Origin of the sequence: Dactylosporangium cerinum, from assembly GCF_042653625.1 — a bacterium.
Lineage (GTDB): Bacteria > Actinomycetota > Actinomycetes > Mycobacteriales > Micromonosporaceae > Dactylosporangium > Dactylosporangium cerinum.
Genome location: NZ_JBHSIU010000013.1, coordinates 283873 through 341543 on the forward strand (window position 1 = coordinate 283873; position 57671 = coordinate 341543).

The following is a 57671-nucleotide window of genomic DNA, read 5'->3' on the forward strand; positions in this document are numbered from 1 at the left end:
GTAGCCGGTGCGCCAGAGGTCCTGCACCAGATCGAGGGTAAGGCGCCGGCTGAGGCCGAGCGCGTCGCACAGCCCGCCGAGGGTGTCGGCACCGGCGTCGACCGCCCGCAGCACGACCTGCTCGATCGGCGTGAGTGTCTCCTGGTAGCCGAGCCGGACCCGCACCGTGGCGACGTCGCAGGGCACGTAGACGGTGAGCTTCGACCCTATCGGCGCGCCGGTCACGACCGCACCGCCCATTCGTCCTCGCCCAGCTCGGCCGGCGCGGCGAGGCCCGGAAGGTCGCCGTAGAGCTGCAGGGCCTTGACCGTCACCCCGTTGAGCTCGACCGCCCGGCAGACGTCGGTCCAGACTCCCTTGGGGCCGGTGATCGAGGCGAAGTGCTCGAACCGGCCGACGATCACCAGGAGCCGCCGGGCTCGCGAGAACAGGACGTTGACGAGCTGCCGCTGGGCGAGGTGACCAAGTCCGGCCGACACGGCGCGCGGGCCGGCGGTGCCGCCGCGCGGAGTGTCCCGGACCAGCGACACGATCACGATGTCGGCCTCGCGCCCCTGGAACGCGTGGATCGTGGACAGGTAGGGCCGGACGCTGCCGTTGCGCTGCAGCAGGCTCAGCTGCTCGCGGTACGGCGTCAGCACCGCCAGCGGCGACGGGCCGTAGCCGTCCCGGTTCGGGCGTGGGAACGGGTCGAGGTCCTCGAGCAACCGCTGCACGACCGCCGCCTCGCCGGGGTTCGACCAGTGCGGCTCGTCGTGGCACGACGTGATGCCGGCGGTGTCCAACCACACCAGCGACTGCGCGTTGAGATCGCGCGGCCGGTTGAGGTACACCAGCGGAATCCGCAGCGCCGGGTCCTCCTCGATGTGCGTGTCCAGGCCGCCGACCGGCAGGCCGTCGTCCAGCCGCCGCTCCGGCAGCTCCGGGTAGAAGACCCGGCTCACGAGGTCGCCGATCGGTTCGCGCATGCGGAACTGCACCGACATCCGCCGCAGCGGCTTGCGCGGGTCGGGTTGGCCGGCGAAGAGCCCGCCGAAGAGGTCGAAGACGCGCATGTACTCCGCGACCCGGTCCGGCGTGATCTGGGCCATCCGTGGGCTCGGGTCGGCCGCGCACGCGTCGAGGAAGCGCTTCAGGTCGTCGCGCCGGTGCGCCGGCAGCTGGAAGTGGTCGCCGATGAGCGTCCACCGCCGGCCGCGCAGCAGCGGGATCGCCAGCTCCGTCGGCCAGGCCTTGGCCGCCTCCTCGACGATCACCCAGTCGAACATCGCCTCGGACGCTGGGAACAGCAGCTCCGGCGTCGACGCCGCACACGTCGCGAACACCAGGTTGGCGCCGCGGTGCAGGCGATCGGCCAGTTCCGGTACGACCGACTCCTGCTTCCCGCCGAGCATCCGGCTCCATCGGTCGAGCACCTCGCCCAGCAGCGGCGGCAGCGGGTCGTGGGTGGCGGCGAGCCGCCGCTCGACGCGGGCCCGCACCTGCGCGGCCAGCCGCACCGCACCTTCCAGCCGCTGCCACTTCTGCACCGCGGGATCGACCCGGGCCTGCGAGTCCGCGCCGCGCCCAGTGATCCGCAGCGCGACGGGCCGCAGACGGTTGTCGGCATCCTCGTGACGGACCAGGCGGCCGTCGTCGTCCATCTCGCCGATCTGCTTCAGGACCCGGATCGCGAGGTTGTCCAGCGCGAAGTTCGACTGCGCGGAGACCAGGATGCGCGCGGCCGGGAAGCGCTCGAGATAGGCGCCGATCGCCGTCGCCGCGACCCGCGTCTTGCCCGTGCCGGGCGGGCCCTGCACGGCGGCGAACGGCTCGCACACCAGCATCTCCCGGACGACCTCTCCGCCGGAGCCCTTGAGCTCGCGGCCCGCGTCGCGCCAGCGCCACTCGAAGGTGCGGATCGTGCGTGGCGTGCGCAGGTGTCCCTGGAGATGCTTGGCCCGGTACAGGTCGTTGCGGGCGCTGCGTTGACGGTCCAGGCTCAGCTGCGACCCGCGGTCGCCGGCCGGTCGCAGCCAGCCGCTCGCCGGTATCGGCGGCTCGCCGCGGTTGGTTCGCAGCAGCAGCCGGTCCTGGCCCTCCCGGCGCACGACCTGAGCCGCGGTGACCCGCTGCCGGCCGGGCCGACCGTTGCGGTCCTCCAGGATCTCGACGTCGACGCTGTCCTCCTCGTTCTCCAGGCCGGCGAAGAACGAGCCGAACTCCGGGCGGAGGGCCGGAGTCGCGGCGTACTTGACGAAGATAGGAGACGACACGATCCGGCGTTGGTCGCGCTCGGGGTCGTAGCGGACCAGCGCCTCCGAGCGTTCGGCCTCGGCGAGCACGAACGGGTAGACCCGGGCGTCCAGCTCGACCTCCTGAAAGCCCAGCAGCCAGTCGACGGCCTCGCGGAAGCCCAGCTCCTGTGGAGACTCGGTGTCGACCGGCCGGGTCGCGTCCACAAGATTGCGCCACGAGGGCGCGCGAGCGATGCGCCGGGCCAGGACCTCGCGGTCGATGTCGATCGCACGCAGGTCGAGCTCGGGCAGCCGACGGGCGGAGCTCCAGTCCAGCTCGCGCAGTTTCTTCTCGATGGTGGGCACCGACTTCTGGACCACGTATTTGATGAGCAGCGCCTGCTCCGTCGGGGTCTCCAGGTGGCCGTGCTCATCCCGCGGGCGGTAGTAGTCGCAGAACCAGGCCAGCTGGTTGCCGAGGACCACCTGACGAGACTCCTGCAGGCTGGTGGGGTCGTGGCCGCGGATGAACGGAACGGCGCCGTTAGGGGAGGCGGTCATGAAGGCGCCGCGCACATCGCTAGCGATGAAGGCCGCTAGCTCGGCGCGGCCCTCGTCGGTTCGCGGGTCGTGCTCGACGAGGCCCCAGCGAAAGATCGTCTCCGCGCTCTCCGCCGGCATGTAGATCATGAGATGCTTGCGCATCGCGGGCGGCCCCTCGATGTCCAGCATGATCCGGTCGTAGCCGGCAGTGATCAGGCCGACGACCTCGTGGGCGCTGGGGCGCACGTCGCCGTCGGGATGGAGCATCCGGGCCAGGATGGCGGCAAGCTCGGCGGGCGTGTCGGTGCAGCCGTCAGCCGTATCCCGCAGGTGCTGCGCGAATGCCGTATACCCCGCGCGGACCTCGGCCGCGGACGCCGCGGCGGTGCCGGGCGGCGGCACGGACAGGCGGTCGGCCGGCAGCGGACCGACGAACCATTCGTAGGCGATCGCGGCCAGGCTGTAGACGTCGGACTTCTCGCTCTCCATCAGGTTGCTGTCGCCGCCGTAGAGGTACGCGACCCGTTCCACCGGCGCGTAGAGCAGCTGTCGGCCGAACATCCGGCGCAGCTCGTCGGGGTCAGCCGCGCCGTCGAGGGCGGTGCGGAACAGATCGGCGATGAGTGAGCTGAGCTCGAAACGCGCCAGGCGCATCCGGGGGCCGTCGAAGACCGCGATGCTCTCCGGCGACAGGCCGCGGTGGGTGATGCCGAGGAAGTGCAGCTCCGCGAGCCCCTCGGCGAGAGACCGGAACTGGCGCACCGCGTCGGCCGGGTGTGCGCGGAAGTAGTCGACGTCCTTCGGCCCGGCGCAACGCAGGCCGCCGCGGCTCGCCACGAAGGCCATCCCGCCCGGCACGTTCGCGGCCATGGTCTGTTCGTGGGTGAGGTACCCGCCGTCGAGGACCTCGGGCAGTGCCGGGTGCGGCGACGCCGACATCCGCAGCAGCGCGCGCACGTCCTGCTCCCAGAGCAGGCCGCCCATCTCCTCGATGCCCAGGAACAGCTCGACGTCCACGGACTGCTCGTTGCGGTCGAGCATCCGCGCGCGGTACAGGCGCCCGGCCAGCAGCTCCTCGAGCTCGACCGGCTCGTCCTCGTCCAGGGCCGAGAACGGGCCGAACTCTGCGGTCTCGCCGCACAGGAAGTGGCCGACTAATCGGCCCGCCGTCTCGGTGGACACCCCGGTGCCTCCATCCGCCGGGGACGGCCCGAGTCCGATCCCCACGCTCCGTGTACCGCGAGCCTACGCGCGCGGTAGGTGTCGGCACAGGCGCCGGAGGTGGAATTGCCGCTGAGCCGGAACCGGTACGGGCGGACCGAACTCAGCGGAAACTCAGCGGTCTCTCCATTTCGGACGCTGGTCGAACGACGGAATCGTAAGCGGCACCGGACCACCGAAGGGCGGGGGTTCGCCGAAGGAATGAGGAAATCATGAGCGACCTGCACCTCCTGCGCGACGAACGGCCCATCGAGGGCAACCTGTTCGTCGCCACGCCATACGGCAAGCGCGAGCTCAAGGACGGCACGATGTTCGACTTCGACGCGTTCTACGCCGACGAGCTGACGCCGATCGCCGAGGCGGCGGGCTTCAAGCCGGTGCGCGCCGACAACATCTACGGCCCGCAGTCGGTGATGGGGCCGGTCTGGCGCGGCATCCAGCAGGCCGAGGCCGTCCTGTTCGACTGGACCCTGCGGTCACCGAACGTGTCGATGGAGTTCGGGTGGGCCACGATCATCGGCAAGCGGTGCCTGTACCTGACCCAGGACGCCGAGGACATCCCGACGGACGTGCGTGGCCGGCTGCGGTACATCCGCTACAGCGACCGGTACAACGACGTCCGGCACATGCGCGAGGAACTGCACAACCAGCTCGTGGCCATCCGCTCGGAGCCGGCGGTCGAGATGGCGCTGGTGCCGATGGCCGCCGGCGGCACCGACCCAGTCCCCGCCACCGTCATCACCGTGACCCGGGAGTTCGCGGTCATCGAGGCGAGCGGCGGCCGTCGCGGCGTGCTGGGCAACGCCGACGTCGACTACGGCCGGATCGTGCCGGACATGACCAAGGTGTACGCCATCGGTGACCGCGTGACCGGCGCCTTCGACGTCGACACCGGCGGCGGCATGAAATACACGATGCTCGCCGGGGTCTTGAACCCGTGGCCGCGCCTGCGGGCGGAGTTCCCGCCCGGGAACACGGTCACCGGCGTGGTCCGGCGCGTCCGCGCGGGACTGGGCGCGTTCATCGAGGTCGGGTACGGCATCGACGGGCTCATCCACACCACCGCCCTCGGCGGGCGTGAGCTGTCGGTGGGCGACGAGGTCGCCACGACCGTCGGCCGCGTCGACGTGGACCGTCGCCGCATCGGCCTCCAACTGGACCGGGTGCTGACCCGCTCGGGGGTCACGGCCGCGCCGAGCCGACCGGTCGCGGACGGCCCGCGCCCGGGCGAGCGCCTCGAAGCCGAGGTGGCGAAGGTGGTCCGCCTAGACACCGGCGGCTACGTGCTGGTGCGACTCCCCGGCCGGTCGCGCCTCGCGATGCTGCACAGCTCGGTGATGACCGACGAGCTGCGGGCCGACCTCGACCGCGACGAGGTCGAGGTGGGGGAGGTCCTCGACGTCGAGGTCCTCACCTTCGACGCCGCCCGCGACCGGGTGACGCTGCGGGACCTGCCGGAGTCGGCCGACGGCGAGCCCGGCTTGTCCGAGGCGGCCTGACGCCAAGAATGCACGGCGGGCCCGGTCAGCGGGCCCGCCGTCAGCGTATGTCTGGCCGGGTCTCAGTCGGCCTTGTCGTAGGTTCAAGGTTTGAGTCCCTGAGGCCCACCACTTGACCTGCACATTTCCGCGCCGAGCGCGTCCGATGTGGACGGTGACTGCTCGTTTTCCTCCGCGTGATGACGATCGCGGTCGATGGATAGGAGATCGATCCCGGTCCGCACGCCACCGGCCGGCACGGCGGGGCAGGGAGCAGCGAGTCGGATGCAGGGTCAGCTGTCCTTGACCGAGCTGGTCTGGTTGTTCATCGCACCCACGTTGAACGCGTCGCTCTGGTAGCCGACAAACAGCGCATAAACGCCGTGTCGCACCGGCTTGAACCTTTCCCGGGTCCCAGGAGTAGTTGGTGCGATCCAGGAGGTGCATGTGGTCCTGACCGACTCCGACTTCACGGAGTACTTCGCCGCACGGGCGGTGCCGCTGCGCCGGTTCGCGTTCGCGTTGTGCGGCGACTGGCACACCGCCGACGATCTCGTGCAAGCGACCTTCGTCAAGCTGTACCAGCACTGGCGCCGCGTCCAGCCGGAGTCGTTGGACGCGTACGCCCGCAAGATTCTGGTCAACACGTTCCTCTCGCACCGGCGCAATCGGCGGCGGGAGACCCCGGTGGCTGACCTGCCGGAGGTTGCCACGACCGGGATCGTGGAGCCGGGCGGCGGCGATCAGGCGCTCGGCCGGGCGTTGAGAAGCCTTCCCGCCCGCCAGCGAGCCGTGGTGGTGCTGCGCCACCTCGAGGACCTGTCCATCGCCGAGGTCGCCGAGTTGCTCGGCATGGCCGAGGGCACCGTCAAGAGCCAGAACGCCCGGGGTGTCGAAGCCCTCCGCCGGGCGCTGGGCACACCCGCGATGACAAAGGAGTAGGCAGATGGACGACACGCTGATCCGCAACGCGCTGCAGTCGTACGTCTCGGACGGCCCGCCCATGACGGTCCACTCCGCCGGTGTCCTCGCCGCGGGTCGCCGGGCGCGCCGCCGGCGCCGGCTGCATGTCGCGGCCGGCTCAGCGGCTGGTCTGACCGCACTCGCTGGAGTGCTGGTGCTCGCGTTGGGCCTGCTGCCCGGGCAGGCGGCGGGCCCTGCGCTGCCGGCGGGCCCGAGCTGGGCGGCGCTCGACCCGTCGCCGTTCTGCACCGCCGCGTCACCGAGCTCACCCACCACCGCGCCGAGCAGCACCGTCAACGAGAAGAACGGTCACGTCATCGTCTGGCCGACGGAGCCCACCGATCACGCCGCCGCCCGGCTGAGCTGCTACCTGCTCAGCGAGGTGCCCCGCCGGCTTCCGGGCGTGACGTTCTTCCGCGACCAACGCAGCCCGGAGGCCACTGTGCCGCTCCAGGTGTTCCACAGCACCGCGGGAGTTCCGTCGTTCACCTCGTCTGCTGTCGTCGCCGACGGCCGTGGCGTCGGGACAATCGGGTTCGGGTCGCTGCCGGCGTACGAGACACCGGCGGACGCGACGGCGGGCTGCCACGCGCCGGCCTGCACGGTCCGCACCGGCCCGCACGGCGAGTTGGTCACCGTCGTGATCGGCGGCTCACTCAAACGAGGCAAGGTGCAACTGGTCAACGTTCGCGCCTACCTGGGGCAGACCATCACCTTCGCCAGTGCCACGAACGCGGACACCGGCACCGGTCCGGCAGCGCAGGGCCAGGTATCGGTCGTGGAGAGGCTCCCGATGGGACGGCCGGATCTGCCGCTGAGCATCGACGCGCTGGTGGACATCATCACAGCGCCGGAGCTCACGCTGTTTCCGTGACTGCCGTCCCGCCCCTTCACCGCAGCCTCGGCCGAAGTTCGGGCTGCAAGGTGTCCTGATGGGCCATTGCGCTCGATGTGACTGGTCAGTATGTTCACCTGCTTGAGCACTCGCGGGGTCTTGCTGCCGGCTCGGATCGTCGAGCCCGCCGAGGTGGTCATCGATGCCCACACGGTTCGCCCTGGCCGGGCCGGCCGGCGGCTGTCTCTCTGACCGTCGGGTCGAAGTATGTAGCTCTGGCGATGAATGACCCCTGCGCGAAGTGCCTCAGCGTGTGTGGCCGACCTGGAGTGAGGAAGGACGGGGGATGGGACTTCCGAGGAGAACGCGGTGGTCAGGACGCGCCGTTGCCTTTGTGGCGACGGCGCTGTTGGTGGCCGCAGACGTCGGGGTGGCCGCCGCGGCGCCGCCGAGCGGGGAGATCCTGCCGGCCGGCACCGACGCCGTCGTCGCTGACAGCTACGTGGTGGTGCTGAAGGACGGGCAGCAGGGCGTCGACACCGCCGTCCGGACGCTTGCGGGCAGGTATGGCGGCAAGGTCGGGCACGTCTTCCGCCGGGCGGTGCACGGCTTCGAGGTCTCGATGGACGAGGCCGCGGCCAAGCGGCTCGCCGCGGACAGCGCCGTGCAGTACGTGCAGCGGAACGGGTTGTATCGGATCTCCGGGATCGAGACGAGCGCGCCCTGGGGACTGGACCGGATCGATCAGCGTAATCGGCCGTTGGACGGCTCGTACACGTATCCGAACACGGCCGGGAACGTGCACGCGTACATCCTCGACACGGGCATCCGCTTCTCGCACACGGACCTGGGCGGGCGGGCGGCGACCGGCTTCGACGCGATCACCGCGGGCGGCACGGCCGCCGACTGCAACGGTCACGGCACGCACGTCGCGGGCACGGTCGGCGGCTCGTCCTACGGTGTGGCGAAGGGTTCCCAGCTGGTCGCCGTGCGCGTCCTGGACTGCAGCGGCAGTGGCAGCACGGCCCAGGTCGTGGCGGGTATCGACTGGGTGACGGCCAACGCGGTCAAGCCGGCGGTGGCGAACATGAGCCTCGGCGGCCCCGGGGACACCATCCTGGACAGCGCGGTGGCCAACTCCATCAACTCCGGCGTCACGTACGCCGTCTCCGCCGGCAACGGCGATGCGCGGGGCAACCCGCTCAACGCCTGCACCGCCTCCCCGGCGCGGGTTCCGGCGGCGATCACGGTCGGCGCCACGGACGTCAACGACAACCGGGCGTCGTTCTCGAACTACGGCAGTTGCGTCGACATCTTCGCGCCGGGCGTCGGCATCACGTCGTCCTGGTTCACCGGTGACACCGCGAAGAACACCATCAGCGGGACGTCGATGGCGGCACCGCACGTGACGGGCGCCGCGGCGCTCGTGGCGTCGGCCAATCCGAGCTGGACGCCGCAGCAGATCAGCGACTACCTCGTGAGCAACGCCACCGACGGCGTTGTGGTCAACCCGGGCACCAGCTCGCCCAACAAACTGCTCCACGTCGTGAACAGCACGCCGTCCAACGACTTCTCGATGTCGGCCTCGCCCGCTTCGCAAACGGTGGAGCCGGGTGAGTCCACCAGCGCGACGGTGAGCTCCACGACCACGGCCGGCAGCGCGCAGGTGGTGTCGCTGTCCGTCAGCGGCCTGCCGAGCGGGGCCACCGCATCGTTCAGCCCCGCGTCGATCACCTCGGGTGGCTCGTCGACGATCTCGATCACGACGAGCGCGTCCACGCCGTCGGGCAACTACGGCATCACCGTCATCGGCACCGGCAGCACGACGACGCGCACCGCGTTGTTCACGCTCGCCGTGAACTCGCCCGAAGGTTCGTACTTCCCGCTCGCCCCCAGCCGGATCCTCGACACCCGCGAGGGCAACGGCGCCCCCACCGGGCCGCTGGGGCCGAACCAGACCCTGCACCTCCAGGTGACCGGTCGCGGCGGTGTCCCCGCCACGGGCGTCTCGACGGTCCTGCTCAACGTGACCGTCACGGGTCCGACGTCGGCGGGGTACCTCACCGTCTTCCCGGCCGGCGTCGCCCGGCCCACCGCGTCCAACCTCAACTTCACCGCCGGTTGGACGGGTGCCAACTCGGTCACGGTCCAGGTCGGCGCCGGCGGCAAGGTCGACATCTTCAACCCCGCCGGGAACGTGAGCGTCATCGCGGACGTCGTCGGCTACTACGCGACGGCGGCGCACCCCACGACCGGTGGTGACTACTGGTCGGACGTCCCGATCCGGTACTACGACTCCCGCGAGGACGGCGGACCCCTCGACCCGTTCGGCGGCGTGCTCCTGCCGCTCGACTACGGCGACGAGCTCAACCCGCACATCAGGGCGGTGGCCGTCAACCTGACCACGGTCGACGGGTCGGCCGGCGGTTACCTGACGGCATGGAACGGAACGAGCCCACGCCCGACCGCTTCCACGGTCAACTTCGGGCCCAGGGCGGTGGTGTCCAACTTCGCGGTCGTCCCGACCGCACTGTGCACCTACCAGCCCAGCTGTTACGGGCTGCCGCAGATCGCCGTCTACAACGGCTCCGGCGGCACCACGCACGTCATCGTCGACATCGTCGGCTTCTACGACGACGGCTTCACCGGACAGGGCTTGCGCTTCCACCCCATCACGCCCACCCGGATCACCGACACCCGCATCGGTCTCGGCGCCAACCGGCTCCAGCCGAACAGCAACACGGTCATTCAGGCACCGAACGCGGTGACCAACCAGCGGTCCCCTGCGATCGTCGCCAACGTGACCGGCGTGGATCCGTCGAATTCGACCTATCTTGCCCTGTATGCCTATGGTGACGGCAAACCCGACGTCAGCAACCTCAACCTGACCCCGCACGAAGTGCGGCCCAATGTGGCCTACATCGCGCTGGGCGACAATGGTAAATACGTCGTGTACAACGCGGCCTGGACCGTCGATGTGGTCATCGACGTCGCCGGCACGTTCGAATTGCAGGGCGGCACCGCCCTGCAGGCCAGCGGGTCCGCCGGCGCGCCGAGATTCGGCGGGACCGGGCCCCGGCCGGTCGGTTCGTACCGACTCCCGGCCTGACCACACCCGCTCGAACCGGTCCGCCCGGATAGGCGGACACAGCAATGACGGCGCCACCGCAGTGATCGGACTGCGGTGGCGCCGTCGCGTTGTGTCGAGGCCGTCCAAGGGACTACTCGAAGCCACCGGAATGTTCCACCGAATTCAATTGGTGAATGCGGCCGGAAACCGGACCCGGTGCGGATTTCGGGATGAACGTCCCTTGTGGAGGAACGGCAGGGTCGGTACTGTCCCGAATGTTCTTCGCATCAATGCGACAACAACGGGGAGTAACATGCGTCTTACGCGCACAGTAGGAAGCCTGTTCGGGGCCGTGGCGCTCGCCGCGGTCATGCTGCCGGCTCAGGCCGATGCGGCGCCGGTTGCCAACGTCAACGCGGCCAGCATCGACCCGTCGACGCCCGACGGCACCTTTTTCCCGCTCACCCCCACCCGCATCCTCGACACCCGTGAAGGCAACGGTGCACCCACCGGGCCGCTGGGTGGCGGGAAGACCCTGCAGCTGCAGGTCTCTGGCCGGGGTGGCGTGCCGAGCGCCAACGTCTCCACGGTGGTGCTCAACCTGACGGTGACCGGCCCCACGTCGGCGGGCTTCCTCACCGTCTACCCGACCGGGGTGGCACGGCCCACCGTGTCCAACCTGAACTTCACCCCCGGCTGGACCGGCGCCAACGCGGTCACGGTGCCGCTGGGCACCGACGGCAAGATCGACATCTACAACCCGGCCGGCAACGTGAGCGTCATCGCCGACGTCGTCGGCTACTACGCGACCGGGGCCGCCCCCACCAAGGGCGGTGACTACCAGCTGCTCGAACCGGGCCGGATGCTCGACACCCGCGAGAGCGGCAACCGTCTCCCGGTCGCGCCCGGCAAGACGGTCCACACCGCCATCACCATCGATGACGGCTCCATCGACACCAACGTGCGTGCGTTCGCCGTGAACATCACCGCGGTCAACGGCACCCTCGGTGGCTACCTCACCGCATGGAACGGGGTCGGCACCCAGCCGACCGCATCCACGCTCAACTTCGGCAAGAACGCGGCCGTGTCGAACTTCGCGGTCGTTCCCACCGCGCAGTGCGGCCTGGTCTTCGACCAGTGCGGCGACACGCCGATGATCGGCATCTACAACGGCTCCGGCGGCTCGACGCACATCATCGTGGACATCGTCGGCTTCTACGACGACAGCACGCTCGGCGGTCTGCGGTTCCAGCCGATCACGCCGACGCGGATCACCGACACCCGTGACGCCAACGCCCCGCTCGGGCCGAACAGCACCCGGACCTTCCCGGCCTCGTCGGTCGCCGGCGACAACACCTGGTCGCTCGTCTCGAACGTGACCGGCATCGACCCGTCGAACTCGACCTACCTGACCCTGTGGTCGGGCGAGGGGCCCCGGCCCGGGGTCAGCAACCTCAACCTTCTCCCGCACGAGGTGCGCGCGAACGCCGCGTACGTGGACGTTGCCGCCGGCAACACGTACTCAGTCTTCAACCCCGCGCACACGGTCCACATGGCGCTCGACGTGACCGGCACCTTCGAACTGCCGATCACGGCGGCCAGGTCGTTCGACCCGCGGACGGCCACCGGGCAGATGCTCACCAAGTAAGCAGCACACCGCCCGCCACGCCGCACCACGGCGTGGCGGGCACCCCAGGGCAAGGAATTGACGGCGCCACCGGAGACAGCTCCGGTGGCGCCGTCGCCGTTCAGGGCGGCGTCACCAGGCGGGTCGTGACGTTGAAGTGGCGTAGCCGGTCTGTGGGACAAACCAGCCGAGGAAATGAGCGCCACGAGAAGGCCCTACGGCGCCCGCAGACCGCGGGTGGCGAGATCAGGCAGCTGCCCGGCGTCGCGCACCTACGCCAGAGACGGCGTCGCGGGCGGGCAGCTGCGGCTTGTCGACAGGCCACACGATGACGTGCTCACCCGTCGAGTTGTGGGTCTCCGAGCACAGGTAGGTGAGGGTCGCGCAACTCCATGAACAGCCCACGGGGATCACCGTGCTGTGCGGGGGTGATCTTCCAGGCGCCGGCGATCGACAGCCGGCGGAATGTCACGGCTTGCGGGCGACGGTCACGAACTCGTTGTAGGTGAAGACCTTCCCGGTCGGGCGCGGGAACGGGAACGAGAACTGACGGTCCAGCGTGAGTCCGAGATCGGTGCAGATCTTGCCGACCTCGTCGAAGCCGGAGAACCTGACGTGGGTGGCGTCGCTGGCGAAGCCGCGCTCCTGCGGCGTGATGAAGACGGCCCGCCCGCCCGAGCGCAGGAACGGCAGGTAGGAGGAGACGATCTCCTTGGCCTGCTCTTCCTCGACGTGCTCGATCAGGTGCGCGCCGAGGATCGCGTCGAATCGCCCAGGGGTGGCGTATTCGGACTTGAAGAAGTCCTCGATGGTGAACGCGGTGAGGCCGGCCTCCCGGCAGGCGCTGATCGAGGTCGGGTTGTGGTCGACGCCCACACCGTTGCCGTCGAGGTGCGCGAGGTTGCGGCCGATGCCGCAGCCGACGTCAAGCGTGAAACCGAGCTCGAGCCGGCGGATGTTCCACCGGTAAGGGGCCTGCACGTTCAGGGCCCGCTTCCATCCCGCACCGCTCAGGCGCTGCAGACGGTCCGTGTAGTCGGTGCCATCGGTCGTGCCACCGGATGCCTTCACGGTCTCACTCACCGCGTCCCCCTGTCAGGCCGTTGTCACCCGTAGCGAGTGTGCTGTCTCACCTGGCGGATGAGGCCGGGTGAGGCGTACCGCTCAGGAAGAGTAATACGTGAGCAGGATTCGGTCTACATGCACAGGCCCGCTGGGGGTGGTCACCGAGCGTGGATGTCGGTCCCATCGGGGTGCTGCCGGAGTGTAGTCGACCAAGGGTCCGGTCCGATACGTGCTCTACACTCCCCACCTCGTGAGAGTCCTTGTCACCGGCGGTGCGGGATGCGCTGATGTCCAGCGCCGCCGGGGCGCACGCCACCGCGGTGGACGGGCTGGCAAATTCCGGCAATCCAGACAATCTGCCGTCAGGAGTGAGTGCCTCGCGCGGTCCGTGACCGGGATTTCCCGGCGTGAGAACGGCGTGGGATGCTGACCGCAGCGCTGCCGAATCGGGGCAACTCCGGCCTCAGAAAGGGACCGGCATGAAATTGACCATCGTCACCGGGTTGACCGCGCTCGCGGCACTCGGCTTCATGATCGAGCTGTTGCGCAGACGCCAACTCCAGGAGAAATACGCGATTCTCTGGCTCGGCGTCAGTCTCGTGGTGCTGCCGCTCGGATTTTTTCCGACGCTCGCCGACACCGTGGTGAAGTCCATCGGCATCGCATCCGGCGTCAGCCTGGTGCTCTTCTTCGGCATCGTGTTCCTGCTGCTCGTGTGCGTGCACCTGAGCTGGGAAGTCAGCCGCCTCGAGGAGGAGACCAGGACACTCGCGGAAGACATGGCACTGCTTCGGGCCGAGCGGGAGCGCAGCAATGATCAACGGTAAGCGCGTCCTCATCATCATCCCGGCCTGGAACGAGTCGGGCTCGATCGCGGATGTCGTCGCCGAGGTCCGGGGCGAACTGCCCGGCGTCTCGGTGATCGTCGTCGACGACGGGTCCACCGACGACACCTCGGTGCGGGCCGCGGCCGCCGGTGCGATCGTCGCGCGGCTGCCCTACAACCTCGGTGTCGGCGGCGCGATGCGCACCGGCTACCGCTACGCCCGGGACCACGGCTTCGACGTGGCGATCCAGGTGGACGCCGACGGCCAGCACGACCCGCGGTACATCCCGAAGCTCGTGGACGCGCTCGACGACCACGACCTGGTCATCGGCGCCCGGTTCGCCGGCGAGGGCGGGTATGCGGTCAAGGGCCCCCGCAAATGGGCGATGCGGCTGCTGTCGCAGGTGATCTCCCGGCTGGCCCGCACCCGGCTCACCGACACCACGTCGGGCCACCGCGCGTGCAACCGCCGGCTCATCGAGCTGTTCGCCAACTGGTACCCGGCCGAGTATCTCGGCGACACCATCGAGGTGCTGGTGCGGACGGCCCGGATGAAATTCAAGATCACTCAGATTCCGGTGGCGATGCGGCCCCGCATGGCGGGCACCCCGAGCAACTCGCCCGTCAAGGCGTCGATCTATCTCGCCCGTGCCGGCATGGTCCTGCTGCTTGCGTTGATCCGCGCCTGACTCTCAAGGAGCCTCCCCCTTGACTGCCGTCACCTCAGGTGGCAACACCGTCACGGCCGGACCGGGAACACCTGTCCGGCGTTCGCGGGCCCCGCTCGGCTGGTCGGCCGCGTTCGCCCTGGCCTGGCTGCTGCCGCTGGCAACCCATCTGCTCCACGCCGACGCCCTGCTGCTCGTCGTGGTCGTGGCGGGTCTCGCCGGCCTGCAGCGCGGCACGGCCGGCTGGTTCGACAGGGTGGTGGTCAGCCTGGCCCAGCTGTTCCCGGCGCTGTGCGTGGCCGGGCTGCTGTTCTCGGTCTGGCCCTGGCACCTGCATCCGGTGGCGGTGGGTGGGTTCGCCCTGAGTGTCCTGGTGCTGCTGTCGCTGCTCACCGGCCGCCGGCCGGCGCGGCCCGGTCGCTGGCGGGCGCGGGACTGGGTGCTGGCCGTCGGCTTCGGCGGTGTGACGGCGCTGGCCCTGGAGCCGTTCGTGCTGCGCGACCTGGGTGGCCGGCTGGGCCTGCTGATCCCCGGCGAGGACATGTCCCGGCACTTCCTGCTGTTCGACATGATCGGTCAGGTCGGTGGCTACGCCTTCCTCAACCCGGAGGAGTCGCTGCGCTACGCGCCGGCCGACCTGGCCGAGGGAATCCGGAACTACCCGCAGGGCACCCACTTCAGCTTCGCCGTGCTGGATCACTTCATCCGCTCGTCACCGACCGCGGCGGCCGACGGCACTGTCTCGATGAACGTGATGGTCTGGCTCTGCGTGGCCGCCTTCGTGTTCCTCATCCTGGCGGTCCTGTGGAGCGCGCGACGGGTCGCCGGGGCGGGCGCGAGCCCGGTCCGGCTGCTCGCCACGATCGGGCTGATCGCCGCCTGGCTGTTCTTCGGTGACCCGGTGTCGGTGCTGATCAGTGGGTACCCGAACGAACTGGTGGGTCTGGCCCTCGCGGCGCTGCTGACCGGCCTGGTCGCCCGGCCGCTGGCCAGCTACGGCGAGCAGCTCGCCACGGTGGCGCTCCTCCTGGTCGGGGTCTCGTTCAGCTACCACCTCTTCCTGCCGTACTCCATGGTCATGGCCGGCATCTGGGCCTGGCGGGAACGGCTCTGGCGCCGTCCGGTGGCGTGGCTGGTCGTGGTGCTCATCGCGGCCCCGGTGCTGTTGACCCCGTTGCTCAACGCGAAGGCGGCCAGCGGCTACCAGCTCACCCTGCCCGGCACCGCCCGGACCACCGACCGGGCGGCGACGCTGGTGCTCATCGCGCTGGTGCTGTTCTGCCTGACCCGGCGGGGCGGCCTGCGCGCACCCGGAAATCGGAACGCGGTGCTGGGCGTCGCGGCCGCTGGTGCGATGGCGGCGGCTGTCGCGACGTACCAGCTGATCACCATCGGCCGCACCATCTACTACTTCGAGAAGACCCTGCACCTGGTCATCATCGTGGCGCTGGTCGGTCTCGGCGGGCTGGCCCGGGTGCTGCCGCGCCGCGCGGTGCCCGCCTTCGCCGTGGTGCTGCCGCTGGTCGTCGCGATGGTCGTGGCCGGCGGTCGCTGGCACAACCAGCGCCCCAGCGTCGGGCTGCGGGTGGCGGCGGCGCTCGAGCGGGGCTCACCCGACGGCGCGCGTGACGCGATCCTGATGACCCGGATGTTCCCGGACGGCGGCGGCATGATGAATGTCGACCTCATGAGTTCGCCGTACCGCAACTGGTATGCGTCGACCTACGCGTCCGTGATGCAACGCAACTACCGGTACGCGCAGGTCTGGTACCTGTGGCAGGACCCGCTGTCGCGGCCGAAGACCCTGGAGACCCTGGAGACCCTGGTGCTGGACAGCCCGGTGCCGGTCCGGTTCTTCGTCTTCGACCCCCAGGCCAGTTTCCTCGTGCTGGATCCGGATCACCCGTCGCGGGCCTCGGCGAAGCCCGGCGTCAGCCGGTCCGCATACGGTGACCCCGCCGCCAAATCGAATATCGCGGCTGCGGAGTATCTGGCGGCCAAGTATCCGGCGAAGGTACAGATCGTGCACGCCGTGCCACCGAACCGGTGAAATGACCGCACGAATCGATTCGGTGGCGCTGCGTGGCCGTCATAGTACGTAATACCGGGCTTGAGCTGAAGAAAAGCCACCAACTGCATTGTGGTAGCGTTGGCCGCTCTGAGCCGTGCTCGCTTGGCCGGTGGCGAGCCGCAAATCCGCGACCCGTCGAGGGGATGATGGTTAGTCAGCACGCGGACGCCGCTGCGGCGGAGCCTTCGCAGCAGGACCCAGCCCAAGTGATCGCGACCCCGTCGGACGGGGCACCATCAACGACAAGACCGACCGCGGAGGACCCGGATTCCGGGCAACCGACCGGCGCGTCGCCCGCGGTCGGGTCGGACACCGCCGGCCGGCAGCTCAGCGGAAAATGGATCGTCATTGCCGTCATCGTGGGCTACCTCCTGCAGGTCGGATGGCGGGTGTGGCTGTCGCGCCACCTCAACGTGCCCGCCGCCCACGCCGACGAGGACGGCTACCTGGTGGCCGGCCGCGTGCTGGCCGGTGGTGCCGGTGGTGAGACCACCGACAACGAGACGTTCCGGCGCATGGGCTATCCGATGCTCATCTCCCCGGTGTACTGGTTCACGCAGGACACCTTCACGGTGTACCGGAGCGTGCTCGTCATCAACGCGGTGCTCAACGCACTGGTCTTCCCCCTGCTGTATTTCTACGCGCGACGGATCCTCGTGCTGCCCGTGCGCAAGGCGCTCGGTGCGGCCTTCGTCGCCGCGGCGATGCCGGCAGTGGTGTTCTACTCGCAGTTCGCGCTGACCGACTCCGTGCTCGCCACCATGGTCTTCGCCTGGCTCGTGCTCGCCCACATCTGGCTGGCCGGCACCACGGCCCGTGTGCGGGTGCTCGGGGCGCTGGGTTCCGGCGCGATGGCCGGTCTGCTGTTCGTCACCCACATCCGCGGCACCATGGTGGTGCTGGTGCACGTCCTGCTGGTCATCACCGTGCTGATCCTGCGGCGCAGCGGCTGGGCGACGACCGTCGCCGCGATCGCCGGCGCCGGCCTGGTGATGACCCTCGACCCGATCCTGAAGGCCGTCAGCGGCGACGCGATCGACAGCGCCGGCAACAGCCCGACGAACACCACCATCAACGCCATCACCACGCTGTCCGGCCTGGGCCGGATGTTGGGCACCGCCGACGGGCAGATCTGGTATCTGTGTGTCAGCACGTTGGGCCTCGGCGCGGTCGGCCTCATCGCCGCGGTGCTGCCGCTGACGCGCCTGCGGGCGTTGCGGGCCGAACTGTCCGACACGGCCTCCGCGGCCCGCCGGATCATCATCACCGCGACGCTGTTCACCACGCTGCTCATCGCGCTGTCCAGCTCGGCCGCGCTGCCGCCCGGCGACAACCGGATCAACTACTACGCCTATGCGCGCTACATCCACCTGCTGTTCCCGCTCTGGCTGCTGATCGGTCTCACCGCGCTGCTGGCGGTGAAGAACCGTCGCCAGGCCGTGGTGCTCGGCGGCTCCGCCGCCGGGCTCATCCTGTTCACCGGTGCGGTCGTGTCGATCCGGACCCGCCTGCACGGCTGGGGCAGGTTCCTCAACTTCGACTCGCCCGAGCTGTCCTTCATGGGCTGGCGGTGGGATCACATCTCCGTCACCCGGCCCACCATCCTCGCGTTGATCGCCCTCGCCGGGATCGTGGCGCTCCTGCAGCTGCGGCCCCGCTGGGGTCTGACCGCGGCGCTGACGGCCGTCGGGCTGGTGGTCGCGGCCAACATGGTGGTCGCGACCGAGAAGATCAGCCTGCCGATGGAGGTCAACCAGTACCGTCCCGGCACGCCGCTGATCGTCCGTGAGGGCTACGTCCACGAAGGCGACCGCGTCGCGTTCGCGAAACAGCAGGCCGTCTGGTTCGTTCAGTACAACCACATGCGCGAGATCTACTGGACGCCGCTGCTCATCTGGGACCAAACGGTCGATCCGACGCCACCGAGCGATGCGAACGTGGTCATTGCGCCATATGACCCGCCCGAGCAGGCCAAGTTGGAGACCTGGGACGGGCAGCGATATGGATTCCGGCTCGTGGTGGTGGACCGGAACCAACAATGGGCCGTCTGGCGCAAGGGTTAACGTTTCTTGAACGGATCGGTCTTCCGTTGCAGTTCGGCGAGTCGTAAGCTCTGCCGGGCTTGGAGATCAGGCACCTCACGCAACCCCATGGGTGACGGTGTCTGATCCAGACGGTCGGTCGAACGAATCAGGAGCAATCCCTATGAGCACGTTGATTGCGGTGTGTGGGGGAGCGCTCCGGTGACCGTGCCGGTGTCCGAGGAGGGCAGGCGAGCGTCTACCGAACCAGCGGACCACGATGGCCGGTCGCGCTCGCATCGGGTGCCGGCTCAGGCTGAGCCCGGCCGGGCGTCGGCCGGCCGGGGCTGGCTCCCGCGGACGCGGATCGCACTGGTCGGCGTGGTCGTCGCCTGGGTTGTTCCGCTCGCGACCCACCTGGTCGGGTTCGACGTGCTGCTGCCGGTGCTCGTCTGGATCGGGACGGCGTCGCTGCTTCGGACCGGCCGGACCCTGATCGACCGGTTGGTGATCGCCTTCGCCGTGCTCAGCGGCGGGGTCAGCCTCGGCGCGCTGCTGTTCTCGGTCTGGCCGTGGGGTCTCGAGCCGGTGCCGGTGGCCGGGACGGCGTTCACCACGTTGGTCCTGGTCGCGGCCGTGACCGGGCGCCGGCCCACGTTGCCGACCCGGATCGACCCGTCCGATGTGGTCCTGGTCGGCGCCTCGGCCGTGGCGGCGGTCCTGATCCTGCGGCCGCTCGCGCCGAGCCCGACCGCCGCGTTGAAGGTGCTCGCGCTCGGGGAGGACGGCGCCCGGCACTTCGGCATCTTCGACAACATCTACCGCGTCGGCGGACTGCTGCCGTTCCACCAGCCGGAGATGGCGGTGCCGCTGCAGGCGGGCTTCGCCACGTATCCGCAGGGCGCGCACGTGACGTTCGCGCTCATCAACAACTTCGTCCACTCCGGCTCGAGCTACGGCACGCCGCTCACCCGCCTGCACAACTTCGCGTTGCTGTACGGCTTGAGCCTCGCGCTGAGCATCGCCTGTGTCATGTGGAGCGCCCGGTGGGTGGGCGGGCAGCGGTTGCGTGGGTGGGCGTTCCTGCCCGTGGCCGCGATCGTCACCGGCTTCCTGTTCTTCGGCGACGGCATTCCCATCTTCACCCACGGTTTTGTCAGCGAGGTCGCTGTCTTCGGACCGTTCGCCCTGCTCATCGCGGTGCTGTCCCGTCCGTTGAGTGATCCGCGCGAGCAGATCGTGACGGCCGCGGCCCTGCTGTGCACCGTGTCCATGACCTATTACCTGTTCCTGCTCAGTGCGTCGGTGGCCGTGGTGATCTGGGCCGTCGGCTATCGCCGCCAGCTGCTGAGGCACTGGCGCTGGACGCTCGGCGCCATCCTCGTCGGCGGACCGGTTGCGCTGTTCGCGCCGCTGATCAACCTGCGCCAGGCAAGTTCGGTCAAGCAGCTGACCCGCGACGGCGGCGTCGAGGCGATGAATGTGATCCTGCTGTCGGGGCTGCTGGCCGTGGTGCTGCTCGGGCTGGTGGTCCGCCGGACCGCCCGGCGCAGCCCGGCGTGGCGGATGATGCTGGCCTGGGTGATCAGCAGCGTGGCATACGCCGCGGTGCTCTACGCGGCCACCAACGGCAGCGCCACCCGGTACTACTACGAGAAGTCGCTGCACGAACTGCTGGTGGTGCTGCTGGTCGGCGCCGGCGCGACGGTGCTGCTGGTGCCCGCGGCGCTCCGGGCGCCGCACCGGCGGCGCGGGCGCTGGCTGGCCGGGCTCATCCCGTCCGCGGCCGTCGCGGCCGTCCTGCTCGTCGGCGCGATCTTCTTCGCCGGGCCGGCCAACCCCGGGTTCCGGCACCCGCCCAATGACCGGAGCTGGGGTGAGGCGTACGCCCGCGACCTCAACAACTTCATCCAGCCGGCGAACGCCATCGTCAGGACATTCCAGAAACTGCCGACCAACGACGGCTACGTGACGGTGCTGTACGTCAACGGCCGGCACGACGCGATCACGACCTACAACGGGACGCTGTGGTTGTCGGTGCTCTACAACAACCACGGCCGGGCGTGGCCGGACACCATCTGGGTCCTGCCGACACCGACCAAGACCGACGCGGAGCTGGAGCAGTTCATCCGGGACAGCCCCGACCCGGTGCGGTTCGTCACCAACGCGCCGTCGGTGTCGCGGGTGGTCGCGCACATCCGGCAGACCGACCCGGGCATCCGGGTCGAGGTCGTGCCGATCACGTACCCGTAGCGAGCCGGCGGCGTGCGCGGAGCGCCCGCGGCGGTAGCGGCTGCGCCGTCCCAGGCTGGGTGTTCTGCGAAGGGTTGACAGAAAACGTTTGAATTTGTGCGAGCGCGAGCGGACCTCTGTGCCATTTCGGGCATCGATGGGGCTTGAAGCTTGACGCCTCTCATGCGTTCTGTTCAATATTTACGGAACATGTGCGATCCGGCGCCGCCCCTGCTGCCGGCGCACGATCCGTCATCGCGCCCGCCAGCGCGTCACCATCGGAGCCGCCACCGATGTCCACTGCAGCCAGACGCATTGCCGCCGTAGCCGCCGCCGCACTCCTCTCCGGTGTGCTCGCGCCCGGCGTCGCAGCAGCCGCGATCCCGGACTACACCACCGCCGAGGCCGGCAACCCGATCGTCGACGGGTGGTACGCCGATCCCGACGTGGCCGTGTACAACAACACGTTCTGGGTCTACCCGACGACGTCGAAGGGGTACTCGGAGCAGACCTACCTGGACGCGTTCTCCTCGACGGACCTGGTCAACTGGACCAGGCACCCCAACGTGCTGACCAAGGCCAACGTGTCCTGGGCGAGCTACGCGATGTGGGCGCCGGCGCCGATCCAGCGCAACGGCAGGTACTACCTGTACTTCGCCGCCAACGACATCCAGAACAACTCCGCGCTCGGCGGGATCGGGGTCGCCGTCGCCGACAATCCGGCGGGACCCTACCGGGACGCGATCGGCCGGCCGCTGATCGGACAGTTCTACAACGGTGCGCAGCCGATCGACCAGGACGTCTTCATCGACGACGACGGGCAGGCGTACATCTACTACGGCGGCTGGAGCCACGCGAACGTGGCCAAGCTCAACCCGGACATGATCAGCCTGGGGACGTTCAGCGACGGCAGCACGTTCAAGGAGATCACGCCGTCGGGCTACGTCGAAGGCTCGCAGATGTTCAAGCGCAACGGCAAGTACTACCTGATGTGGTCCGAGGGGGGCTGGACCGGCCCGGACTACTCGGTGTCCTACGCGATGTCGAACTCGCCGACCGGGCCGTTCACCAAGCTCGACAAGGTCCTCGCGCAGGACCCGGCGGTCGCCAAGGGCTCCGGGCACAACTCGGTGATCAACGTGCCGGGCACGGACACCTGGTACATCCTCTACCACCGGCGGCCCCTCGCGGAGTCGGACGGGAACCACCGGCAGCTCGCCTACGACCGGATGACGTTCAACGCCGACGGCACGATCCCGCGGATCACGATGCGGGTGAAGGACAACTTCGCCGACAACAACGCGCTGGGCTGGAAGACGTACGGCGGCGCCTGGAGCACCTCGGGCGGCAGGTACGTGGCCGGCAACTCGCTGGGCGGCAAGGCGCAGCTGGACACCAACTTCGGTGACTTCTCCTACGACGCCGACGTCACGGTCACGAGCGGCGGCGGCGACGCGGGCCTCACGTTCCGCGTCAGCAACGCCGCCAGCGGCACCGACAGCTACAACGGCTACTACGCGGGCATCAGCCCGGCCGGCCGGGTCGTCCTGGGCCGCGCCGCGAACAACTGGACGCAACTGGGCACCGCGAACCTGACCGTCACCGCCGGCACCAGCTACCACCTGCGGGTCACCGCGATCGGGTCGTCGATCAAGGTGTACGTGGACGACCTGACCAACCCGAAGATCAGCGTCACGGACGGCACCTTCGCCGCCGGGGGTGACGGGCTGCGGGTCTTCAACGCGGCCGCCACCTTCGACAACGTGGTGGTCGGGGCGCCGGTCGGCGCCGGGGTCAACGTGGCCCAGGGCCGGCCCGCGACCGGCAGCGCCGCCTGCGCGGCGTCGGAGGGGCCGGAGAAGGCCGTCAACGGCAGCGTGAGCGGCGGCAACTCCGACAAGTTCTGCTCGTCGGTCGCCGGCGCATGGCTGCAGGTCGACCTCGGCAGCACCAAGAGCATCAGCCGGTTCGAACTGGCGCACGCCCAGGCGGGCGGTGAGGCCGCGAGCATGAACACGAAGGCGTTCACGATCTCGGTGTCCAACGACGGCACGACCTGGACCCAGGCCGTGAACGTCACCGCCAACACCGCGGCGACCACCACCCACCCCGTCAGCGGGGTCTCCGGCCGGTACGTGCGGCTCAACGTCGGCACGCCGACGCAGACGACCGAGGTCGCCACCCGGATCTACGAACTGCGGGTGTTCTCATGAAGCGCAAGATCTGGGCGGTCGCCCTGCTCACCGGCAGCCTCGCGGTGGCCGTCCCGGCCCCGGCCCGGGCCGCCGCGACCGACTTCAGCTCCGGATTCGAGTCCGCGGTGACTCGGCGTCGTGGACCCTCGAGGACGCCACCAGCGACTTCGGCATCGCCCAGATGGCGCAGGCGCTCGGCTACACCGACGACGCGGCGTACTTCCGCAACCGGGCCCTCGACTACGTGAACCTGTTCTCCCAGTCGGTGGGCTTCTTCCGCGGCAAACAGAGCAACGGCACGTGGCGCACCAGCGACGCCGACTTCAAACCCAACTCGTGGGGCTGCGAGTTCGTCGAGGGCGCACCCTGGCACTACTCCACCCCGGCGCCGCAGGACCCACGACCATCACCTGCCAGCTGTCCGCCGGCGTGGCAATCAAGCAGTACACCCTGACCTCCGCCAACGACCTGCCCGGCCGCGACCCTCGCAGCTGGACGGTGCAGGACTCCAACGACGGGGTCACCTGGACGACGGTGGACGCCCGCAGCAACGTCGACTTTGCCGACCGTCGGCAGACGCGGGCGTTCGCCGTCTCGAACGGCACCGCCTACAGCCGGTACCGGCTGCAGATCACCGCCAACCACGGCGCCGCCGAGACCCAGCTCGCTGAGCTGCAGCTGCTCGCATAACGGTTGACTTCCCCCATGCCGGGCGAGCACGATCCCCGGCATGGGGGAAGAGATCTTCATCGACGTGCCCGGTGGCTACCTGTACAGCCGCACCCAGGGTCAGGGACCCGACGTGGTCCTGCTCAACGCCGGCGCCTCGGACCTGCGGATGTGGGAGTCGACCGTCGCCTGGCTCGGGCAGGTTGCCCGGGTCACCACGTTCGACTACCGCGACATGGGCCTGTCGTCCCGGGCGGCCGAGCCCTACAGCGAGCTCGACGACATCGAGGCCGTGCTGGACGCCGCCGGGGTGGACGCCGCGCTGCTGGTCGGGGTGTCCGACGGGGCGCGGCGCGCGCTCGCGTTCGCGCACCGGCACCCGCAGCGGGTCCGCCGGGTCGTCGCGGTGTGCGGCGCGTTCGGCGAGGTCCCCGATCCGAGCCCGGCGGAGTCCGCCGCGCGGCAGGTGATGCTGGACCACTTCGCCCGGCTGGAGCAGGTCAAGGCCGACGAAGGGGTGCACGCGGCGGCCGCCCTCGACATCGGCGGGTGGGGCTCGGCGCTCGGCCCGGACCACCGGCGCCTGATGGTCGGCCTGCAGGTCGCCAACTCCTACTGGATGCTGCTGGAGGAGTCGCTCGGCTATGAGCTCGACCCGCCGGTGAAGACCCGCTTCCGGGAGCTCACCACGCCAGTCGACGTCGTCGTGGGCGGCCACGACTTCGAGGGCACCCGGCTGTGGGCGCAGCGGCTCGCGGAGCAGGCACCGGATGCCACCCTCAGCGTCATCGCCGAGGGTGATCACTTCCCGATGCTGTCCGCGCCCGAGGAGTTCTCCCGGATCGTGCTGGCGGCGTTGCGGCAGACCACAGCGAGCTGACCGCCTCCGGTCAGCTCGCTGGTGTTCAGGCTGTGTCCTAGCGAGGCGTGCGGTCGTCGCGGTCCGGGGTGTAGTCCGTCGGGTCCGCGTCGTCGTGCTCGGGAAGGTGCACGCCGGCGAGCTCGTGCTGGAGGGCGGTGAGGTCGGTCGGCGGGGTGAAGTACTTCAGCTCCCGGGCGATCCGCGTCTGCTTGGCCTTGGCCCGTCCACGTCCCATGTCGGCTCCCCGTTTCCCGTGCGCCGAGGGGCGGTGGCAGTGCCGCGCCCGGCGTCGTGACAACTTGAATTCATCCTCGTGCCCGACACGGTACATCCCCTCCGCGGGTGCCGTCTGCCGGCGCTGAGACAAGAGTCCGACGACACTGTCTTTCCGGTCACATCCGGGTTCAGGTTCCGGTCATATCCGCTTCAGGCGACGCCGCCGTTGACATAGATCGTCTGGCCGTTCACCCAGCGCGCGGGCCCGGCGAGGGACGCGACGACCTCGGCGATGTCCTCCGGGGTGCCGAGTCGCTCCATCGGGTTCATCTTCGCCGCCCGCTCGATCGTGGCGTCGTCCTTGCCGTCGAGGTAGAGCTCGGTGGCGGTCGGCCCGGGGGCCACGGCGTTGACGGTGACGTCGCGGCCGCGCAGCTCCTTGGCGAGGATCGGGCTGATCGCCTCGACGGCGGCCTTGCTCGCGGCGTACGCGGCGTAGGTCGGCAACGACAGGCGGGTGATCGAGGTGGAGAAGTTGACGATCGCGCCGCCGCGCCGGATCCGCCGGACGGCCTCGCGGTCGACGACGAACGTGCCACGGATGTTGGTGCGGTGCATGCGGTCCAGCTCGTCCAGGTCGAGCTCCGCCAGGGGTGAAAGGTGCATGACGCCGGCCGCGTTGACGACCACGTCGACCCCGCCGAAGCGCTGCTCCGCGGCGTCGAAGAGCCCGGCGACGGCGCTCTCGTCCGCGACGTCGGCGCGCACGGCCACGGCCTGCCCGCCCCGGCCGGCGATCTCGGCCACCACGGCGTCGGCGGGGGCGGACGAGTGGCCGTACGCGATGACCACCGCCTGCCCGTCCGCCGCCAGCCGCAGCGCAACGGCCCGGCCGATCCCACGCGATCCCCCGGTGACCACGGCAACCCTGCTCATGAGCATCTCCTACGGTGTTAACGGTGCTAACAAATTCACGCTATCACTACATCGATAACGTGCAAGTGTTAGCGTTGTTACCGTGACCACTACCCGCGAGAAGATCGTCGAAGCCGCCGCGGCCCTGCTGGACGAGGGTGGCCGCGAGGCGATCTCCACCCGGGCGGTCAGCGCCGCCGCGGGGGTCCAGGCCCCGACCATCTACCGGATCTTCGGCGACAAGCAGGGCCTGCTGGACGCGGTCGCGAGCCACGGCTTCGTGTCGTACCTCGAGGGCAAGACGGCCCTGGAGCACACCGCCGACCCGGTCGAGGACCTGCGGCGCGGGTGGGACCTGCACGTCGCGTTCGGCCTGACCCACCCCGCCGTCTACACCCTCATCTACGGCGAGCCCCGCCCCGGCGTCGAGTCCCCCGCGGCCCGCGCCGCCGCCGACGTGCTGGCCGGGCAGGTGCGGCGGATCGCGACGGCCGGCCGGCTACGGGTCGGCGAGGAGCGCGCCGCACAACTGATCCACGCCGCGGGCTGCGGCATGACGCTCACGCTCATCTCGCTGCCGCCGTCGCGGCGGGACCCGGCGCTGTCGGTCCTGGCCCGCGAGTCGGTCATCGCCGCCGTGACCGTGCCGCACCGGGCCGGCGGTGCCGCCGGCGACGGCGGTGGCGCCGTTGACGGCGTCGGCGGTGGTGATGGCCTGGCGGGCGCCGCGGGGCTGCTGCGGGCGTCGCTGCCGGAGGGCGCGGCCCTGAGCGCCGCGGAGCGTGGCCTGCTCGACGAGTGGCTGGTGCGGATCGCCGGCTGAGCGGCCCTGCCGCCTGCGGGCTGAGCGACCCTGCCGCCCGCGGGAGGGAAACTAGCCGAGCGTCGCGCAGACGGCGTCCAGGACGGCGGTCTTGAGCTCCGCCGCCGGCACGTCGGTGAACATCACCGTGCAGTCGCCCAGGCCGCCGACCGCGACCGTCGCCCGCGTCTGCTGGGCGAGGGTGGGCGCCGGGCCGAACAGCAGGGCGGTGACCCGCCGGCCCCAGCCGCCGACCACGGCCGCCAGGTTCAGGTCGGCCAGCACGCTGGGGTCCTGCATGACCATCTTGGTGATGTCGCGGTGGTGGTACGTGACGTCGAAATACGCCCCGAGCAGTGCCCGGCGGTCCGTGATGTCGCCCGGCCAGCGGCCCGACTCGAAGTCGTCGAGCAGCGCCGACACGTCGTCGACCAGGGGCTGGAAGAGGCTGAGGACGAGCTCCTCGCGCGAGGCGAAGTGGTAGTACAGCGCCGGCTTGCTGATCCCGACGCGCTCCGCGATCTCCCGCAGGCTGACCTGGGCCACGCCCTTCTCGCCGATCAGCTCCAGCGCGACGGCGCGGATGCGGTCGGCGGTCTCTGTGGTCCTCACCCTTGGCACGCGTCACATTCTACTTTACTTACCGGGAGGTAAGTGGTTCCCTTTACCTATCGGTAAGTAAACGAACGTAGGGGGAGACATGCACGTGCTCATCTCCGGCGCGAGCGTCGCCGGGCCCGTCCTGGCGTACTGGCTGCACCGAAACGGTCACCGCGTCACCGTCGTCGAGCGAACCCCCGAACTACGGGTCGGCGACGGCGGTCAGGCGGTCGACCTGCTCGGCCCGGCCGTCGAGGTCATCGCCCGGATGGGGCTGCTGCCCCAGGCCGAGGCAGCGCGGACCAGCACCGACACCATGACCCTGATCCGGCCCGGCCGGCCCGACGTCACGATCGACGCCGCCCAGCTGCTCGCCGGCATCTCCGACCGGCACATCGAGATCATGCGGGGCGACCTGGCCCGGATCCTGTTCGACGCGACGCGGGAGGACGTCACGTACACCTTCGGCACCACCATCGAACGACTGCAGGAGCACGCCGGCGGGGTCGACGCGACCCTCTCCGACGGGACCACGGCCACCTTCGACCTGGTCGTCGGCGCCGACGGGCTGCACTCCGGGGTGCGGCGGCTGGTGTTCGGGCCGGAGGAGGGTTACAGCCACTTCCTCGGCGGTTACCTCGCCGTGTTCAGCGTGCCCGACTTCATCGGCCTCGACGAGCGGGTCCTCGGCTACAACACTGTCGACCGGGCCGTCGCGCTCTACCCGACCCGCACCCCCGGCCGCGCCCGCGTCGTCATCCTGTTCCGCGGACCCCGGTCCGAGCACCGGGATCCGGCCGCGCAACGGCAGCTGCTGCGGACGGTCTGCGCCGACCTCGGCTGGGAGGTGCCCCGGCTGCTGGCGCACCTCGACACCGCCGACGACTTCTACCTGGACTCGATCAGCCAGATCCGGCTGCCGTCGTGGTCCCGCGGCCGGATCACCCTCGCCGGCGACGCGGGCTACGGGCCCGGACCCGCGGTCGGCGGCGGCAGCAGCCTCGCGATCGTCGGGGCCTACGTCCTCGCCTCCGAGCTGGCAGCCGCCGGCGACGACGCCTCGGTGGCGTTCCCGGCCTACGAACGTGCCCTCGCCGACGCGGTCGCCGCCAGCCGGACCATCGGGCCGTCGGTCCTCGCCACCCTGATCCCGCGCAGCGACCTGCAGGTCTGGACGATGGCCCAGGCGATGCGCCTGCTGCCCCGGCTGCCCCGCTTCCTGCAACGGAAACTGACCTCGTTCGGGGGCGGCCCCGCGGCGATGCTCAACGGGGTCGACCTGCGCGACCCTCTAGTCTTGCGCTCATGACTGACGGGGTGGTCGCCGCCGACGCGGCCGGACTCCGCCGCGCCGCCGAGCTGCTGCGCCAGGAGTCCGTCTGCGCGTTCCCGACCGAGACGGTGTACGGGCTCGGCGCGCACGCCTTCTCCGCCAAGGCCGTCGCCGAGGTGTACCGGCTGAAGCGCCGCCCGTCCTGGAACCCGCTGATCGTGCACGTCGCGTCCACGCGGGACGCGCAGGCCCTCGCGCACGAGTGGCCCGAGGCGGCGCGGCTCCTGGCGGCCCGGTTCTGGCCCGGCCCGCTGAGCCTCGTCGTGGAGCGGGCCCACCACCTGCCGGCCAACGGCGGCCCGCCGACGGTCGCGATCCGGGTGCCGGCCCATCCCGTCGCCCTCGCCCTGCTCGAGGAGTGCGGGCTGCCCCTCGCGGCGCCGAGCGCGAACCGGTCCGAGAGCATCTCCCCGACGACCGCCGAGCACGTGATCCGCAGCCTGCCCGACGTGCCGCTGGTCCTCGACGGCGGCCCGTGCCGCCTCGGCATCGAGTCCACGGTCGTCGACGTGACCGTCTCGCCGCCGCGGCTGCTGCGCCCGGGAGCGCTGAGCCTCCGCGCGATCCGCGAGGTGGTCGGTCCGCTGCAGCTGCCCGGCTCGGCACCGGTGCCGGCGGCCGGCGTCCGGTCGCCTGGACTCGCCCACCGCCACTACGCACCCCGGGCCAGGCTCCACCTCGTGGACGACCCGGACGAGCTGACGGCGTGGGCGGAGGATGCCGAGGCCGGCACCGTCGGCATCCTCACCCACCGCTCGACGGCGCCCCGAGGGGTGCAGGTTGAGCTGCTGTCCGCGGATCCGCTTGAGTACGCCGCCGACCTGTATGCAGCCCTGCACCGGCTCGATGACGCCGGCGTGGCGACGATCCTTGCGCAGGCCCCGCCGGTCGGCGACGACTGGCTCGCCGTCCACGACCGCCTGACCCGCGCCTCGGCGAGCTGAAGCGTTGTCGGACGGGACGGCGACCCCCCGTTGAGTCGCCGGCCCGTTCTGACTGCCGAAATGCTGCCGGTTCCCACTGCCGTGCCGCTGCCGATATGCTGCCGTCCGACCGTCTAGGCGGCTGACCAGCACCTATCGCCGCACCGCAGCCAGAGGAATGGGATGGACGGGGGCTTCCGCTTCGAGATCCTCGGGCCGCAACGTGCCTGGGCCGGTGATCGGCCGTTGGACCTCGGGCCCGCGAAGCAGCGCGCCGTCCTCGGCGTGCTGCTCCTGCAGCCGGGGCGACCGGTGCCGACCGCGCAGATCATCGACGCGGTCTGGCCGCACGACCTGCCCGAGAACGCGACCAACGTGCTGCAGAAGTACATCGCCGCGCTGCGCCGCCTGCTGGAGCCGGACCGGTCACCGCGGACCCCGTCGCGGCTGCTGACGCTCAGCGAGGCCGGATACCAGCTGGCGATCGACCCGTTCGACGTCGACGCGACCGAGTTCGAGGCCGCCGTCGACGCCGCCACCACCGCGCACGCCGCCGGACGGGACGACGAGGCCGCCGACGGGTTCCGGGCCGGGCTGCGGCTGTGGAAGGGCGAGCCGTTCGCCGGGCTCGGCGGGCCGGTGTTCGAGGCGGTGCGGGTGCGGCTCGGGGAGCGGCGCGTGTCGGCCTCGGAGGCGCTCGCCGAGATCCGGCTGCGCCGCGGCGACCACCGCGAGCTCATCGCCGACCTGGCCGCGCTGGTCGAGGAGTTTCCGCTGCACGAGCGGCTCCGGCTGCTGCTGATGCTGTCCCTGCACCGCAGCGGGCGCCCCACCGACGCGCTGCAGACGTTCCGGGAGCTGCGGACGCTGCTCGACGAGGAGCACGGCATCGAGCCGGGCGAGGAACTGCAGGACCTGCAGCGCCGGATCCTGCGCTCGGACCCGGCGCTGGCGTACCCGTCGACGTTGCCGATCGCGACGGGCAAGCCGGCGACGACGACCGCGCCGGCGCCGGTCTCGTCCGCGGCGGCATGGAACCCGGTCAGCCCGGCGCCCATGGAGTCGCCGACCACCGCGCCGGTGAGCCCCGCGCCGTTCCTCGTCGCCCCGCCGAAGCCGCCCCAGCCCTCGCAGCCGCCGCCGCTGCCGCCCCTGTCGCCGCCGGTGCCGTTCCCGCAGGACCACGCCCTCATGCGGGCGCCGGCGGGTGCGCAGCGCTGGCCACCGTACGCCCTCGGCGTCGACCCCTTCTTCGGCACCGAGTTCAACCGGCAACCGTGGATCACGTGGGTCGAGACGGTGCTCGGCATCATCGCCGGCGCGTGCACGCTCTGCCTGCTCGCCTGGGTGCCGATCCTGTACCACGCGACCCGCCGGCGCAGCGGGCGGCTCTTCGCCGCCGCGTTCGGCTATTTCGTGGTGGCGGCGTTCTTCTGGGTGCTCATGATCGCGACGGTCGAGGACGACGGTTCTTCCTGGGCCGACCCGATCATGATTCCGATCGTCATCATCGTCTCGATCGGCGTCCCGGTGCACGTGCTGCTGCTCAACGAGCACCTGCGACACGTGTGGCGGCGCCGCCGCAACGGCCCGATCGAGCGACGCGTGCAGGCCCGCCAGCTCCTCGTCACCAGCCCGGTCGCCAGGTTCGCCCTCGCGATCGGCCGGCCGGATCTGGTGCGGACCCACAACGACGGCGGGCTCATCGACGTCAACGCCGTGCCCGAGCACGTGATCTACAAGGTTCTCGGCATGCGCCGCGACGTGGCCCGCCGCATCATCGCCGAGCGGGCCCAGCGCGGCCCGTTCACCTCGATGCTGGATCTGACGGTCCGGTGCGCGGTGGGCCCCGACGTCACCGCCGCGTTCAACGACCGCCTGCTGTTCCTGCCACCACCGCCGGACCGGTTCCGCCCGCAGGCGCTGCGGCAGCACTGAGCTCGGGGGTACCCCATGACAAAAGGAAGGGCGGGCGCCCCGAGGCGCCCGCCCTTCCCGCTAACGGGGTGTCATCACCACGGCGCGGGCGCCGGGGGCACGACGACCGGCGGGCGGTCGTCGCAGGTGATGGTGTTCGGCAGCTCCCACGGCGCGAGCCACGGACCCGTGGTGCCGCCGCCGTCGTTGCCGCCCAGGTCGACGACCGAGAACTCGGAGCCGGCCGGGGTGAAGTGGAACGTGCCGCAGTTGTTGATGCCGACGGCGCCGACGTTGCGGGCGTCCACGTTCTCGAACGTGGCGGAGCCCGCGGCGCGGGCGCTGAGCACCGAGGTGCCCGTGCCGTCGACCCGGATGTCCTTGAACTTGACGTTGGTGATGGAGTACAGGTCCTTCACCGGCCAGTCGGCGACGAGCATGATCGCGTTGTAGGTGTTGTCGAGGAAGTGGTCCCCGGTCACCTGGATGTCCGCGTCGATGTTCTTCTCCAGCGCGAGGAACCAGATGGCACCGAGGCCGATGTTCCAGTTCAGCTCGTACGTGCCGGCGCGGACCGTGGTGTTGTCCGTGATCTTCACGTAGCCGGTGAACGGCTCGGCGCCGAAGCGGGAGCCGATGTGGATCGCGCTGCCCTCACGGATCGGGTCCGCGACGAGGTTGTTGGACACCGTGGTGTCCTTGCCGCCGTAGATCGCGATGCCGTTGGCGAGGACCGGGGTCTGCACCGTGTTGTGGTCGAACGTGTTGCCCGCGTTGGTGGTCTTCTCGGCCCACATCGCGAGGCCGTCGTCGCCCGAGTTACGGACGAAGTTGTTGGACACGCTCGAGTTCGTCACGCCGGTGTGGAAGTTGAGGCCGTCGGCGATCTGGTCCACGATGACGTTGTTGGTGACCTTGGTGTTGGTCATCGGGCCGTCGAACCACAGGCCGACCTTGGTGTGCTGGATGTACAGGCCGTCGATGGTCGAGTTGCTCAGCGCGCCACCGATGCCGTTGACCTGGTCGGTGTCGATGCGCTCGCGCACGTCACCGATGATCGAGAAGCCGGACAGGTGGACGTTGCTGCTGCCGCCGTCCTGCGAGTACTTGCCGTAGAACCCGACCCCGGTGTGGATCGAGTTGTCCGGGGCGGGCGTGCTCAGGGCGACCTCTTTGCCCTTGATGATGGTGTACCAGGAGCCGGCGCCCTCGATCGTGACGTTGTCGACGATGATGTGGCGGTTCACCTGGTACGTGCCCGGCGGGATGTAGACCTTCAGGTGCGTCTTCTTGGCGAACGCGATGGCCTTGTCGATCGCGTCGGCCGAGTCACGCCGGCCCGTCGGGTCCGCGCCGAACAGCAGCACGTTGGCCGCGATGATGCTGATCTTCGGGGCGCCGACCAGCTCGGAGTCGAGCAGGTCGATGACCGTCCACGCGGCGCTGTTGCCCGGCGCGGTCAGCCGCACCTTGTCGCCGGCCTTGTACGTCTTGCCCAGCAGCAGCCGCTGCTCGTCGTAGAAGTGGTTGGGCCGGAACGGGGTGGTGATCGTCGGCGTCGGCGTGGTGGCGGCCGGCACGCAGGCGCACTCGGTGATCCACCAGTCGGGGTGCAGCAGGCCCGCGTTCGGGTCGTTCGAGAACGGGTACTGGTTGTACAGCCACGAGTACTGCGACGTGAGCGTCATCGTGGACTTCTTGCCGCCGTTGACCGTCACGTCCAGCGGCGAGGTGATGCCGCCGCCGTTGGGCGCGTCGGGAATGCTGTAACGGACGTTGATCGCGTTGGCCGACTTCGGCAGCGTGAACTCCACGTACTGCCCGGGGGTCAGCTTCACCGCGCTGCGGCCCGAGGCCTCGGCGGGCAGCGTGTAGGCCGTGCGGTCCGGACCGATGACGGTGCCGTTCGTCTTGGCCTTCTCGGCTTCCTGCTCGACGAAGCCGACGCTGGCACCGCGGCCCGCGGTCAGCGCCGGGTCGATCGCGGCGCGGGTCACCACTGGTGCGGTTCCGGCCGCGGTGGCCGGGCCGGCGCCGGTGACCACGACGCCGAGACCGACGGCTGCGGCCGTCGCCGCCGCGGCCCACCGCGGCGGCCCGCTGGACCACCGCGCTAAAGGTCCTGTGCTCCGTGACATCGATGACTCGATTCTCTCGGGAGGGGGCGGACGCCCGAGACGCTCTACGGCGGGGCGGCGCCATGAGGATGAGGGTGAGGTGACATTAGGACCCCCGTCCCGTGCTCCACAAGGTCCTGCGAAATATTTACGCAACGTTGGAACCGGAATTGTCGTCGGCTTGTCGGTTTGTTGCGTAAAACTGCCGTCATCGTTGCGACGGGCGGGCATGCAAAAGCGGCGGGATCCGGCACCGGATCCCGCCGCTCACGTGGCGGTCGCGCGTCAGCCCGCCTGACCGATGTTGACCATCCACGGGATGCCGAACCGGTCGACGCAGGCGCCGAACTCGTCGCCCCACATCTGCTTCTCCAACGGGACGTTGACCCGCCCGCCCGCCGACAGCTTGTCCCAGTACCCGTGCAACTCCACACTGTCGTCGCCGCTCAGGCTGACCGTGATGTTGTCACCGGGGTTGTGACCCATCTCCGGCGGCGTATCGGAGGCCATGATCGTGTAACCGCTCGGCGTCTCCAGCATGCCGTGCATGATCTGGTCGGCGATCGGGCCGGCCTCCGGATTGAACTCGCCGAACGTGTTGAGCCGCAGGGCGCCCCCGAACACGCCCTGGTAGAACTCCATCGCCTGCCGGGCGTTACCACGGAAGCTCAGGTACGGATTGAGCCGAGAGGTCATCACAAACTCCCTAGTCGCGATCGATGGATGAGGCCCGTCGATCCGACCCTATTCGCCGACCAGGGCTCGCGAAGCCGAATCCGCTTGTTGCTGCCGCACCCGCCGACCCCACGGCTTGTACGTCGACAGCACCGTCGAGATGATCAGCAGGGTCGAGGACACACTGGGCGCGACGACCAGGTTGATCTGATCGCGGCGGGGCAGCGCGTCCTTCAGCTCGCCGGCGTGCACCAGGCCCGGGTACAGCAGGAACGTCACCAGGAACACCATCACCGTGACGATGACCAGCTTCACCGCGACCCACCACCAGCGCAGCAGCCCCCACGGGGTGCCGACCGCGTTGACCACCCCGATCACCCAGACCAGGTAGGTCAGCGGCACGAACAGGACCGCGCCGACAAGGCTCATCGCCGGGTACGCCACGTCCTTGCCGACGCCACCGGTGAGCCCGGCGATGCCGAGCGTCAACAGCACCATGTCGGCGCCGAGCCAGCCCACCGCCGTGATCACGTGCAGGGTCAGGATCGCCTTGCGCCACTTCGGGGTGAACTTCATGGCGTCCAGCCTGCCGGAATGCCGGCGTCGCGTCGCCCGCCGAGGGTGGTAAACCCGGCTACTCCCGGTGTCGTACGGTCACCGTCATGATCCTCCGCGCCGCCACCCTGGACGACGTCCCAGCCGTCCTCGCCTTCTGGAAGATCGCCGCCGAGGACACCAACCGCGGCGGCGATGACACCGCAGCCGTCCAGGCGCTGATCACCCGCGACCCGGCGGCGCTGCAACTGGCGGTGATCGACGGCGAGATCGTCGGGTCGCTCATCGCCGGGTTCGACGGCTGGCGCTGCCACCTGTACCGCTTCGCCGTGCACCCCGACCGGCGGCGGCAGGGAATCGGCGCGCAGCTGCTGCAGGCCGCCGAGGAACGCTTCCGCGAGTTCGGTGGCCGCCGCGCCGACGCCATGGTCCTGGCCGACAACACCCTCGCCCACCACGCCTGGGCCGCCGCCGGCTACGCCCCGCAGGACGACTGGCGGCGCTGGGTCAAGAGCCTCTGACCTCCGATTGGCCCTCGACCGGCAGCCCGCCGGCTGGCAGCGTCACAGCCATGATCACGATCGGAGCGGCGGCAGGGGTCGCGCTCGTGGCGTTGGGGATGGTGCTCACGCCCGGGCCGAACATGATGTACCTCGTCTCACGCAGCATCTCCCAGGGCCGCCGGGCCGGCATGATCTCCCTCGGCGGCGTCGCCGCCGGGTTCCTCGTCTACCTGACCCTCGCCTCGGCCGGACTGTCCGTGGTCTTCGCGACGGTCCCGGCGCTGTACCTCACGGTGAAACTGGCCGGCGCGGCCTACCTCGCCTACCTCGCCTGGCAGGCGGTCCGCCCCGGCGGCACATCCGTGTTCACCCACCAGGACCTGCCGGCGGACTCCACCCGGAGACTGCTCACGATGGGCCTGATGACCAACCTGCTCAACCCGAAGGCCGCCATCATGTACGCCTCGCTGATCCCGCAGTTCGTCGACCCCCGCGCGGGGCACCTGATGACGCAGGGCTTCCTGCTCGGCGGGGTGCAGATCGCGGTCAGCATGCTGGTCAACACGGGCATCGTGCTGGCCGCCGGGTCGATCGCGGTCTTCCTCGCGAAACGCCCGACGTGGCTGCGGATCCAGCGGTACGTGACCGGCACGCTGCTCGGCCTGATCGCGGTCCGCCTGGCCACCGACCAGGCCCGGCCGCTACCGGTGCAGTAACGCCGCCTTCGACAGCAGGTAGCGCTGCTCGGGAAGACTGGTCGTGCGGCGGGCCGCGAGCTCGTACGCCGCCCGGGCCGCCGTGATGTCGCCCGACATCTCCAGCAGATGGGCCCGGACCGCCGCGAGCCGATGATGGCGGGCCAGCCGCTCGTCGGCGTCCAGCGCCTCGAGGATCCGCAGGCCGGCCGCCGGACCCTGCACCATCGCCACCGCCACCGCCTGGTTCAAGGTCACCATCGGATTCGGGGCGACCCGCTCCAGCAGCTGATACAGCGCCAGGATCTGCGGCCAGTCGGTGTCCTCGGCCGAGGCTGCCTCGCAGTGGATCGCGGCGATCGCGGCCTGCAGCTGGTACGAGCCGGGCGGGCCCATCGGCAGCGTCCTGGTGATCAGGTCCACGCCCTCGGCGATCATCGACGGGTTCCACAGCGTGCGGTCCTGGTCGGGGAGGGGGACCAGCGTGCCGTCGGGCCTGGTGCGGGCCGGCCGCCGGGCGTCGGTCAACAGCATCAACGCGAGCAGCCCGGCGACCTCACCGTCGTCGACGAGCCGGTGCACCTCCCGGGTCAGGCGGGTCGCCTCAACGGTCAACTCGGGCCGGTGCAACTCCTCGCCGGACGACGCGGTGTACCCCTCGTTGAAGATCAGATACAGCACCTGCAGGACGACCTGCAACCGGCCTTCACGCTCCGCCGGGGGCGGCAGGGTGAAGCTCGCACCCGCCGACTTGATCTTCTGCTTGGCCCGGCTGACGCGTTGCGCGAGGGTGCTCTCGGGCACCAGGAACGCGTGCGCGATCTGCGCGGTGGTCAGGCCGCCCACGGCCCGCAGGGTGAGCGCCAGCTGCGACGCGCTCGACAGCGACGGATGACAACACAGAAACAGCAGCAGCAACGTGTCGTCTTTATCGGGAATGTCCACAATGTCTGATGTTTCATGTGAAACATGGACGGCGATTTCCCGCCGCCGCCGGGCGTCGTCACTGCGGAACTGGTCCATCAGCCGCCGCGCGGCGACCGTGATCAGCCAGCCGCGCGGGTTGTCCGGCACACCCTCGACCGGCCACTGCACCGCCGCCGCAAGCAACGCCTCCTGAACGGCGTCCTCACAGGCGTCGAACTGCCCGTACCGGCGGACCAGCACACCGAGCACCTGCGGCGCGAGCCGGCGCAGCTCGTTCTCGACTTCGGCCCTCACGAAATGCAACGATCCCACGCCGCGCTGCGTCACGTCGTTCGCGGCGCGCTTGTGTCGCGTCGTTCGCGTCGCGCTTGTGTCGCGTCGTTCGCGTCGCGTCGTTGATCGGAGGACGCCCGTGGTCGCCCACGACCGGCGCACGACTTCAATCACCAGGAAGGTCCACTCCCGGCATAGCACAAGCCGACAAAGAGGCTGATCCGGACATCGGCGGCGCCGGATCGGGCGGCGGGCCGGCGCCGTTGCCGGATTCCCTACAACCGGAAGGATCCCCGGGTGCCTGACCCCGGAAATCCTTCCGCTTGTCGTGCCACCCGCTCGGCCGAGCGGTGGACGAGCCCGAGTCGGCCGAGGCGCGCCGCCCCACGTGGGGCGGCGCGCCTCTCGTGAGTCGCTATAGGCTGAGCTCGACGTTCCAGTCGGCGACGACGTTCCGTTACTGGAGGGTGACGACTTCTAAGATCGATTAGGAGGTCGTTGGTACGGTTGACAAGGAAAAGGTCGCCGTCACCGGGACCCTCAGCGCACCGTCCCGGCGGATCCGGTGCCGCGACGGATCGGTTCGGCACAAGCGAGCAGCTTCCCGCGCGGCAGGAATTCGATCGCCGTCGCCGCCCCGATCTCCGCCATCGGCGTGAAGGTGTGCCCGAGCGCGCCCAGCGCCGGACCCGGCCCGGCGATGAACGCCGGCTCCGCGACCACGGCCGCGGTGTTGCGCTGTGTGGCCCGGGGCGCGGCGAGCGCCTCCGGCAGAGTCATGCCGAGGTCGATCCGGTTGACCAGGATCTGCAGCACGGTGGTGATGATCGTCGAGCCGCCGGGCGAGCCGAGCGCGAGGAACGGGCGCCCGTCCTGCAGGACGATCGTCGGGGCCATCGAGCTGCGCGGCCGCTTGCCGGGGCCGGGCAGGTTCGGGTCGTCGGCGGTGCCCTGGGTGTTGGTGAAGTTGAAGTCGGTCAGCTCGTTGTTGAGCAGGAAGCCGCGGCCGGGCACCACGATGCCGTTGCCGCCGATCTGCTCGATGGTGAGCGTGTATTCGACCACGTTGCCCCACTTGTCGGCGACGGTCAGGTTGGTCGTCGACTTGCCGAAGTCGGTCGACGCGCCGCCCGTCGCGGTGGCGCAGACGTCGTAGCGGCCGTCCGGCACGCCGGGCAGGACGGGCTTCGCGGCGGCGTGCAGCGGGTCGATCTGGCAGGCCCGCTCGGCCGCGAACCCGTTGGTCAGCAGCGCGTCGAGCAGCGGCCGGGGCGTGTAGTCGCCGACGTAGCGGTTGCGGTCGGCGAACGCGAGGGCGCTCGCCTCCAGGTAACGGTGCAGCGCCTGGGTGCGGTCGAGGGCGCCCAGGTCGGAGCGTTCGAGGATGTTGAGCGCCTCGCCGACCGTTGAGCCGCCCGAGGACGGGGTGGCCATGCCGTAGACGTCGTAGCCGCGGTAGACCATGTGGGTCGGCGCGGGCCGGCGGACCTCGTAGGCGCGCAGGTCGGCCAGGGTCATGCCGCCGGGGCGGATCTCGTACTGCCACGGCAGCGCAGGAGCGGAAGCGACCGGCGGGTGCTGCACGGCCTGGACGATGTCGCGGCCCACCTCGCCGCCGTAGAAGGCGTCGATGCCGCGGCGGGCCACCAGATCGTAGGTCGCGGCGAGGTCGGGGTTGCGCAGCGTGCTGCCGACCGCCGGCGGCTGCCCGCCGGGCAGGAACAGCGCGGCCGTCGGCGTGAACTGCGAGAACGCCGCCGCGTTGTCGCTGACCTGGGTCGCGAAGGTCTGGTCCACGGTGAACCCGCGCCGGGCCACGTCGGCGGCCGGGCGCAGGTTGGTCGCGAGGGACCGCTTGCCCCACCGGTGCAGCGCGGTGTCCCAGGTCGCCAGGGTGCCCGGCACGCCGGCGGAGATGCCGCTGACCCGGGCCTCCTGGAACGCGTACGGCAGGCCGGTCGCGGGGTTCACGAACGCCGTCGAGGTCATCGACCCCGGCGCGGTCTCCCGGCCGTCCAGTGTGGACACCTTGCCGCTGCGGGCGTCGTAGTAGACGAAGAACCCGCCGCCGCCGATGCCCGCGGAGAACGGCTCGGTCACGCGGATCGACCGAGCTCACCGCCCCGCCGTAACCGGAAGCGGTAGGTCCGGAAGCGTCGGACGCGGAAGCGGGAGCGGGCAAGGGCACGAGGAGCAGAGGAACAAGCACAAACGGGACGAGCCTACGCACGGTGCCTCCCGGAGGATCGACAGTGATCGCTCCTCTTGCCTACCGTCCCGGCGCGCCCGGCACAACCCGGAACGTGCGACGGTACGCGCTCGGGGCGACACCGATCGTGGTCTGCAGGTGCTGGCGCAGCGACGCGGCGGTGCCGAGCCCGGACCGGCGGGCGATCTGCTCCACCGCCAGGTCTGTGCTCTCCAGCAGGCCGCGAGCATGATCGACCCGCTGCTGCAGCAACCACCGGGCCGGGCTCACCCCGGTCTCCTCGCGGAAGCGGCGGGTGAACGTGCGCACACTCATCGTGGCGTACGCGGCCATGTCCTGCAGTGTCAACGGCTCGCCCAGCCGCTGCAACGCCCACGCGCGGGTCGGTGCGGTGGTCGTGTCGGTGATGCGGGGCAGGGGCCGCTCGATGTACTGCGCCTGGCCACCCTCCCGCCACGGCGGCACGACGCTGCGGCGGGCCGCCCGGTTGGCGACCTCGCTGCCGAAGTCGGTGCGCACCACGTGCAGGCACAGGTCGATCCCGGCGCCGACGCCGGCCGAGGTGAGCACGTCGCCGTCGTCGATGAACAGCACGTCCGGGTCGAGTTTGACCTGCGGGTACAGGTCGCGGAACTGGTCGGCCCAGCCCCAGTGCGTGGTCGCCGGCCGGTCGTCGAGCAGGCCGGCGGCGGCGAGCACGAACGCCCCGGTGCAGATCGACATGACCCGGGCGCCCCGGGCAAGCGCGGCCCGCAACGCCGAGGCGACTTCATCCGAGACGGTCGCGTCCTCGACCGGCCCGCCGCGGTGGATACCGGCCACGATCACCGTGTCGGCCACCGCGGTGATCTCCAGGCCGTGCTCGGGCAGCACCTGGAATCCGGCCGCACTGCGCACCGGCAGTCCTCCTGGGCTGCAGATCTGGATGCGGTACAGCCGGTGCCCGTCGTCGCCACGGGCGGCCCCGAAGATCTGCGACGGCGTGCCGAGGTCGAACGCGACGACGCCGTCCAACGCGATCACGGCAACAACATGCTTGAGGACCATGGCCCGATTCTTGCGCACTATGGCTGTCGGGCCACTCGCCCACCCGTACCAAACCCAAGATTATTGTTCCGTGAAACGTATCCACCCTGCTTGGACCGTTGCCGTCGTCGCCTTCGTGGCGCTGGTCGGCGCGGCCGGGTTCCGTGCGACGCCCGGCGTGATGCTGCACCCGCTGCACGAGGAGTTCGGCTGGTCGCTGGGGACCATCTCCCTGGCCGTATCGATCAACCTGCTGCTGTTCGGCCTCACCGCGCCCTTCGCCGCCGCGCTCATGGAGCGGTTCGGGATCCGGCGGGTGGTGGCGTACGCGCTGCTCCTGGTCTCCGCCGGCAGCGGGCTGACCGTGTTCATGCGGCACAGCTGGGAGCTCATCGCGCTGTGGGGGGTGCTGGTCGGCCTCGGCACCGGATCGATGGCGCTGGCGTTCGTCGCCACCATCACGGGCCGCTGGTTCGTCAAGCGCCGTGGCCTGATCACCGGTGTGCTGACCGCCGGTGGCGCGGCCGGGCAGCTGGTGTTCCTGCCGCTGCTGGCGCTGCTGGTCGACGCCCGCGGGTGGCGTGCGGCCGCGCTGACGGTCGCCGGAGCGGCGCTGCTGGTGGTGCCGCTCGTCCTGTGGCGGCTCCGGGACCACCCGTCCGAGCTGGGCGTGACCGCCTACGGCGCGAGCGAGGAGGATGCCGCGCCGCCGCCGGTGCCGTCCGGCGGTGCGGCCCGGCGCGCGATCGGCGCGCTGCGCAGCGCCTCGCGGGTGCCGGCGTTCTGGCTGCTCGCCGGCGGGTTCGCGATCTGCGGCGCGACGACCAACGGGCTCATCGGCACCCACTTCATCCCGGCCGCGCACGACCACGGCATGACCGAGCCGGTGGCGGCGTCGCTGCTCGCGCTCATCGGCCTGTTCGACATCGTCGGGACGATCGCGTCCGGCTGGCTCACCGACCGCATGGACAGCCGGATCCTGCTCGGCTGGTACTACGCGCTGCGCGGCGCGTCGCTGCTGGTGCTGCCGGTGCTGTTCGCCGCGACCGTCCGGCCGAGCATGGTGGTCTTCATCCTGTTCTACGGCCTCGACTGGGTGGCGACGGTGCCGCCGACCGTCGCGCTGTGCCGGGAGTACTTCGGCGCCAGCGGCCCGGTGGTCTTCGGCTGGGTGTTCGCGTCGCACCAGTTCGGCGCGGCGATCGCGGCGACCACGACCGGCCTGCTGCGGGACCGGCTCGGCAACTACGACCTGGCCTGGTACATCGCGGGCGGCCTGTCCGTCTCGGCGGCGGCGCTGTCGCTGCTGCTCTTCCGCACGCGCCGGGGCATCGCGGTGCCCGTCCCGGTCGCGGTGGCGGCCGCCTGAAGCCGGCTGACGCAGAGACGCCGGCCGTGGATTGGCCGGCGTCTCCGGTTCGGTGCGGTGGTGGTCAGCCGGTGCGGCGGCGGGTCCGGCCCGAGAGCAGCAGCCCGCCGCCCGCGAACGTCGTCGCCAGGCCGAGTTGCAGCATCGCCGCGATCGGGGCGCCGGTCACCGCGAGCGAGCCGGAGCCCGACCCACCGGTGCGGGCTGGGCTCGCCGCGACCCGGATCGCCATCTTCAGGCTGTGCGGCAGGCCGTCAGGGTCGACCCCCGCGGCGACCAGCGAGTGCCCGCCGACCACCAGATCCGCCGGCACCTTGACCGGCTTGCTGAAGTTGCCGGCGCCGTCCGTGGTCGCGCTGCCCAGGTTGATCGGCTGCGAGTAGATGACGATCGTCGCGGTCGAGTACGGCATGAAGCCCGTGCCGATGACCACGATGTCCTGGCTCGGCACGGCGGTGGTGATGATGCCCTTGTCCGTGGTGAGCGTCAGGTTCGTGTCCGGCACCGTCGTGCTGATCGGCGGTGCCGTCGGGGTCACCGCGTTGGACGGTCCCGCCGGCGCCGAGTTGGCACCCGTGCCCTTCGCGACGACCGTGACCGTGTACGTGACGCCCGCGACCCCGCCCATCACGCAGGACGTGTCGGACGCCGAGCCGGTCGAGCACGTCGCCTCGCCGGGGGTCGCCGTCGCGATGTACCCCGTGACCGCCGACGTGTCGGCCGGCGCCTGCCACTGGGCGCTGATCTGCGCCACCCCCGCCGTCGCTACCACCTGACCGGGAGCCGGCGCGGGCGTGGGCGTCGGAGTGGGCGTGGGCGCCGGCGTCGGAGTGGTCGTCGGCTGGCCGACGGTGAACGAGCGCATCGACTGCTCCGCGGGCTCGTACGCGCCGCTGCCACCCTGGTCGGCGGTGATCGTGCAGGTGCCGGGCGTCAGCAGGGTGACGGTGCTGCCGCTGACCGAGCACACGCCGCCGGTGGTGCTGGTGAACGACACCGGCAGGCCCGACGACGACGCCGCGATCAGTTGCACGGTGTGCTGGGAGACCGCCACGTTCGCCGGCTGAGGGAACGTGATCGACTGTCCCACCTTGTTCACCTGCAGCTCCGGCTGGCACCCACCCTCGGTGCGCCCGCTCTCGGCGCAGTTGCTGTCCAGGTTGGCCCGCACGCCGACGGCGGTGCTGATCGCGGAGTTCTCGAGTGCGTACGCGCCGGCCGCCGCGGCGGTGACCTTGAAGCTGACCTCGCAGAGCGACGGGAACCCCGTCAGCTGCGCGCCGCTCAGGGTCACGTACGTGGCGCCGTTGACCGTGGTCAGGGTGCCGCCGCAGTCGTTGGTCGGGGTGCCGGCAGCGACGACGAGCCCGGACGGCAGGTCGAGCCGGTAGCCGAGCCCGCTGGTGACGGCGGTGGAGTTCTCGTCGGTCCGGGCCAGCCCGACCGTCAGGGTCGAGGTGGTGAACGCGTCGATGGTGGTCGGGTCGAAGCTGGCGCCCACCCGCGGCGACGCGGTGAGGACGGTCAGCGTCTGCGGCGTCTGACTCCTCACCACGGCGGTCACGCTGGTGAACTTCGCGGTGTCGAAGATGTACTGCCCGGACGTGCCGCTGGTGACCGGAAACGTGATCGTGCAGCTGGTGAAGGTGTCGGCGATCGTCGCCCCGGTGACGGTGAAGGTGGTCGAGCCGACACCGCCGCTGACGGGGTTGGCGGAGCAGGTGTCCACCACGCTGCCGTACGAGCGGTAGGTGCCGGTCGGCAGCGCGATCACGTAGCCGAGGCCGGTCGCGTTGCCGCAGTCGTCCGGCCTGGTGAGCGTCACATCGAGGGTGGTCTCCTCGTGGTCCTCGATGGTGCTGACCGACCATGCGCCGGTGGCCGTGATGTTGCTGGTCTCCGCGCAGTTGGCGATCCTCGGCCGGTCCGTTGAGCGAGGTGTCGCGGCGACGGTCAGCGGCCGGGCGAAGTCGACCCGGTCGGCGCCCTTGCCGCTCTTGCTGTGCTTGCCCGTGCCGGCCTTTCCGGCCTTTCCGGCGATTTCGGAATTGCATGGTCCCCCCGTAGAGGGCCGCCCGATTGGCACCGTGGACGACCCTGTAGGGGAATTTACGTCAAATATCCGATTCGTTATTGACTGAGCCGATAATCCAGGTCGGGAGTGATCTCCAGGGTGTCCATCTGCGCACGCTGCAGCCGGCCCGAGTAGTCCCAGTTCATCGACTGCCAGCGGGTGAACTGGTCGAGCACCCACACGCCCGACTGGCGGCTGCCGTTGCCCGACTTGCCGTTGCCGCCGAACGGCAGGTGCGCCTCCGCGCCGGAGGTCGAGTTGTTGACGCTGACCATCCCGGCCCGGGTGCGGCGCCGGAACGTGAACGCCTTGCGCGGGTCGGTCGTGTAGATCGCCGCGGACAGCCCGTAGCCCGGGGCGTCGGCCAGCTCGATCGCCTCATCGAGGGTGTCGTAGCCGGTCACCCCGACCAGCGGGCCGAAGGTCTCCTGCTGGAAGATCTTGTCCTCGGGGCGCACCCCATGGACCAGCACCGGGTGGTAGAACAGGCCCGCCCCGGGGTCGCCGACGAACCCCTCCCGCGGGCTGGCGGTGCCGATCCTGCCGGTCGGGCCCGGCACCCGGTGGTGGTCCTCGATCCAGCCGAGGTAGTCGTCGAACCGGGCGGCGAACCGCTCCGTCATCAGCGGGCCGTAGAGCACCGACGGGTCGGTGGGGTCACCGATCGGCGCGTTGCGCACCGCGTCCTCCAGGCGCGCCGTGAAGCCGGCGAGGACGTCCCGGTGCACGATCAGCGTGCCGAGCGAGGTGCAGCGCTGGCCGGCGGTGCCGAACCCGGCGAACAGCGCGCCGTGCACGGCCAGGTCCAGGTCGGCGTCCTCGGTGACGATCATCGGGTTCTTCCCGCCGAGCTCCAGGCAGGCGCTCTGCAGGTGCCGGCCGGCGAGCTCGCCGATGCGCGCGCCGACCTCCGAGGAGCCGGTGAACCCGACCTTGTCGACCAGGCCGGCGTCCAGCGCCCGCTCCAGGCCCGCAAACGTGGTCGCACCGTCGGCGAACACCACGTCGAACACCCCGTCGGGCACCCCGGCGCGCCTGATGAGCTGGGCGAACGCGTCGGCGCAGGCGGCGGAGTACTCGGCCGGCTTCCACACCACGGCGTTGCCGCACAGCAGCGCCGGCACCAGGTACCAACTGGGCACCGCCACCGGGAAGTTGCCAGCCGTGATGATCGCGGCGACCCCGACCGGCACGCGGAACGTGAAGAGCTGCTTGTCCGGCATCTCGCTCGGCACGGTCTGGCCGTAGAGGCGGCGGCCCTCGCCCAGGAAGAAGTCGCAGGTGTCGACGATCTCCTGCACCTCGCCGCGGGCCTCGGCGATGGTCTTGCCGACCTCCCGCGTCACCAGTGCCGCCAGGGCCTCGAAGTTGGCCTCGACCAGGCGGCCCAGGTTGGCGATCACCCGGCCGCGGACCGGTGCCGGCACGTCCGCCCAGTCGCGCTGGGCGCGGCGGGCGGACCGGCAGGCGGCGACGAACGTGTCGGCGTCGGCCAGGGCGACCTCGGCGACGACCTGGTCGAGGTGGGCCGGGTCGGTCGAGACGAAACGGGCTACGCCCTGCGCGTCGACGGATCTGCCGCCGACGGTGGAGACGAGAAGACGGCTCATGCCGCCGCCTCGCTTCGCTCACCGGCGCCACGAGGCTCAGAAACGCACTGCAACATGATTCGCTCGCAAAGCTCGCTCATGCCCCCATCTTGCCGTGCGGCGTGTCCGCCGGGTGCTGGGACGTGGGCGGCGGCGCGAACGCCAGCTCGCCGCCGAACTGGTCGTGCAGCCGGACGTCGTAGTAGTCGGCGGCGTCGGCGACCCAGTCGCAGGCGTTGCCCAGCTCGGTCGCGTCGAGCGTCTCGGCCATCAGCTCATAGGAGGCGATGACGGAGTCGTCGCGCCAGAACAGCCGGACGAAGTTGAGTCGGCTGTTGAGCTCGTTGAGCTCGGTCAGCAGCTGCGGCGAGCACTGCAGCCGGCGCAGCAGCGGCGAGAAGACCCGCACGAACGGCGGATCGTTGGCGACCAGGCGCAGGTAGACCACGGCGGTGCCGCTGCGGATCGCGGCGGGCGTCACGCTCAGGTCGTCAGGGACCGGCTGCCCGCCGAGATAGTCGGTGAGCAGGCGGTGCACTCGGGTGCGCACGGCGGCGTCGATCGACACTCTGTACACCTTATCGAACGAACGCATCGGCGCTCAGCCGCTCTTTCCGGGCCGGCCCGGGGGCAGGAACCCGCGCCGCCGGGCCTCCTTCACCCACCGGTGCGCGGTGCTGACCGGCACGCCGTGCTGGTCGGCGAGGTCGCAGGCGGGGCGCGGCGAGTCCTGGGCGAAGTCGAGGTAGACGTCGGCGACCTCGCGGTAGAAGACGTCGGGCCGCCCACGTGTCCTGGCGCCGTCGGTGGTGGCGGCGCGGGCCACGGCCAGCGCCGGCTCGACCATCTCCCAGCCGGCGTCGACGGCGACCGGCGGCACGACCGGCCGGGGGCGCGGGTTGAGCACCGGTGGCGTGTCGATCGACTCGTGGACGACCGCGAGCTGTGCGTTGGCGGCGGCCTCGATGCGCCCGACCGGGATGGCGCGCAGCAGGTCCGCGCTCGGGCTGCCGTCGATGTGCAGCCCGGTGAGCACCAGCCGGCCGCCGGGCGCGACGCCGACCCGCACCTGGACGGTCTGCGCCAGGGGCGGCTCCTGGCGCCATTCATACCAGCCATCGTCGACTGGAAAGAGCCGGCCACGCACCCGGCAAATCTAGACCACCGTTCCTCAAATCAACAATTGCGCGAACCTAGACGTCTAGATACGCTGATCTGGACCCGCCAGCCAGATGGCTTCAACGGGGGGTGTTCGGAGCCGACGATGCATGGCCGTGCATCGATCGGCTCCGGCCGAAGCCAACGGCACGTTCGCGTCAACGGGGGATCACGGGGCGACGCGGATGGCGGCTGCCGGGCGGATGCGCAGCAGTGCGCGTTCCGCCCGGCGGCGACGGTGACGAGCCGCGGTCGCGGGGTCTCGCCGGACTCCGCGACCGTCCGTCATCGCGGCAACCGTGATCCACGGGTCCGTCGATCCTTCGGTCAAAGGCGCCCAGGGCGTCGACGTCTCCAGGCGCGCACTCCACAGGGAACCGGCAGGGCTCCACAGGCAGCGGGCCGTGCTCCACAGGTGGGCCCGGCCACGCTTCACGGGAAGCCGGCCGTGCCGGCCCGGCAGGTCGGTCGGCGGGCGGCGGGTCGCCTCGCAGGGGATCGGCAGGTCAGCGGCCGGCGAAGAAGACGAACACGCCGGCCAGGACGACGCCGATACACAGCAGCGACGCCATCGCGACCGTGATGAGCACCCAGATGAGCGCGCCCACCTTGCGACCAGGGTTGATCTCGATCGGCACCGCGGGCCCGGCGTCGGCGGAGTGCGCGTCGCGTTCGGCCGCTGCGAGTTCGGCGGCCAGCTCGGCCGGATCGCCGAGCAGGTCGAGGACGGAGTGCACCTCGGTCTCGGGCGCACCCGGACCGTGCTCGGTCCGGGTCTCGGCGAGCTTGGCGGCGATGTGGTCGCTGAGGTCGGCGAGCAGCTCGTCACGGCGGCCGGCGGGCACGCCGACCAATGCCTGCTCAACAGCGCGAAGATAGTCGTTGACCAGGCCATCGTAGGTGTTCATGGCGCCCCCGTCCGGAAAAGCTGGCACTCTCCAGCATGATCAGTAAGACTTTTCGCGCAGGCAGCCAATCCTGGAGGGAGCGACGTGAGCCCACCGACGCGCTGGCTCGACGACGACGAGCAACTCGCCTGGCGTGCTTTCTACACCGCCGCGACGCAGCTCATCGATCGGCTCGACCGCGAGCTGCAGCACGACGCGGGCATGCCGCACGCCTACTACGAGATCCTCGTCGTGCTGTCGGAGTCGCCGGGACGCACCCGGCGGATGAGTGAGCTCGCCGACCTCACCCGCTCCTCCCGCAGCCGGCTCAGCCACGCCGTCACCAAGCTCGAGGCCCGCGGCTGGGTGCGCCGGCGCGACTGCGACGACGACAAGCGCGGGCAGTTCGCCGACCTGACCGAGGTCGGGTTCGCCGCGCTGGAGGCCGCCGCGCCCGGGCACGTCGAGGCGGTGCGGACCCACCTGTTCGACCCGCTCACCCCGGAGCAGATCGACCAGCTTCGCAAGATCAGCGAGGCCATCACCGCCTCCCTCAAGTAACCCCCGCGAGTCCCCACCAGGTCCGGCAAGCCTTGTGTCGATCATTCTGTGTCGATACGTTCACGGCCTGCCGCGAGATGATGAGGCCCCGCCATGAAGCGTCTGAAACTCACGCAAACCATCGCCGCCGCGGGCATCGCCGTGGCCATGCTGGCCGCGGTGCCGGGCAGCGTCCCGACGCTTCCGGACCGGGCGAAGGCGCCCAGCGGCTACGCCGACGGCGTGCCCCAGTGGGAGGGCGAGCCGTCGATCGCGAGCCTGCTCGCCGGCGGCACCCAGCAGCATGCCGAGCAGTTCTACTTCGTGCTCCCAGACCGGTTCGCCGACGGCGACCCGGCCAACAACACGGGCGGGCTGCCCGGGGACCGGTTGAGCACCGGCTACGACCCGGCCGACAAGGGCTTCTACCACGGCGGCGACCTCAAGGGCGTCATCGACCGGCTCGACTACATCGAGAACCTCGGCACGACCGCGATCTGGCTCGCACCGGTGCTGAAGAACCGGCCGGTGCAGGGCAGCGGCGCCGACATCTCGGCCGGCTACCACGGCTACTGGACCACCGACTTCACCCAGATCGACCCGCACTTCGGCACGAAGGACGACCTGCAGCGGCTGGTCCGGCTCGCCCACGGGCGGGGCATCAAGGTCTACCTCGACGTCATCACCAACCACACCGCCGACGTCATCCGCTACGCGCAGGACCAGTACTCGTACCGCAACAAGACCGACTACCCATACCAGGACGCGGCCGGCAACAAGTTCGACGACCGCGCCTTCGCCGACGGGCAGCACGGGTTCCCGCCCGTGAACACACAGTCCTTCCCCTACACCCCGGTGTTCGCCAACGAGGCGGACAAGACGGCCAAGAAACCGGCCTGGCTCAACGACCCGCTGATGTACCACAACCGCGGCGACTCCACGTTCAGCGGCGAGAACAGCGAATACGGCGACTTCTTCGGCCTCGACGACCTGTGGACCGAGCGTCCCGAGGTGGTCCGCGGCATGACGAAGATCTACGCGGACTGGGTCAAGGACACCGGCATCGACGGGTACCGCATCGACACCACCAAGCACGTCAACCTGGACTTCTGGCCGCAGTTCGTCGAGGGCATCGACAAGGTCGCCAAGCCGGACTTCTTCATGTTCGGCGAGGTGTACGACGCCGACCCCGAGTTCGACTCGATCTACGTGCGCAAGGGGCGGCTCCCGGCGACCCTGGACTTCCCGTTCCAGCAGGCCGCGACCGACTACGTGGCCAGGGGCGGCTCCGCCGCCGGGCTCGCCGGCGTGTACGCCAAGGACGACCTGTACACCTCGGCCGGCACGACCGCGGGCACGCTGCCGACCTTCCTCGGCAACCACGACATGGGCCGCATCGGCATGTTCGTCGCCGGCGGCGGCACCGACCCGGCCAGCCACCTGCGCCGCGACCAGCTCGGCCACGAGCTGATGTTCCTCACCCGCGGGCAGCCGGTCGTCTACTCCGGCGACGAGCAGGGCTTCACCGGCGCCGGCGGCGACAAGGACGCCAGGCAGGACATGTTCCCGAGCGTCTCGCCCGACTACCTCGACGACGACCTGCTCGGCACCGACACGACCCACGCGGTGGCGCACTACGACCAGAGCCACCCGATCTACCGCACCATCGCCGACCTGGCCCGGCTGCGGCAGGCGCACCCGGCGCTCAAGCAGGGCGTCCAGGTGACCCGCTACGCGGCGCAGGGCGCGGGCGTCTTCGCGTTCTCCCGGATCGACCCGAAGCAGCGGGTGGAGTACCTGGTCGCGACCAACAACGCGACCACGACCCAGACCGTCACCGTGCCGACGTACATGGCCAGCACCACCTTCGACCGGATCTACCCGGCCACCGGCGGGATCGCCGCCTCCGCCGGCGACGGCGGGCTGCAGCTCGACGTGCCGCCGCTGAGCACCGTGGTGTTCAAGGCCCGCGGCGCGATCGCCAAGCCGGCCGCCAAACCGACCGTCAAGCTGGTCGCGCCCGCCGCCGGGCAGCCCGTCCCGGGCCGCGCCGAGGTCAAGGCCGAGGTCACCGGCGACCCCCTCGCCGCGGTCACGTTCGCCGCGAAGGTCGGCAACGGGCCGTGGAAGCTGCTCGGCACCGACAACGCCGCGCCCTACAGCGTCTACCACGACCTCGACGGGCTGCCGGCCGGCACGTCGCTGGAGTACAAGGCGGTGGTGCGGGACGGGTCCGGCCGGGTCGCCGAGACGAGGATCACCGCGAAGGTCGGCACGCCGCCGAGCGCCGTCGCACCCGACTACGCGATCGTGCACTACCAGCGCCCGACCGGCGGTTATGAGCCGTGGAGCCTCTACGCGTGGGGCGACATCGAGACGCCGATGACGTGGCCGGTCGGTGCCCCGTTCGCCGGCGAGGACTCGTTCGGGCGCTTCGCATGGGTCAAGCTGAAACCGGGGGCGGCGAATGTCGGCTTCCTCGTGGTCGACTCCGGCGGGGTGAAGGACGTCGCCGTCGACCGCTCGCTCGACCCGACGAAACACCCCGAGATCTGGCTCAAGCAAGGAGACGCGACCATCTACACCTCGCAGGCCGCGGCCACCGGCACCGTCGCCGTGCACTACGGGCGACCCGACGGCGACTACACCGGATGGGGCCTGCACCTGTGGGGCGACGGGCTCGCGCCCGGCACCGGCACCGAGTGGACCGCGCCGCGCCAGCCCGACGGCACGGACGCGTACGGCGCCTTCTGGCACGTGCCGGTGACCGACCCGACCAAGCCGGTCAACTTCATCGTCCACAAGGGCGACGTGAAGGACCCCGGCGCCGACCAGTCCGTCCTGCCGAGCCAGCAGGGCGAGGCGTGGATCCGTTCCGGCGAGGCGACGGTCCACCCGACCCGCGCCGCCGCCGAGCACACCGCGGTGCTGCACTACCGCCGCCCGGCCGGCGACTACACCGGATGGGGGCTGCACGTCTGGACCGGCGCCGCCACGCCGACGGAATGGGCGAGCCCGCTGCCGCCCGAGGGGTTCGACGCGTTCGGCGCCCGATTCCGCGTACCCCTCGCCGACAACGCGACCACGCTCAACTACATCGTGCACAACGGCGACACCAAGGACCTGCCGAGCGACCAGGCCCTCGACCTGGTCACGGTCGGGCACGAGGTCTGGATCCTGTCCGGCCGGGAGCGGTACCTGCTGCCGATCCCGCCGCAGGGCACGCCCGACACGGACCTGACCAAGGCCAAGGCCGTCTGGGTCGACCGCGAGACCATCGCCTGGCGGGCCGGCCCGACCGACGGGCACACCTACGAGCTGCTGTCCGCGCCCGCCGGCGGGTTGTCGGTGGTCGACGGCCAGGTGGTCGGCACCGCGACGGCCCTCGCCATGCGGGCGACCGGCAGCCTGACCGAGCCGCAGCGGGCGAGGTTCCCGCACCTGTGGTCGTATCAGGCGTTCCACGTCACCGGCGACCGGGCGGCGCTGTCCACGGCGCTGCGCGGGCAGGTCGTCGTGGTCGAGCGCGACGCCGCCGGCACCGTCACCGAGGCCAGCGGCGTGCAGGTCGCCGGCGCGCTGGACGACCTCTACGTCGGGGCCGTCGGCGTGAAGTTCGGCCCGCGGTTCAGCGGCGGCCGGGTCACGCTCAACGTCTGGGCGCCGACCGCGCAGAACGTCGTGCTGGAACTCTTCGACAACCCGGCGGCGCAGCCGGTGCTGACACCGATGCAGCGCGACGAGCACACCGGGGTGTGGAGCGTCACCGGCGACCGGAGCTGGAAAGGCCGGTACTACCGGTTCCGGGTCACCGCCTGGCAGCCCGCGGTCCGGGGGGTGACGACCGCGTCGGTGACCGACCCGTACTCGGTGTCCCTGGCCGCGAACTCCACCCACAGCCAGATCGTCGACCTGGCCGACGCCGCCCTGCAGCCCGCCGGCTGGTCCGCGCTGCGGAAACCGCCGGTGCCCGCCCGGCCGCAGATCCAGGAACTGCACGTGCGTGACTTCTCCATCGCCGACACGACCGTGCCGGCGGAGCAGCGCGGCACGTATCTCGCGTTCACCCAGGCGCAGTCGGCGGGCATGACGCACCTGCGGGAGCTGGCCCAGGCCGGCACGTCCTACGTGCACCTGCTGCCGACCTTCGACATCTCGACGATCCCCGAGCGCCGCGCCGACCAGCTGCAGCCGCCGTGCGACCTGGCCGCGCTGCCACCCGACTCCGGCCAGCAGCAGGACTGCGTCGCGCAGATCGCGGCCCAGGACGGCTACAACTGGGGCTACGACCCGTTCCACTACTCGACCCCGGAAGGCTCCTACGCCACCGACCCGCAGGGCACCCCGCGGATCAACCAGTACCGCCAGATGGTCGCCGGGCTCAACGGCGCCGGCCTGCGGGTCGTCGTCGACGTGGTCTACAACCACACGACCGCCGCCGGCACCGACCCGCACTCGGTCCTCGACCAGATCGTGCCCGGCTACTACCACCGGCTGCTCGACGACGGCACCGTGGCCAACTCGACCTGCTGCGCCAACACCGCGCCGGAGAACGCGATGATGGGCAAGCTGGTCGTCGACTCCGTGGTGCTGTGGGCCAAGCAGTACAAGGTCGACGGCTTCCGCTTCGACCTCATGGGCCACCACCCGAAGGCCAACATCCTGGCCGTGCGCGCCGCCCTGGACCAGCTGACGGTCGGCAAGGACGGCGTCGACGGCAAGAAGATCATGATCTACGGCGAAGGCTGGAACTTCGGCGAGGTGGCCAACGACGCCCGCTTCGTCCAGGCGACCCAGACCAACATGGCCGGCACCGGCATCGGCACCTTCAACGACCGGCTCCGCGACGCGGTCCGCGGCGGCGGCCCCTTCGACGGCGACCCGCGCATCCAGGGGTTCGCCTCGGGCCTGTACACCGCGCCCAACGGCGACCCGGCCAACGGCACGACCGCCGAGCAGCGGGCCAGGTTGCTGCACTACCAGGACCTGATCCAGGTCGGGCTCACCGGCAACCTCGCCGCCTACGAGTTCGTCGACTCCACCGGCCACCGGGTCACCGGCGCGCAGGTCGACTACAACGGCTCGCCCGCCGGGTACACCAGACTGCCCGCGGAAGGCGTCACCTACGTCGACGCGCACGACAACGAGATCCTCTACGACGCCCTCGCCTACAAGCTGCCGACCGGCACGACCGCCGAGCAGCGGGCCAGGCTGCAGGTGCTCGCCCTGTCCACGACGGTGTTCGGGCAGGGGACCGGGTTCGTCACCACCGGCTCCGACCGGTTGCGCTCGAAGTCCCTGGACCGCAACTCGTTCAACTCCGGTGACTGGTTCAACCAGATCCGATGGAACTGCGCCGGCGGCAACGGCTTCGGCGCGGGCCTGCCACCGGCCGCCGACAACCAGGACAAGTGGTCCTACGCGCAGCCGCTCCTGGCCGACCCGGCCCTGGTGCCCGACTGCGCCGCGATCGACCTGGCCGCGGCGCGCTTCCAGGAGCTGCTGCGGATCCGGGCGAGCTCGCCGGTGTTCGCCCTGGGCACCGCCGCCCAGGTCCAGCAGCGGGTGGCGTTCCCGCTGTCGGGCCCGTCGGCGACGCCCGGGGTGATCACGATGACGCTGGACGCCCGGGGTCTCGACCCGCGCTACCGGACGGTCGTCGTGGTCTTCAACGCCGGCGCGACCGCCGCCACGCAGACGGTCAGCGGTTACGCCGGCGCGAGGTTCGCCCTCCACCCGGTGCAGGCGGCGTCGGCGGACCCTCTCGCGCGGCAGGCCACGTTCGACGGCGCGAGCGGCACGTTCACCGTCCCGGCACGGACGGTGTCGGTGTTCGTGCAGCCTGCGTAACGGCGTTCTTGAAAATGCTCAGGAACGCCGTCTCAGTGCCGTTTTGTCCGATGTGAAGGCGTTCACTGCGGGCGGGGTGTTGCTGGTCGCGCTGCTGGCAGGGGCGACCGGCAAGCCGTTGCCGCCGCCCGGCCCGCCGCTGCCGGGGCCGCCGGCCATCGTCGAGCCCGGCGCGCCGCCGTCGACCCTGCCGCCGCTGAGCCGGCTGCCGTCGGTGCGGGAGCCGTCCGGCCGGTCGATCGCGCCGTCGACGGGCGCCGCACCGGCGGAGCCGAGCGTTAACGCAACCTCAAGCCCGAGCCCCGCCGCGAAGACCGAGACCAGCCGCCGGTCGACGGGGTGGATCGGGCTCGGGGTGGTTCTCGCCGTCGCCGCAGCGGCCGCTTTCGTCGTACTGCGACGCCGCCGTCACGCATAGTCGTAATTCGCGGGCCGTTTGGCTTGTGCCGGGCGCCGTTCGGCGAATGAAGTCTTATCGGGGAAGCACGTTTCCAGTAGCGTGCCCTTTCGTGCTCCTTAACGACCTTTCCCGCTACAGCGGGTCGATGGAGCACTCTCGTCTTCACTCTCCGCATGCGCGTGCGGACATTGCGTGTCCTCTGTGACGGGTAGGGGATGACGGTTGGCAGGCAGCAGCTCCTCCCGGGTGACCGGTGCCGACTCGCCCCGTGCGATCGGCAGCGGCGGTCGGCAGCGGCGGTCGGGCGCGCCTGACACGTCGGTCGCCGGTCACCGGCGCGGCGGCGCGGCCCGGCCCAGCCGGCTGCGGTCCGTCCGCACCCAGCTGCTCGCCCCGATCATCGTCGCCATGGTCGGCCTCGCCGTGCTCAGCACCGCGCAGGCCACGACCGCCACGTCCGCCGCGCAGGACGCGGGCCGGGCCCGGACCCTCGCGTCGACCGCGACGAGCGCGGTGAGCTTCGTCCACGAGCTCGAGCGCGAGGTCGCCGAGACCGCCGCGCTGCGGCAACGTGGTGGCAAGTCCGGTGTGTCGCTCATGGTGGCCCAGCGGGAACGCACCGACGCGGCCGCCCGGCGGTACCTCGCGGACAGCCGGGCCGCGGTCGAGGCCGTGCCGGCGCTCGAACGGGCCGTCCGGACCGTCAGCGACATCTACAGCCGCCTCGGCGCGACCCGCGAGGGCGCCGACAACAACGCCGCGGTCTCGCTGATGGTGGACCCCGTGTATCGCCCGCTCGCCGAGGCGCTGCTGGCCATCGCCGACGCGGTGCCGGCCCAGATCGCCGACATCGAGCTGGCCAACGCGGCCCGCGCAGTCGCCGCCGTCGGCGCGGTCGAGCACTTCGCCGCGCTGGAACGCGACCTGCTGCGCGCGGTCTTCTCCCGGGGTGCCGTCGAACCCGGCGACCTCGGCGCGATGTCGGAGCTGCGGGGCGCCCGCGACCAGCGGGTCGCGGAGTTCCAGCGGGCCGCGACCGGCCCCGAGCGCACCGTCTACGACGACGAGATCCGCGGCCTCGACGTCGACAAGGCCGACAAACTCAGCGCCGCCGCCCGCAACGCGGAGAAGGAGCCGGCCGGCCTGAAGGTCGACGCCGACACCTGGTTCGTGGCCCAGTCCGGCTTCATCCGCCGGCTCAACATCGTCAGCCTGGAGCTGTCCGACCGGCTCGACGCCCGCGCCGAGCAGATCGCGGTCACCGCGCAGCGGCGCGCCTGGGCGACCCTCATCGGCACCGCCGTGATCGGCCTGGCCGCGCTCGCCATCGCGATCACGCTCGCCGTGCGCACCGCCCGCCGGCTGCGCCGGCTGCGCGCCGCCGCCCTCACCGTCGCCCGGCAGGAACTGCCCGACGTCATCCACTCGGTGACCACCGGCGCGCCGATACCGTCCGGCACGTCCGCCGCGGCGGCCACCCGCAGCATCGCCGCGACCAACGACGAGATCGGCCAGGTCGCCGACGCCTTCGCCACGGTGCACCGCACCGCGCTGCGGCTCGCCGGTGAGCAGGCCGAGCTGCGCGTCGACGTGTCGCGCATGGCCGAGGTGCTCGCCCGCCGGATCCGTACCCTCATCACCCGGCAGCTGCGACTCCTGGACGAGTTCGAGCGCGACGAGACCGACCCGGACGTGCTGGCCCGCCTCTTCGCGCTCGACCACATCGCGGCCCGCCTGCGCCGAAACGGGGAGAACCTGCTGGTCCTCTCCGGCGGCGAGCCTGGCCGGCCGGCGACCCAGTCCGTCGGCATCGGCGCGGTCATCACCGCCGCCGCGTCGGAGATCGAGGACTTCCAGCGGGTCGAGGTCCAGCCCGCCGACCTGGCGATCACCGGGCCGGTCGTGGGTGACCTCGTGCACCTGCTGGCCGAGCTCCTGGAGAACGCGACGACGTTCTCGCCCCCGACGCAACAGGTCCGCGTCGACGCCCGGCCCACGGTCGACGGCGCGATCATCCGGGTCCACGACAGCGGGATCGGCATCGCGCCCCGGCGACTCGTGGAGATCAACTCGCGGCTGGCCACGCCGACGACGCTGAGCAGCGCCGCGGCCGGCACGATGGGCCTGCACGTGGTCTCCCACCTCGCCGCCCGGCACCGGATCCGGGTCGAGCTGCACGCCACCGGCAGCGGCACGGTCGCGTACGTCGCGCTGCCGCACCGGGCCCTGGAGCGCGTCAGCGCCCTGCCGGTCGGTACCCCGGCCGCCGCCCAGCTCGCGTCGGCGCCCGTTTCCTCCGCGCCCGTGTCGTCCGCGCCCGTGTCCTCGGCGCCGATCTCCGCGGTTCCCGTGTCCGCCTCGCCCGGGTTCGGGCCGCCGCCGGTGGTCGTGCCGTCGACCGTCGGCGCGCCGCTGGGGCGGCCTCGCGTACCACAGCAACCAACTCCGTCCGGGCCGCCGGCACCCTGGTTCCGCCCGTACCTCAGCAGCGGTGGCGACACCCCCACGCCGCCCGTTCGCGTCCCGCCCGCTCCGCCTGCCCCCGGTGCCTGGCCGCCACGGCCCGGGGTCCTGTCCAGCGCCGGAGGTGGCTCGATGAACGAGCAGGGCGACCTACCCCGCCGCCGTCCCGGAGCGCAGCTCGCACCCGGAGTCACCGAACCGCAGCCGCAGCCCACCCGCAGCAACGCGGTCGACCCGGACGTCGTCCGGTCCCGACTGTCCGCGTTCGCGGAGGGCGTGTCGGCCGCCGCGCGCCGAACGAACAGCACAGCCTCCGGACAGAAGGACCAGTGATGGCGATGCCAGACGCTCAGAACCCGACCGGCGCGGGCCAGCTCGACTGGCTCATGGCGAGCTTCGCCCGGCAGGTGCCCGATGTCGCGCACGCGATCACCGTCTCCGGCGACGGGCTGCGCCTGGCCTGCTCCGCCGACCTGCCGGTGGACCAGGCCGACCACCTCTCCGCCGTCATCAGCGGCCTGGCCAGCCTCACCTTCGGCGCGGCCCGCGTCATGCAGGCCGGCCAGGTGCGCCAGACCATCGTCGACATGGACGGCGGCGTCATGATCGTCATGTCGGTGGGCGACCGCGCCCTGCTCGGCGTGCTCGCCGCCCCCGGCTGCGACCTCGGCCAGGTCGGCTACGAGACGGCCATGCTGGTCCACCGGGTCGCGGACGCCCTCGACCCGCTGCCACGCGATGCGATGCTGCGGTGAGGCGTTTCGCGGGTGTGCTGGTCGCGCTCGTCCTGCTGGCGGCCGGCGGCTGCGCCCCGACAGCGACGCCACGGGCCGGCGCGGACCTGTGGCACGGGGGCCGGCTCTACATCGCCACGGGCAACACCACCGGCGTCTACTACCAGTTCGGCGGCGGGTACGCCGACCTGATCACCAAGCACGTGTCCGGCTACGAGGCGCGCGCCGAGGCGACCGGAGCCTCCGGCGAGAACATCCAGCGCGTCGCGACCGGTGACATGGACGTCGCCTTCAGCATTGCCGACACCGCTGCGGACGCCGTGGCCGGCAAGGGCGCCTTCGAGAACAAGCCGCAGAAG

At 70.8% G+C, this 57671-nt stretch carries 43 protein-coding genes and 1 pseudogene (2 of these 44 only partly in view); 27 read left to right on the top strand and 17 right to left on the bottom strand.

What is annotated here, in order from left to right:
- Together ACFPIJ_RS13530 and ACFPIJ_RS13535 are read right to left on the bottom strand one after the other, a co-directional pair.
- Positions 1 to 225: the beginning of a phospholipase D-like domain-containing protein gene (locus tag ACFPIJ_RS13530; RefSeq protein WP_380115105.1), read on the bottom strand. It extends 3270 nt beyond the left edge of the window; the window shows 225 of its 3495 coding nt (coding positions 1-225); it begins with the start codon at positions 223 to 225; its stop codon lies beyond the left edge, outside the window.
- On the bottom strand, positions 222 to 3941 hold the full coding sequence (locus ACFPIJ_RS13535; RefSeq protein WP_380115106.1) for an AAA domain-containing protein: 3720 nt from the start codon (positions 3939 to 3941) through the stop codon (positions 222 to 224). Before ACFPIJ_RS13535 ends, ACFPIJ_RS13530 begins: the two co-directional genes overlap by 4 nt.
- A 251-nt stretch (positions 3942 to 4192) precedes the next feature.
- On the opposite strand from ACFPIJ_RS13535, the gene ACFPIJ_RS13540 reads away from it, so the two are divergent.
- The 5 genes from ACFPIJ_RS13540 (at position 4193) to ACFPIJ_RS13560 (ending at position 11974) form a co-directional block, all read left to right on the top strand.
- Positions 4193 to 5479 (top strand): S1 RNA-binding domain-containing protein, encoded by a 1287-nt coding sequence (locus tag ACFPIJ_RS13540; RefSeq protein ID WP_380115107.1) that lies wholly within the window; start codon positions 4193 to 4195, stop codon positions 5477 to 5479.
- Between the two features lie 420 nt (positions 5480 to 5899).
- Positions 5900 to 6400 carry a SigE family RNA polymerase sigma factor gene (locus tag ACFPIJ_RS13545; RefSeq protein WP_380115108.1) on the top strand — a complete coding sequence of 167 codons (501 nt, stop codon included), beginning with the start codon at positions 5900 to 5902 and terminating at the stop codon, positions 6398 to 6400.
- Between the two features lie 4 nt (positions 6401 to 6404).
- Complete coding sequence (locus tag ACFPIJ_RS13550; protein ID WP_380115109.1) at positions 6405 to 7295, top strand: hypothetical protein; 891 nt, start codon at positions 6405 to 6407, stop codon at positions 7293 to 7295.
- 373 nt (positions 7296 to 7668) lie between these two features.
- Positions 7669 to 10365, top strand: a complete 2697-nt coding sequence (locus ACFPIJ_RS13555; RefSeq protein WP_380115110.1) for a S8 family serine peptidase — start codon at positions 7669 to 7671, stop codon at positions 10363 to 10365.
- 274 nt (positions 10366 to 10639) lie between these two features.
- Positions 10640 to 11974, top strand: coding sequence for a hypothetical protein (locus tag ACFPIJ_RS13560; protein WP_380115111.1), 1335 nt, complete (start codon positions 10640 to 10642; stop codon positions 11972 to 11974).
- A gap of 447 nt (positions 11975 to 12421) precedes the next feature.
- Here ACFPIJ_RS13560 and ACFPIJ_RS13565 read toward each other — a convergent pair whose 3' ends face one another.
- Positions 12422 to 13036 (bottom strand): class I SAM-dependent methyltransferase, encoded by a 615-nt coding sequence (locus ACFPIJ_RS13565; RefSeq protein ID WP_380115112.1) that lies wholly within the window; start codon positions 13034 to 13036, stop codon positions 12422 to 12424.
- 461 nt (positions 13037 to 13497) lie between these two features.
- Here ACFPIJ_RS13565 and ACFPIJ_RS13570 point away from each other — a divergent pair, with 461 nt between their 5' ends.
- From ACFPIJ_RS13570 to ACFPIJ_RS13610, 9 genes and pseudogenes are all read left to right on the top strand, one after another.
- Positions 13498 to 13845 (top strand): DUF2304 domain-containing protein, encoded by a 348-nt coding sequence (locus ACFPIJ_RS13570; protein ID WP_380115113.1) that lies wholly within the window; start codon positions 13498 to 13500, stop codon positions 13843 to 13845.
- Positions 13832 to 14533 carry a glycosyltransferase family 2 protein gene (locus ACFPIJ_RS13575; RefSeq protein ID WP_380115114.1) on the top strand — a complete coding sequence of 234 codons (702 nt, stop codon included), beginning with the start codon at positions 13832 to 13834 and terminating at the stop codon, positions 14531 to 14533. Before ACFPIJ_RS13570 ends, ACFPIJ_RS13575 begins: the two co-directional genes overlap by 14 nt.
- 19 nt (positions 14534 to 14552) lie before the next feature.
- Entirely contained in the window at positions 14553 to 16562 is a 2010-nt protein-coding gene (locus ACFPIJ_RS13580; protein WP_380115115.1) for a hypothetical protein, read from the top strand.
- 32 nt (positions 16563 to 16594) lie between these two features.
- Positions 16595 to 18646 carry a hypothetical protein gene (locus ACFPIJ_RS13585; RefSeq protein WP_380115116.1) on the top strand — a complete coding sequence of 684 codons (2052 nt, stop codon included), beginning with the start codon at positions 16595 to 16597 and terminating at the stop codon, positions 18644 to 18646.
- A 261-nt stretch (positions 18647 to 18907) separates the two neighbouring features.
- Positions 18908 to 20857: a hypothetical protein gene (locus ACFPIJ_RS13590; protein WP_380115117.1), complete on the top strand. Its 1950-nt coding sequence runs from the start codon at positions 18908 to 18910 to the stop codon at positions 20855 to 20857.
- Positions 20858 to 21255: 398 nt separating this feature from the next.
- Positions 21256 to 23049: pseudogene (locus tag ACFPIJ_RS13595) on the top strand (family 43 glycosylhydrolase); the annotation flags it as partial.
- Positions 23050 to 23143: 94 nt separating this feature from the next.
- Positions 23144 to 23485 carry a glycoside hydrolase domain-containing protein gene (locus ACFPIJ_RS13600; protein WP_460494991.1) on the top strand — a complete coding sequence of 114 codons (342 nt, stop codon included), beginning with the start codon at positions 23144 to 23146 and terminating at the stop codon, positions 23483 to 23485.
- Positions 23461 to 23721: a hypothetical protein gene (locus ACFPIJ_RS13605; protein WP_380115119.1), complete on the top strand. Its 261-nt coding sequence runs from the start codon at positions 23461 to 23463 to the stop codon at positions 23719 to 23721. Before ACFPIJ_RS13600 ends, ACFPIJ_RS13605 begins: the two co-directional genes overlap by 25 nt.
- 40 nt (positions 23722 to 23761) lie before the next feature.
- A complete protein-coding gene (locus ACFPIJ_RS13610) occupies positions 23762 to 24580 on the top strand; it encodes an alpha/beta fold hydrolase (RefSeq protein WP_380115120.1) in 819 nt (272 codons plus the stop codon).
- Positions 24581 to 24617: 37 nt separating this feature from the next.
- Here the strand turns inward: ACFPIJ_RS13610 and ACFPIJ_RS13615 are convergent, their stop codons facing one another.
- Together ACFPIJ_RS13615 and ACFPIJ_RS13620 are read right to left on the bottom strand one after the other, a co-directional pair.
- Entirely contained in the window at positions 24618 to 24797 is a 180-nt protein-coding gene (locus tag ACFPIJ_RS13615; RefSeq protein WP_380115122.1) for a DUF3073 domain-containing protein, read from the bottom strand.
- A 191-nt stretch (positions 24798 to 24988) separates the two neighbouring features.
- Positions 24989 to 25720: an SDR family oxidoreductase gene (locus ACFPIJ_RS13620; protein WP_380115123.1), complete on the bottom strand. Its 732-nt coding sequence runs from the start codon at positions 25718 to 25720 to the stop codon at positions 24989 to 24991.
- Positions 25721 to 25796: 76 nt separating this feature from the next.
- On the opposite strand from ACFPIJ_RS13620, the gene ACFPIJ_RS13625 reads away from it, so the two are divergent.
- On the top strand, positions 25797 to 26516 hold the full coding sequence (locus ACFPIJ_RS13625) for a TetR/AcrR family transcriptional regulator (RefSeq protein WP_380115124.1): 720 nt from the start codon (positions 25797 to 25799) through the stop codon (positions 26514 to 26516).
- Positions 26517 to 26567: 51 nt separating this feature from the next.
- On the opposite strand, the gene ACFPIJ_RS13630 is transcribed toward ACFPIJ_RS13625, so the two are convergent.
- Complete coding sequence (locus ACFPIJ_RS13630; protein ID WP_380115126.1) at positions 26568 to 27116, bottom strand: TetR/AcrR family transcriptional regulator; 549 nt, start codon at positions 27114 to 27116, stop codon at positions 26568 to 26570.
- 79 nt (positions 27117 to 27195) lie between these two features.
- On the opposite strand from ACFPIJ_RS13630, the gene ACFPIJ_RS13635 reads away from it, so the two are divergent.
- The 3 genes from ACFPIJ_RS13635 (at position 27196) to ACFPIJ_RS13645 (ending at position 31289) form a co-directional block, all read left to right on the top strand.
- Positions 27196 to 28404 carry an FAD-dependent monooxygenase gene (locus ACFPIJ_RS13635; protein ID WP_380115127.1) on the top strand — a complete coding sequence of 403 codons (1209 nt, stop codon included), beginning with the start codon at positions 27196 to 27198 and terminating at the stop codon, positions 28402 to 28404.
- Complete coding sequence (locus tag ACFPIJ_RS13640; protein WP_380115129.1) at positions 28401 to 29372, top strand: L-threonylcarbamoyladenylate synthase; 972 nt, start codon at positions 28401 to 28403, stop codon at positions 29370 to 29372. The genes ACFPIJ_RS13635 and ACFPIJ_RS13640 overlap by 4 nt, the downstream gene beginning before the upstream one ends.
- Before the next feature lie 162 nt (positions 29373 to 29534).
- Complete coding sequence (locus ACFPIJ_RS13645) at positions 29535 to 31289, top strand: BTAD domain-containing putative transcriptional regulator (protein WP_380115131.1); 1755 nt, start codon at positions 29535 to 29537, stop codon at positions 31287 to 31289.
- A 74-nt stretch (positions 31290 to 31363) separates the two neighbouring features.
- Here ACFPIJ_RS13645 and ACFPIJ_RS13650 read toward each other — a convergent pair whose 3' ends face one another.
- The 3 genes from ACFPIJ_RS13650 to ACFPIJ_RS13660 form a co-directional block, all read right to left on the bottom strand.
- Entirely contained in the window at positions 31364 to 33406 is a 2043-nt protein-coding gene (locus ACFPIJ_RS13650) for a glycosyl hydrolase family 28-related protein (protein ID WP_380115133.1), read from the bottom strand.
- A 264-nt stretch (positions 33407 to 33670) separates the two neighbouring features.
- Positions 33671 to 34081, bottom strand: coding sequence for a VOC family protein (locus ACFPIJ_RS13655; protein WP_380115134.1), 411 nt, complete (start codon positions 34079 to 34081; stop codon positions 33671 to 33673).
- Between the two features lie 48 nt (positions 34082 to 34129).
- Positions 34130 to 34636 carry a hypothetical protein gene (locus ACFPIJ_RS13660; protein WP_380115135.1) on the bottom strand — a complete coding sequence of 169 codons (507 nt, stop codon included), beginning with the start codon at positions 34634 to 34636 and terminating at the stop codon, positions 34130 to 34132.
- 86 nt (positions 34637 to 34722) lie between these two features.
- Here ACFPIJ_RS13660 and ACFPIJ_RS13665 point away from each other — a divergent pair, with 86 nt between their 5' ends.
- Positions 34723 to 35136, top strand: a complete 414-nt coding sequence (locus ACFPIJ_RS13665; RefSeq protein WP_380115136.1) for a GNAT family N-acetyltransferase — start codon at positions 34723 to 34725, stop codon at positions 35134 to 35136.
- 50 nt (positions 35137 to 35186) lie between these two features.
- Positions 35187 to 35834, top strand: a complete 648-nt coding sequence (locus ACFPIJ_RS13670; protein ID WP_380115137.1) for a LysE family translocator — start codon at positions 35187 to 35189, stop codon at positions 35832 to 35834.
- Here ACFPIJ_RS13670 and ACFPIJ_RS13675 read toward each other — a convergent pair.
- From ACFPIJ_RS13675 to ACFPIJ_RS13685, 3 genes are all read right to left on the bottom strand, one after another.
- Positions 35820 to 37034: an RNA polymerase sigma factor gene (locus ACFPIJ_RS13675; RefSeq protein WP_380115138.1), complete on the bottom strand. Its 1215-nt coding sequence runs from the start codon at positions 37032 to 37034 to the stop codon at positions 35820 to 35822. The two genes, ACFPIJ_RS13670 and ACFPIJ_RS13675, sit on opposite strands and share 15 nt — an antisense overlap.
- Before the next feature lie 519 nt (positions 37035 to 37553).
- Positions 37554 to 39113 (bottom strand): gamma-glutamyltransferase family protein, encoded by a 1560-nt coding sequence (locus ACFPIJ_RS13680; RefSeq protein WP_380115139.1) that lies wholly within the window; start codon positions 39111 to 39113, stop codon positions 37554 to 37556.
- A 169-nt stretch (positions 39114 to 39282) separates the two neighbouring features.
- Positions 39283 to 40269 (bottom strand): GlxA family transcriptional regulator, encoded by a 987-nt coding sequence (locus ACFPIJ_RS13685; protein ID WP_380115140.1) that lies wholly within the window; start codon positions 40267 to 40269, stop codon positions 39283 to 39285.
- A gap of 19 nt (positions 40270 to 40288) precedes the next feature.
- On the opposite strand from ACFPIJ_RS13685, the gene ACFPIJ_RS13690 reads away from it, so the two are divergent.
- The gene (locus tag ACFPIJ_RS13690; protein ID WP_380115212.1) at positions 40289 to 41617 is read left to right on the top strand and encodes an MFS transporter; all 1329 of its coding nucleotides are present in this window, start codon (positions 40289 to 40291) and stop codon (positions 41615 to 41617) included.
- A gap of 64 nt (positions 41618 to 41681) precedes the next feature.
- Here the strand turns inward: ACFPIJ_RS13690 and ACFPIJ_RS13695 are convergent, their stop codons facing one another.
- The 5 genes from ACFPIJ_RS13695 to ACFPIJ_RS13715 form a co-directional block, all read right to left on the bottom strand.
- Positions 41682 to 43703, bottom strand: coding sequence for a DUF7933 domain-containing protein (locus ACFPIJ_RS13695; protein WP_380115141.1), 2022 nt, complete (start codon positions 43701 to 43703; stop codon positions 41682 to 41684).
- A 44-nt stretch (positions 43704 to 43747) separates the two neighbouring features.
- Positions 43748 to 45301, bottom strand: a complete 1554-nt coding sequence (locus ACFPIJ_RS13700) for an aldehyde dehydrogenase family protein (RefSeq protein WP_380115142.1) — start codon at positions 45299 to 45301, stop codon at positions 43748 to 43750.
- A gap of 76 nt (positions 45302 to 45377) precedes the next feature.
- Positions 45378 to 45848: a T3SS (YopN, CesT) and YbjN peptide-binding chaperone 1 gene (locus ACFPIJ_RS13705; protein WP_380115144.1), complete on the bottom strand. Its 471-nt coding sequence runs from the start codon at positions 45846 to 45848 to the stop codon at positions 45378 to 45380.
- A gap of 33 nt (positions 45849 to 45881) precedes the next feature.
- Positions 45882 to 46427: a hypothetical protein gene (locus tag ACFPIJ_RS13710; RefSeq protein WP_380115146.1), complete on the bottom strand. Its 546-nt coding sequence runs from the start codon at positions 46425 to 46427 to the stop codon at positions 45882 to 45884.
- 517 nt (positions 46428 to 46944) lie between these two features.
- Positions 46945 to 47346: an HAAS signaling domain-containing protein gene (locus tag ACFPIJ_RS13715; RefSeq protein WP_380115148.1), complete on the bottom strand. Its 402-nt coding sequence runs from the start codon at positions 47344 to 47346 to the stop codon at positions 46945 to 46947.
- Positions 47347 to 47430: 84 nt separating this feature from the next.
- Between ACFPIJ_RS13715 and ACFPIJ_RS13720 the strand changes: the two genes are divergently transcribed.
- The 6 genes from ACFPIJ_RS13720 to ACFPIJ_RS13745 all read left to right on the top strand — a co-directional run.
- Complete coding sequence (locus ACFPIJ_RS13720) at positions 47431 to 47886, top strand: MarR family winged helix-turn-helix transcriptional regulator (protein WP_380115149.1); 456 nt, start codon at positions 47431 to 47433, stop codon at positions 47884 to 47886.
- A 93-nt stretch (positions 47887 to 47979) separates the two neighbouring features.
- A complete protein-coding gene (gene pulA / locus ACFPIJ_RS13725) occupies positions 47980 to 53715 on the top strand; it encodes a pullulanase-type alpha-1,6-glucosidase (RefSeq protein ID WP_380115150.1) in 5736 nt (1911 codons plus the stop codon).
- A 43-nt stretch (positions 53716 to 53758) separates the two neighbouring features.
- Entirely contained in the window at positions 53759 to 54133 is a 375-nt protein-coding gene (locus ACFPIJ_RS13730) for a hypothetical protein (RefSeq protein ID WP_380115151.1), read from the top strand.
- A gap of 204 nt (positions 54134 to 54337) precedes the next feature.
- Positions 54338 to 56911 carry a sensor histidine kinase gene (locus ACFPIJ_RS13735; protein WP_380115152.1) on the top strand — a complete coding sequence of 858 codons (2574 nt, stop codon included), beginning with the start codon at positions 54338 to 54340 and terminating at the stop codon, positions 56909 to 56911.
- Positions 56911 to 57333: a roadblock/LC7 domain-containing protein gene (locus ACFPIJ_RS13740; protein ID WP_239136124.1), complete on the top strand. Its 423-nt coding sequence runs from the start codon at positions 56911 to 56913 to the stop codon at positions 57331 to 57333. Before ACFPIJ_RS13735 ends, ACFPIJ_RS13740 begins: the two co-directional genes overlap by 1 nt.
- On the top strand, positions 57330 to 57671 hold the start of the coding sequence (locus ACFPIJ_RS13745) for a TAXI family TRAP transporter solute-binding subunit (RefSeq protein WP_380115153.1). 630 nt of this gene lie beyond the right edge of the window; 342 of the gene's 972 nt are visible here — the first part of the coding sequence; its start codon is at positions 57330 to 57332; its stop codon lies off the right edge, out of view. The genes ACFPIJ_RS13740 and ACFPIJ_RS13745 overlap by 4 nt, the downstream gene beginning before the upstream one ends.

Excerpts from the sequence above, each read along its gene's own strand:
- ACFPIJ_RS13540 (WP_380115107.1), top strand. The coding sequence starts at position 4,193 with ATGAGCGACCTGCACCTCCTGCGCGACGAACGGCCCATCGAGGGCAAC.
- ACFPIJ_RS13550 (WP_380115109.1), top strand. The coding sequence starts at position 6,405 with ATGGACGACACGCTGATCCGCAACGCGCTGCAGTCGTACGTCTCGGAC.
- ACFPIJ_RS13560 (WP_380115111.1), top strand. The coding sequence starts at position 10,640 with ATGCGTCTTACGCGCACAGTAGGAAGCCTGTTCGGGGCCGTGGCGCTC.
- ACFPIJ_RS13570 (WP_380115113.1), top strand. The coding sequence starts at position 13,498 with ATGAAATTGACCATCGTCACCGGGTTGACCGCGCTCGCGGCACTCGGC.
- ACFPIJ_RS13575 (WP_380115114.1), top strand. The coding sequence starts at position 13,832 with ATGATCAACGGTAAGCGCGTCCTCATCATCATCCCGGCCTGGAACGAG.
- ACFPIJ_RS13610 (WP_380115120.1), top strand. The coding sequence starts at position 23,762 with ATGGGGGAAGAGATCTTCATCGACGTGCCCGGTGGCTACCTGTACAGC.
- ACFPIJ_RS13615 (WP_380115122.1), bottom strand. The coding sequence starts at position 24,797 with ATGGGACGTGGACGGGCCAAGGCCAAGCAGACGCGGATCGCCCGGGAG.
- ACFPIJ_RS13620 (WP_380115123.1), bottom strand. The coding sequence starts at position 25,720 with ATGCTCATGAGCAGGGTTGCCGTGGTCACCGGGGGATCGCGTGGGATC.
- ACFPIJ_RS13635 (WP_380115127.1), top strand. The coding sequence starts at position 27,196 with ATGCACGTGCTCATCTCCGGCGCGAGCGTCGCCGGGCCCGTCCTGGCG.
- ACFPIJ_RS13640 (WP_380115129.1), top strand. The coding sequence starts at position 28,401 with ATGACTGACGGGGTGGTCGCCGCCGACGCGGCCGGACTCCGCCGCGCC.
- ACFPIJ_RS13645 (WP_380115131.1), top strand. The coding sequence starts at position 29,535 with ATGGACGGGGGCTTCCGCTTCGAGATCCTCGGGCCGCAACGTGCCTGG.
- ACFPIJ_RS13650 (WP_380115133.1), bottom strand. The coding sequence starts at position 33,406 with ATGTCACGGAGCACAGGACCTTTAGCGCGGTGGTCCAGCGGGCCGCCG.
- ACFPIJ_RS13655 (WP_380115134.1), bottom strand. The coding sequence starts at position 34,081 with ATGACCTCTCGGCTCAATCCGTACCTGAGCTTCCGTGGTAACGCCCGG.
- ACFPIJ_RS13660 (WP_380115135.1), bottom strand. The coding sequence starts at position 34,636 with ATGAAGTTCACCCCGAAGTGGCGCAAGGCGATCCTGACCCTGCACGTG.
- ACFPIJ_RS13665 (WP_380115136.1), top strand. The coding sequence starts at position 34,723 with ATGATCCTCCGCGCCGCCACCCTGGACGACGTCCCAGCCGTCCTCGCC.
- ACFPIJ_RS13670 (WP_380115137.1), top strand. The coding sequence starts at position 35,187 with ATGATCACGATCGGAGCGGCGGCAGGGGTCGCGCTCGTGGCGTTGGGG.
- ACFPIJ_RS13685 (WP_380115140.1), bottom strand. The coding sequence starts at position 40,269 with ATGGTCCTCAAGCATGTTGTTGCCGTGATCGCGTTGGACGGCGTCGTC.
- ACFPIJ_RS13690 (WP_380115212.1), top strand. The coding sequence starts at position 40,289 with ATGGCTGTCGGGCCACTCGCCCACCCGTACCAAACCCAAGATTATTGT.
- ACFPIJ_RS13700 (WP_380115142.1), bottom strand. The coding sequence starts at position 45,301 with ATGAGCCGTCTTCTCGTCTCCACCGTCGGCGGCAGATCCGTCGACGCG.
- ACFPIJ_RS13715 (WP_380115148.1), bottom strand. The coding sequence starts at position 47,346 with ATGAACACCTACGATGGCCTGGTCAACGACTATCTTCGCGCTGTTGAG.
- pulA (WP_380115150.1), top strand. The coding sequence starts at position 47,980 with ATGAAGCGTCTGAAACTCACGCAAACCATCGCCGCCGCGGGCATCGCC.
- ACFPIJ_RS13740 (WP_239136124.1), top strand. The coding sequence starts at position 56,911 with ATGGCGATGCCAGACGCTCAGAACCCGACCGGCGCGGGCCAGCTCGAC.